Origin of the sequence: Bradyrhizobium denitrificans, assembly GCF_013179005.1 — a bacterium.
Classification (GTDB): domain Bacteria; phylum Pseudomonadota; class Alphaproteobacteria; order Rhizobiales; family Xanthobacteraceae; genus Bradyrhizobium; species Bradyrhizobium denitrificans.
Genome location: NZ_JABFDP010000006.1, coordinates 1 through 57,671, shown reverse-complemented (window position 1 = coordinate 57,671; position 57,671 = coordinate 1). Strand labels below are relative to the sequence as shown.

Here is a 57,671-nt window from a genome sequence, read left to right as displayed (position 1 = left end):
CGCTCCGGCAGCTACCCGCCGCCGCCAGGCGCCAGCGACCTGCCGGGCCTGGAGGTTGCGGGCGAAGTGGTGGCGCTCGGCGACGGCGCTGTGCGGCATCGGCTGGGCGATCATGTGATGTCGCTGGTCGCCGGCGGCGGCTACGCCGAATATTGCATCGCCCAGGACGCGCAGGCGATGGCCGTGCCATCGGCCCTGTCGATCCTGGAGGCCGGCGCCCTCCCCGAGACCTTGATGACGGTGTGGCACAACGTGTTCGAGCGCGGCGGACTGACCGCGGGCGAGACCCTGCTGGTTCATGGCGGCTCGTCCGGCATCGGCACCATGGCGATCCAGCTCGCCAAGGCGTTCGGCGCCAGGGTGCTGGTCACCGTCGGCTCGCCGGACAAGGCGGCTGCCTGCGTCAAGCTCGGCGCCGACCGTGCCATCAACTACAAGACGGAAGATTTCGTCGCCGTGGTCAAGGAAGCGACCGGCGGCAAGGGCGCCAACGTCATCCTCGACATGGTCGGCGGCGACTATATCGAGCGCAATTACGACGCCGCGGCCACCGATGGCCGCATCGTTCAGATCGCCTTCCTGGGTAGCCCGAAGGCCACCGTGAACTTCGTCAAGCTGATGGTGAAGCGCCTCACCCACACCGGATCGACCTTGCGCCCGCGCAGCAACGCCGACAAAGCGGCGATGGTGGCGGCGATCGAGGCCAAGGTGATGCCGTTGCTGCGCGAGGGCCGCATCAAGCCGCTGATGGACTCGACCTTTCCGCTGGTCGAGGCCGCGAAAGCGCATGCGCGCATGGAGACCAGCCAACATATTGGCAAAATTGTGTTGGAAATCTAGGCGCAGTCTAAACAGAGCGTGTTTGGAAACTCTTTGTTTTTCCTCGCTTTCGTGCCAATGATCGCGCACATCTGAACCGTGCCTGGAACGGCTCCAAATCCTTTGCGAACGTTGCGTTAGGTTTGATCTGTTTCGCTGGGGTTTGGCGTCGAACGCGGAGATTTGACATTGCGTCTGATCAGGTGCCTGGCGTCATTGGCGCTGGGCCTCGTGATGTGTGGTGCCGCTGCCCCCGCTCAGGCCGTTGACGCCGTCAGCGTCCGCAGCGACGCGCCTGCCATCGACCTCACCGGCATTCTGGATCATCAGCGCAGCGAGAACGACCGCATCCAGGTCTCTACCGCGCCCGGCACCGACGGCATCGTGCGCCGCATCGAGGTGCGGGCCCGCGAAGGCGGCCAGCACTGGATCGTGTTTGCGCTCGCCAACAACACCGACGACCAGCTCGACCGCCTGATCGTCGCGCCGCACTACCGCGTCGTCGGCTCCGGCGTGTTCTGGCCCGATCTCGGCCTGTCGCGCATCGCCACCATCACGCCTTCGATCGGCGACCTCCCCGAGCGGCAGGAGAGCCCGACCGCCGACGTCTTCCGCGTTACGCTCGATCCCGGCTCGGTCGTCACCTTCGTGGCTGAACTGCGCACCGACAAGCTGCCGCAGCTGTATCTGTGGGAACCCGAGGCCTACAAGGACAAGGTCAACTCGTTCACGCTGTACCAGGGCATCGTGATCGGCATTTCCGGCCTGCTGGCGCTGGTGCTCACCATCCTGTTCGTGGTCAAGGGCAGCATCATGTTCCCGGCCGCCGCGGCGCTGGCCTGGGCGGTGCTGGTGTATATCGGCGTCGATTTCGGATTCTGGGGCAAGGTCCTGGACATGTCGAACAATGCCGAGCGGGTCTGGCGCGCCTCCGGCGAGGCGATCCTCGCCGCCACCTTGCTGGTGTTCCTGTTCGCCTATCTCAACCTGTCGCGCTGGCACGTTCGCTACTCGCACATCACGCTGGGCTGGCTGTTCTTCCTCGGCTCGCTGGTCGCGGTCGCGCTGTTCGATCCGGCGGTGGCCTCGGGCATCGCGCGGATGTCCCTGCTATTGATCGCCGTGCTCGGCTTCGCGCTGATCGTCTATCTCTCCAGCCATGGCTTCGACCGCGCGGTGCTGCTGATCCCGACCTGGTTCCTGCTGGCCGTCTGGGTCGGCGCCGCCGGCATGACGGTGGCCGGCCAGGTCACCAACGATATCGTCGGTCCGGCGCTGCTCGGCGGCCTCGTGCTGATCGTGATGCTGATCGGCTTCACGGTCATGCAGCACGCCTTCGCCGGCGGCGGCGCCAGCACCGGCATCGTCTCCGACGTCGAGCGGCGCGCGCTGGCGCTGGCCGGCTCCGGCGACCTGATCTGGGACTGGGACGTCTCCGCCGACAAGGTGTTCACCAGCCCGGAGACCGAGAGCCTGCTCGGCCTCAAGCGCGGCACACTTGAAGGCCCGGCGGCGAAATGGCTCGAGGTGCTGCACCCGCTCGATCAGGACCGCTTCCGCGCCGCGCTGGACAGCGTGCTCGACCAGCGCCGCGGCCGCCTGGTGCAGGACTTCCGGCTGCGGACACCGGATGGTCACTTCATGTGGTTCGCACTGAAGGCGCGCCCCGTGGTCGGCTCCGACGGCGAGGTCTCGCGCGTGGTCGGCACGCTGACCGACGTGACCGAGTTCAAGAATGCCGAGGAGCGCCTGCTCCACGACAGCGTGCATGACAATCTGACCGGCCTGCCCAACCGCAAGCTGTTCATCGATCGCCTCGCCGCCGTCGCCAACTTCGCCAAGTCGATGCCGACCCTGCGGCCGACCCTGATGGTGATCGATCTCGACCGCTTCAAGCAGGTCAACGATTCCGTCGGCATCGCCGTGGGCGATTCCATCCTGCTGACGCTGGCGCGGCGGCTGTCGCGCACGCTCAAGCCGCAGGACACGCTGGCGCGGCTGGCCGGCGACCAGTTCGGCCTGATCCTGTTGTCCGAGCAGGACCCGGCGCGCATCACCGCCTTCGCCGAGACCATCCGCAAGACCATCCGCGCCCCGATCGCCTTCAACGAGCGCGAGATCTTCCTGACCGCCTCGATCGGCCTCGCTTTGTCCGACCCGCAGGTGCAGCTGTCGGAGGACATCATCAAGGATGCCGAGCTTGCGATGTATCATTCCAAGCGGATCGGCGGCGACCGCATCGACGTCTACAAGCCGGCGATGCGCGCCCGCAAGAACGACCGCCTGACCCTGGAGAGCGAGCTGCGCCGCTCGATCGAACGCCAGGAGATCACGATCCTGTATCAGCCGATCGTGCGGCTGGAGGATCGCTCGATCGCCGGCTTCGAGGCCCTGGCGCGCTGGGATCATCCGAAGCTCGGCCGGATGTCGCCGAACGAGTTCATCACCATCGCCGAGGAGATCGGACTGATCGTCGATCTCGGCACCTTCGTGCTCGACCAGACCGCGCGCCAGCTCTCGGTGTGGCAGCGCGCGACGCGGCTGCGCGAGCCGATCTTCGCCAGCGTCAACGTCTCCTCGCGGCAGCTGCTGCGCCACGACCTGATCCACGACATCCGCTCGGTGCTGGCGCGCTCGTCGGTCGCCCGCGGCTCGCTGAAGATCGAGCTGACGGAGTCGCTGGTGATGGAGAACCCGGAGCATGCCGCGCAGATGCTGACGCGCATCCGCGAGCTCGGCGTTGGCCTATCGATCGACGATTTCGGCACCGGCCATTCCTCGCTCGCTTATCTGCAGCGTTTCCCGTTCGACACGTTGAAGATCGACCAGTCGTTTGTGCGCACCACCGCGCGCGGCACCCGCCCGGTGATCCTCAAATCGATCATCGCGCTGGCCCATGATCTCGGCATGGACGTGGTGGCGGAAGGCGCGGAGTCGGATTCGGATGCCGTGGAGCTCTATCAGCTCGGCTGCGAATATGCCCAAGGCTACGTCTTCGGCGAGCCGATGGATGCCGATGCCGCGATGCGGCTGTTGACGGAAGAGCGGCTCGAAGCGGCGAGCTGAGGCGGCCACGGGCATCGCACGCCGCCTTCGGGCCCGCTCAATCCATCTCGAACTGCGACAGCGCCGTCAGAGCGCGGCGATAATTGCCGGCGCCGAGGCGGCGCGCCACGCGCTTCTCGTGCGCCGCGACGGCGACGTTCGCCTTCTTCAGGATCATACGTCCGCGCGGCGTCAGGCCGAGCGCGTGCGCCCGGCGGTCCTGCTCGGAGCGCTCGCGCACGATCAGGCCGCTCTGTTGCAGATCGTCGAGCAGCCCGACCATGCGCGCCCGCTCGATGCCGAGCGCGCCGGCGACCGCGATCTGCGTGGTGCCTGGATTGGCCGCGATCGTCTCCAGGATGGAATACAGGATGACGTCGAGTTCCACCGCCGCGAGCGCCGCATTGACGTCGCGGAAGATCCAATGCTGGAGACGACGAACGAAATAGCCGAGATGGTTCTCGAGCTCGCCGAGCCCGATCTCCCCGGTCGGCTTCGCGGCGTCGCGTTGTGCGCCGGCGTTCACGCTCTTGGACATGATTTCTCGCTGCCGTGGACATCCATGCCTAGACCGGCGACATCGCCAGAACAAGGCGCCACAAAGGGTCACATTCACAATAATTGCAAACCACAATCATTCTGCTAGTCTTTCCCGCAACGAATACCAAATGGGAGGGACGAGCCATGTCGGCCTCGACAGCGGCTGCACGCGTGATGACAGCGCCGCGACCATGCACAATAGCGGATAACGCATGTTTCCGCCGGGCATTCTCTGGCCTCGCACCGACGACGGCCTCCCGCAATGCGGAGGCGCGCAATGGCTAGCGCCGAACGCCAGATCCTCCCCGTGAATTCGATGTTCGCCGAGCCCGCAATCGACGCCGTCAGGCGCGATGATGGCGCGATCATCCTGCGCTCACGCACACCGCTCGCGCCGGCTGCGCGCTGCAGCGGCGAATGGCTGGAGCACTGGGCGCGCAGCGTCCCTGACCGGACCTTCCTGGCCGAGCGCCGTGGCGACGGCTGGACAGGGCTGACCTATGGCGAAACGCGCGCGCAAGTGCGCGCCGCGGCGGCCTGGATGCTGGCGCAAGGCCTCGGCCCCGACCGTCCGCTCGCGATCCTGTCCGACAACAGCATCGCGCATGCCGTGCTGGCGCTGGCCGCGCAGCATGTCGGCGTGCCGGTCAGTGCGATCTCGCCGGCCTACTCGCTGATGTCGACCGACCATGAGAAGCTGCGCGCGATGATCCGGCTGCTCGATCCCGGCGCGATCTTCGTCGCGCAACGCGCCCCGTTCGCGCCCGCGCTGAGCGCGATCGAGAGCCTTCATCGGGCAACCATCATCGCCGGTGACGGGGACGGCACGAGCGCCGTGCCGCTGCAGAGCTTGATCGCGACGACACCCGGCCCCGAGGTTGACCGCGCCTTCGCCGCGGTGACGCCGGACACGGTCGCCAAGCTGCTGTTCACCTCCGGCTCTACCGGGCAGCCCAAGGCGGTGATCAACACGCAGCGCATGATGACGACCAGCCAGCAGGCCAAGGCGCAGTTGTGGACGTTTCTGCGCGAGGTCGAAGGCGGCCCGGTCATCGTCGACTGGCTGCCCTGGAGCCACACCTTCGGCGCCAATCACAACTTCAACCTGGTGCTGAGCCAGGGCGGTTCGCTCTATATCGACGGCGGCAAGCCGGCCCCCGGTCTGTTCGACACCTCGCTCGCCAATCTCCGCAGCAAAGTGCCGACGATCTATTTCAACGTGCCGCGTGGCTTCGACATGCTGGTCGCTGCGCTGAAGACCGACGACGATCTGCGGCAGCAATTCTTCTCCGGTGTCAGATGCATTTTCTACGCAGCCGCGGCGCTGCCGCAGAACCTGTGGGACGCGCTCAACGAGATGAGCCTGGCCAGCGTCGGGCGGCCGGCTCCGCTGCTGTCGGCCTGGGGGGCGACCGAGACCTCGCCGCTGGCGACCGATTGTCACTTCTTCGCCGAGCGCGCCGGCAATATTGGCGTGCCGATTCCCGGCACGGAGCTGAAGCTGGTGCCCTCGGGCGAGAAGCTCGAAATCAGGGTGCGCGGGCCCAATGTGACGCCGGGCTATTGGAAGGCGCCGGAGCTGACCGCCGCAGCGTTCGACGACGAAGGCTTCTACAAGATCGGCGATGCCGTGAAGTTCGCCGATCCGGAGCATCCGGAGCGCGGCCTGGTCTTCGACGGCCGCATCACCGAGGATTTCAAGCTCAGCTCGGGCACCTGGGTGAATGTCGGCGCGCTGCGCATCGCCGGGATCGCAGCGCTCGCGCCGCTGGCCCAGGACATCGTGGTCGCCGGACACGGCACGGATGAGGTGCATTTCCTGGTCGTCCCGAACATCGCCGCCTGCCGCAGCAAGGCCGCGCTGGCGAACACGGCCTCGATCGGCGAGGTGCTCGCGCATCCGGCAGTCCGCGACGCGATCGCGGAAGGAATGGCAAAGCTGCGCATGGAGGCGGTCGGCTCATCGCGCTACGCCACGCGCGCGCTGCTGATGGCCGAGCCGCCGTCGCTCGATGCCGGCGAGATCACCGACAAGGGCTACATCAATCAGCGCGCGGTGCTCTCCCGTCGGAGTGACCTGGTCGCCAGGCTGCAGGACGATACGGCATCCGACCTGATCCGGCTGGCGTAGGCGGCTGAACCACCAGGTCAGCTGGTGGCAAGCCGCCAGCGTAGCGAGGCCCGAAACCCACGAGAGCGGCGGCGATTCTGTTCGCTGCATCTCGATGAGTCTGCTTTGGGGATCTCAGACACGACCCGAGACGACTCCCGTGTATCCGCTTCAACCTACAACCGTTCGTTCGACCCGCCGCGTGCCTAACAACTAATCAGGACCAATCATCGGTTGAAGTTGAATTCCATCCGCGCGTGAAAGCCCGTGAAAATACGGAGAAAGGGCGTTGATCCTGCAATGCACGACCATCCGCACTTAACCGGGTATCAACTGCGTTTCCTTAAAGTCGTCCGCATCTACCCTCTTGCCCGGACCGTGCCATGGCTCAGCCGCGCTTCTCGCTTGCCCTCCGTCTCTACGCGATCATCGGGCTCTCCTTCTGCGGGCTCGCCGGCCTCGCCGCGACGCAAAGCCAAAATCTCGCCACGGCTCTGCAGGAGCAGCGGCAGAGCGAGCTCGCGCATCTGACCCAGACCGCGCTCAGCATCGCGCGCGAGGAGTATGACGCGATCGCTCGCGACAAGGTGGCCCCCGACGTCGCGCAGAAGAAGGCCGCCGAGCGGATCGGCAAGCTGCGCTATGGCAGCGGCGACTACTTCTGGATCAACGACATGGGTCCGAAGATGGTGATGCACCCGGTCAAGCCGGAGCTGAATGGCCAGAACCTCGCCGACAACAAGGATCCGAACGGCAAACGGCTGTTCATGGAGATGGTCGATGTCGTCAAGCGCCAGGGCGCCGGTGTCGTCGACTACATGTGGCCGAAGCCCGGCAAGGACGCGCCGCAGCCCAAGCTGTCCTACGTCGCCGGCTTCGAGCCCTGGGGCTGGATCATCGGCACCGGCGTCTATGTCGACGATCTCGAAGCGCAGATGTGGGAGAGCAAGCGCGGCGTGTTCATCGCCGCCATGCTGGTGATGCTGATCATCGGGTCGATCACTCTGATCATCGCGCGGCGGATGTCGTCGGCGCTCGCCTCCATGAGCGGCGCGCTGACCGAGCTCGGCCACGGCAATTTCGAGATCAAGCTACCCGGCCTCAGCCGCAGCGACGAGCTCGGCGACATGGCGCGCTCGATCGAGCAGTTCAGGCAGAAGACCGAGGAGAAGGCGCGACAGACGGCGATGCTCGAGGACGAGCAGCGCCAGGTCGCCGAGCGGATCAAGAGCAAGGCTTTGCAGGAGATGGCCGAGGCGGTCGAGCACGCCGCCAGCACGGCGGTCGGCGAGGTCGCCGAAGGGACGGGCCATATGGCCAACAACGCCAAGTCGATGACGGAGAGCACGCTGACGCTGGAGCGGAATTCCAGCAGCGTCGCCGCTGCGGCCGAGCAGGCGCTGGCCACGACGCAGACCGTGGCCAAGGCGTCGTCGCAGCTCGCCGCGTCGATCGCGCAGATCTCCAGCCAGGTCAGCGCGTCGCGCGAGCTCACGCGCAAGGCGGTCGCGACCTCGTCAGAGGCCCAGGCGACGATCGCGAAACTGTCCGAGGCCGCCGACAAGGTCGGCGCCGTGACCAGTCTGATCAGCGAGATCGCGGGCCAGACCAACCTGCTGGCGCTGAACGCGACCATCGAGGCCGCCCGCGCCGGCGATGCCGGCCGCGGCTTCGCCGTCGTGGCCTCCGAGGTCAAGTCGCTCGCCGAGCAGACCGCGAAGGCGACCAGCGAGATCGCGCAGCAGATCGCCGAGATCCAGGAGTCGACGCGCGCCTCGGTCTCGTCGATCGGCGCCATCGGCGAAGTCATCCGCAATGTCGAAACGGTGTCCACCGGCATTGCCGATGCGATCCAGGCGCAAAACAGCGTGACCATGGAGATTTCGCGTACAGTCGAGGAGACCTCGGCCGCGGCACGCGAGGTCGCAACCCAGATCGCGGAGGTCTCGCGCGAGGCCAGCGAGGCCGGCCGGCGCTCGACCGATATCCGTGACGGCTCGACCAATGTCGCCGACAAGGTGCAGCGGCTTCGCACCGAGCTGGTGCGGGTGATCCGGACCTCGACCGCCGATGTCGATCGCCGCCTGTCGACGCGCCTGAACATCAACCGCCCAGGTACGCTGCAGGTGAATGGCGCACCCATTGCAGTGACCGTGCGCAACCTGTCGCTCGGCGGCGCGCTGCTTGAGCAGATTCCGGTCCAGCTGTCGATCAACACGCCGGTCGCGCTCGGAATCACCGGCATGGTGTCGGATTTGCCGGGCACCGTGACCCGCGTCAGCGATCGCACGGCCCTGGTCCAGTTCACACTGAACACGGAGCAGGCGGCGCGCCTGACGGCGCTGATCTCCGATCGTCAGGCCGCCTGAGCTCGCGGCCTCATCTCACCGGAAATGGCAGGCGACGAGATGCCCCTCGGCGCTCGCCTTCAGCGGCGGCACCTCCTTGCTGCAGACATCCTTGGCGATGGGGCAGCGGGTATGGAAGTGACAGCCTGACGGCGGATCGATCGGGCTCGGCACCTCGCCCTTGAGCCGGATGCGCTTGCGCTTGACGCTCGGATCCGGGATCGGCACCGCGGACAGCAGCGCTTCGGTGTAGGGATGCTTCGGCGCCGAATAAAGCAGCCGTGACGGCGCGGTCTCGACGATGCGGCCGAGATACATCACCGCGACGCGGCGGCTGATATGCTCGACCACCGAGAGATCGTGGGCGACGAACAGATAGGCGATGCCGAACTTCTGCTGCAGGTCCTCGAGCAGATTGATGACCTGGGCCTGGATCGAGACGTCCAGCGCCGACACCGGCTCGTCGCAGATGATCAGCTTGGGCTCGACTGCGATCGCGCGTGCAATGCCGATGCGCTGGCGCTGGCCGCCGGAGAATTCGTGCGGATAGCGCGTCATATGATCGGCCTGCAGGCCGACCGTCTCGAGCAGATGGACGATGCGCTCTTCGTATTTCTGACGCGAGGCGGCGAGCCCATGGATCGTCAGCGCCTCGCCGATGATGGCGCCGATGGTCATGCGCGGATTGAGCGAGGCGTAGGGGTCCTGAAAGATGATCTGGATGTCGCGGCGGAGCGCCCGCAGGCTCTCGCCGGACAGCGCGATCACGTCCTTGCCTTCGAATATCAGCTCGCCCGAGCTCGGCTCGATCAGCCGGAGCACGCAGCGGCCGGTGGTCGACTTGCCGCAACCGGACTCGCCGACAAGGCCGAACGTCTCGCTCGGTTCGATGTGGAAGCTGACGCCGTCGACGGCGCGAACGCTGCCGATCTGGCGCTTCAACAATCCGCCCCGGATCGGAAACGCCTTGGTCAGATTGCGTACGCTGAGCAAAGGCGCCGGTGCGGTGGCAGGAGCAATGGCGGTGTCGGTCATCACAGCAACGTCTCTTCGGCGCGGATGCACGCCACCTTGTGGCCGGGCTCGATCTCGCGCAGCTCGGGCTGCGCGCGCGTGCAGTCGGGAATGGCGAAGCGGCAGCGCGAGGCGAAGCGGCAGCCTTCGGGCGGATTGATCAGCTTCGGCACGCTGCCCGGAATGCTCTCCAGCCGGCTCTTCTTCACTGCGGCGAGATCGATCCGCGGGATCGAGCGGATCAGGCCCTGGGTGTAGGGATGACGCGGATTGGCGAACAGGCGCTCGACCGGCGCCTCCTCCGCGACCCGGCCCGCATACATTACCACGACGCGCTGCGCGACCTCGGCGACGACGCCCATCGCGTGGGTGATCAGCATGATCGACATGCCGAGCCGCTCCTTCATGTCGAGCAGCAGATCGAGGATCTGGGCCTGGATCGTCACGTCGAGCGCGGTGGTCGGCTCGTCCGCGATCAGGAGCTTCGGATTGCACGACAGCGCCATCGCGATCATCACCCGCTGGCGCTGGCCGCCTGAGAAATGATGCGGGTAGTCGTGAATGCGGCGCTGCGGGTTGGGAAGCTGAACCAGCGCCAGCATCTCCGCCGCGCGCTCCATCGCGGCCTTCTTCGACAGGCCCTGATGCAGCCGGATCACCTCAGCGATCTGGTCGCCGACGGTGTAGACCGGATTGAGCGACGTCATCGGCTCCTGGAACACGATCGCGATCTCGCTGGCGCGGATCTTGTTCATCTCGGAGGAGTTGAGCGGCACCAGGTCCCGGCCCTGCCACAGGATCTGCCCGCCGGCGATGCGGCCCGGCGGCATCGCGATCAGCTTCAGCACGGACATCGCGGTCACGGTCTTGCCGGAGCCGGACTCGCCGACCACGCACAGGGTCTCGCCACGGTTGATCGAGATGTCGACGCCGTCGACGGCCTGGACCTGGCCTTCGTCGCTGTTGAAGTAGGTCTTGAGCCCCTTGATCTCGAGGAGCGGTGCGACACGCGCGTCCATCACATCACCTTCCGCGGATCGAGCGCATCGCGCAGGCCATCGCCGATGAAATTGATCGCGATCACGGTCAGGAAGATCGCGCCGCCGGCGAACAGCGCCCAATGCGGCGCAATGTCGAGATAATCCTTGGCGTCGAACAGCAGCCGGCCCCAGGTCGGAATGTCAGGCGGAAAGCCGAGGCCCAGGAACGACAGCGTCGATTCCGCGATGATGGCGGCGGCGACGTCGATCGTGCCGGCAACGATCACCGGACCGAGCGCATTGGGCAGGATGTGGCGGACGACGAGGCGGACGTTGGAAGCCCCGAGCGCACGCGCGGCCTCGACGAACTCCTTCTCGCGCAGCGACAGAAACTGCGCGCGCACCAAGCGGGCCACCGGCATCCAGCGAAAGCCGCCGATCACCAGCACGATGAGGACGAACACGCCGCCCTCCGGCCCCAGCCATCCTTTGAGGAAGTCGCGGAACAGGTAGATGATGAGCAGCAGCAGCGGCAGCTGCGGCAGCGACAGGAACAGGTCCGTCAGCCACATCAGCGCGGCGTCGACCGGTCCCTTGGAGGTGCCGGCGAGCGCGCCGACGACGATGCCGACGATCAGCGCCACGCCCATCGCGGCGAAGCCGACCGCGAGCGAGATGCGGCCGCCATAGATCATGCGCGCCAGCAGATCCTGGCCGAGATCGTCGGTGCCGAACGGGTGCTCCCAGGACGGTGGCGCCAGCCGCGCGGTGAAGTCGATCTCGTTGATCGGGATGCGCCAGAGCAGCGGCCCGAGCACGATCGACAGCGCCAGCAGCGCGAGCACGAGGATGCTGGCGGCCGCCATGCGATGGCGCAGGAAGCGGCGCAGCGCGTCGCGGCCGGGCGAGAAGCGCCGTTTGCCCGACGCGGCGACCGGCGCCGCCTCAACGGAAGGAGATGCGTGGGTCAAGCCAGCCATACAGAATGTCTGCGATAAGGTTGAAGAGAACGACGAGGCAGGCGAACACGAAGGTCACCGCCATGATCACAGGCGTGTCGTTGGCGAGGATGGCGCTGATCAGCAGCGAGCCGATGCCGGGAATGCGGAAGATCTGCTCGGTGACGATGGCGCCGCCGAACACAGTCGGCATCTGCAGCGCCACCAGGGTCACCACCGGAATCAGCGCATTGCGCACCACGTGCTTGACGATGACCTTGCGCTCGTCGAGGCCCTTGGCGCGCGCCGTCGTGACATAATCGAGCTTGATGACGTCGAGCACCGCGGATCGCACATAGCGGGTATAGGACGCGGCCTGATACAGGCCGAGCACCGTGATCGGCATGATCGCCTGCTTGATGCTCTCCCACCACCATTGCCAGCCGGTCGCCTGCAGATCGGCGCGGTAGACGAACGGCAGCCAGCCGAGATTGACGCTGAAGATCAGGATCAGCAGCAGGCCGGTGAAGAAGGTCGGCAGCGAAAAGCCGATGAAGGCAAAGGTGTTGGCGATCTGGTCGAAGATCGAATAAGGCCGCCGCGCCGCCAGCACGCCGACCGGCAGCGCGACCGCCAGCGCGAGGATCTGCGCGGTGCCGACCACGTAGAGCGTGGTCGGAATCCGCTGCAGGATGAGCGTGTCGACATTGACGCGGCTGGCGAAGGAGAAGCCCCAATCGCCATGCATCATGGCGATCAGCCAGCGCACATAGCGCAGCAGGATCGGATCGTTCATGCCGAACTTGACGCGCAGCGCCTCGCGCACCTCGGGCGGCACGTTCGGATTGGTCGCGAGCTCGCCGAACGGATCGCCCGGCGCCAGCGCGAGCAGCACGAACAGAATGAGGCTGATGCCGAGCAGGCTCGGCACAGCGACGATGAGGCGCCTGAGAAGGTAGTTTCCCATCGCTCCACCCCTACGATGTCTGGCTGATCATGCTGGCCGCGCGTCAGCTCGCCCGGTACCAGGATGCGATGAACGCCAGGTCGTTGTCCCAGCCGCTCTTGTACAGCACCATGCCGTTCTTGACGCCGATCGCGTTGAGCCGGTTGATCTCCGGAAGCACGTAATTGTCGCGCACGACGAGGTCGTTGAGCTTGATGAACAGCGCGGCGCGCTTGACCGGATCGAGCTCGCTCTGGGCCAGCTTGTAGGTCTCGTCATAGTCCTTGTTCTGCCAGCGGCAGACATTTCGGCCCTGCCACTTGTTCTCCTTGGTGGCGCACTCCCAGGAGGTGAACTGATTCATGAAGAACTGCGGATCGGCCTGCGGCATCGTCGTCTGATACATCTGCATGTCGCAGTAGAAATGCGTGTAAGTATCGGGATTGGCAACGTCCGAGGAGAAGAACACGGATGCGACCACCGACTTCAGCTCGACATCGATGCCCGCCTTCTGGCAGGCCTGCTTGATGATCGCCTGGTTCTTCTGACGCGGCCCGTTGATCGAGGTCTGGAACACGAATTTGAGCGGCTTGCCGTCCTTCTCGCGGATGCCGGACGCGCCCTTCTTCCAGCCGGCGGCATCGAGGATCTGGTTGGCCTTCTCGATCGAGAACTCGAAGCTGTTGTTCTTGGAGCGGTAGCGCTCGGGATTGTTGAGGAAGTTCGGCGTCGCGACGCCGGCGCGGCCGTAGATGAATTTCTGCACCGAGGCGCGATCGATCAGCAGGTTGATGGCCCTGCGCACTTCCGGATCGGAGAACAACGGATGCTTGGTCTTGAGGCTGGCGCGCTCGCCGTCGACCTCGACATTGGGATCGGTGACGTTGAGGCCGATATATTCGATGTTTCCGGTCAGCGTCAGTTCGGTCTTGCCCTGGCCGCCGGCCTCGAGCTTGGTCAGGATCTCGTCCTCGACCTGCAGATTATAGCCATAGTCATATTCGCCGGTCTGCAACACCGCGCGTGCCGCCGACACCGCATCGCCGCCGCCCTTGATCTCCACCGTGTCGAAATAAGGCTGCGTCGGCACGTGATAGTCCGGGAAGCGCTTGCCGGCGACGGTGTCGCCCGGCTTGAAGTCGACGAACATATAGGGGCCGGTGCCGACCGGCTTCAGATTGGCCGGCGCCTCGCGCGACTTCGCGCCGATATAGTCGCCGAACAGATGCTTCGGAATGATGCAGCCGAACGAAGCCACGAAGGCATCGGCCCAGAACGGCGTCGGCTGCGGGAAGATCAGCTTGACGGTGAGATCGTCGATCTTCTCGACTGCCTTGACGTTCTTATAGCTGCCGATCGAGACCGCCGAGGTCTCGGGATTGTTGGCGTATTCCCAGTTGAAGACGACATCGTCGGCCGTGAACGGCTTGCCGTCGTGCCATTTCACGCCGGGCTTCAGCTTCCAGATCACGGACAGACCGTCGGCGGCGAGACCGCCATTCTCCTTGCTCGGGATCTCCGCGGCGAGGATCGGAACCAGATTGCCTTCCTTGTCCCAGCCGGCGAGCGGCTCGTAGAACAAGCGGCACGCCTCCTGGTCCTTCGTGCCAACGGCGAAATGCGGATTGAGCAGCGTCGGCGCCTGCCAGAGCAGCAGCTTGAGCGGACCGCCGCCGCCGGCCTTGGTCGGCTTATAGGGAATCGCTTCTGCGGCCACCGCGATCCCGGAATGCGCGAGCATTGCGCCAGCCATCGGCGCGGTCAGCCCGACGGCGATCATCCGCTGCACAAATTCGCGTCGCGACAGACGCCCTGTTTTGACATCAGCGATCTGGCGACGGAGATCACGCTCGTTCATTCAATCGACTCCACAATGGCGCTGATGCCCAAAAAAAGCGCCCCGCCATACATGCGGGGGACGCTGCTTAAAATTGGATCAGCCTTCGAGCCGAGTGTCAAAGCAGATTCCGGGCCAATTTCGCAATATGGAACGGATCGATTGTCGCACCTTTGCACTGCGGTAATTAGTTGCAGTCGCGTATCCCGGAAAATGGAACAGGCACCCGGCCGGGGGCTTCCCGACCTGAGTGCCTGGTGATGGGATCAAACGCCGAGGTTGCCGTCAGCCTTCACGATACCAGTTCGGCAGCTGCCACAGATCGTTGTCCCAGCCGGAGGAATGGGTCTGCAGCCCCTTTCGGAGTCCCGACATGCGCGGCCGGCTGAGCTGCGGCAGCACGTGGTGACCGGCGCAGACCGTGTCGTTGAGCCTGATGTACAGCGCGGCGCGCTTCACCGGATCGATCTCCCGCGTCAGTTCCCTGTAGAGATCGTCATAGTCCTTGCTCTGCCAGCGGCTGATGTTGCGCCCCTGCCATTTGTTGGCCTTGCTCGCCACCTCCCACGAGACATATTGGTTCATGAAGTTCTGCGGCTCGGGCGACAGCGTGAACCACTGATACATCTCCATGTCGCAGTAGAAATGCGCGTAAGTGTCCGGATTGGCGGTGTCGCTGGAGAAGAACACCGATCCGACGATCGATTTCAGCTCAAGCTCGATGCCGGCCTTCTGGCAGGCCTGCTTGATGATCGCCTGGTTCTTCTGCCGCGGCGCGTTGATCGAGGTCTGGAACACCAGCTTGAGCTGTTTGCCATCCTTCTCCCTTATGCCGGAGGCGCCCTTCTTCCAGCCGGCGCCATCGAGCAGTTCGTTCGCCTTGGCGATGCTGAACTCGAAGCTGGTGTTCGGCGAGCGATAGCGTGCAGGATTGTTGATGCAGTTGGCCGTCGCGATGCCGCCGCGCCCGTAGACGTATTTCTGCACCGACGCGCGATCGATCAGCATATTGATGGCCGCCCGCACCGCTGGGTCTGACAACACCGGGTGCTTCGTCTGGATGCTGGAGCGCTCGCCATCCACCTCCGTCCAGGGATCGGTGGCGTTGAGCAGGATGAACTCGAAATTGCCGCCGGGCACGATCTCGACCTGGCCTGCCCCGCCGCTCTCCAGCTTCAGCAGGATCTCATCCTCGACCTGCAGATTCCAGGCATAGTCGTATTCGCCGGTCTGCAGCACCGCGCGCGCCGCCGAGACCGCATCGCCGCCGCCCTTGATCTCGAGCGTATCGAAATACGGCCGGTTCGGCACGTGATAATTCGGGTTGAGCTTGCCGAGCAGAACGTCGCCCGGCTTGAAATCGACGAACAGATAGGCGCCGGTTCCGACCGGCTTGAGATTGTTCGGCGCCTCGCGCGACTTGGCGCCGATATAGTCGCCGAACAGATGCTTGGGAATCAGCGCGCTGCCGCCGCCGACGAAGCCCGTCATCCACAACGGCGTCGGCTGCGCGAACACGACGCGAATGGTGTGGTCGTCGATCTTCTCGATTGCCTTGATGTGCTTGTAATCGCCGCTGGTGACCGCCGACGTCTCGGGATCGGTCGCATATTGCCAGTTGAAGATCACGTCGTCGGCGGTGAACGGATGACCGTCATGCCACGTCACGCCCTGCTTCAGCTTCCAGATGACGAAGGTGCCGTCCGCTGCGACCGTGCCGTTCGCCATGCTGGGAATCTCTGCCGCCAGCACCGGCACGAGATTGCCCTCCGCATCCCAGCCGGCAAGCGGCTCGTAGAAGGCCCGCGCCGCCTCCTGGTCCTTCGTGCCGATGGCAAAATGGGGATTGAGCAGCGTCGGCGCCTGCCAGAACAGCAGCTTCAAGGGCCCGCCGCCGCCGGCCTTGGTGGGCTTGTAGGGGAAGTCCTGAGCCGCCATGGCGACCCCGGAATGTGCCAGCATCATGCCGGCCATCGGCGCTGTCAGCCCGACGGCGAGCATCCGCTGCACGAAGTCGCGGCGTGACAGCCGGCCTTCTTTGACCGCAGCGATCTCGCCGCGCAGGTCCTGTTCGTTCATCTCGCATCTCCTCTGCGCGGCAGGCTGCGCGCAAGCCGCATCATTTCGCCGCCCATTGAGAGCAGGAACCGGGCCAATCCGCCACAACCGACGTCCAAGAATCTGGCAACCTAAAATTGCGTGAGTCGCGCGGCGCGGAGCTCACATTTTCTGCTTCAACCGGCGGAAGCGCACGCCCTTGCCGTCGGGCATGCGCGTCGCGACATACCCCGCATCCAGGCAAGCCTCGCGCTGCGGCATCTTCTCCTGCGGGCTTCTCAGGCTGTCCCACCACGACGCGCGCTGCGCTGCGCGCGGCAGGCTGTCACCGATCAGCTCCTCGATCGCCTCGAAGCTGAGCGTCAATTCGGGCAGGGTCTGCCGCTTCAGATAATCTCGAAGCGCATCATAGTCCGGCAAGTCTCGACTCCCTCGTAGCAGCGCGTGTGCGGCCGCCTTGACGACAAGCGCGGCGGACGCAACGACTCGTTAATCTAACATGCGTTACTTCCGGTGACCCGTCAGTTTACGGGCGGGATTCCACGGGACGGGACGGGCTGATGCGCTGGACACGCCGAACAGGCCGGGCAAAGCAGCCTTGGCGACTCTCGGCGCGCACGCTGATCAGCTGCTCCATTTCGACCATCATCGGCTTCTCCGCAATCTGCGCCAGCGTCATGGTCGACCTGCGCCGCGGCGAGGAAGTCCGCGCCCGGCAGGCCCTGGAGAACATGGCCGCCAGCATTGCCGCCGACATCAGCCGCAACGTCGAGCTTTACGATCTCTCGCTGCGGGCCGTGGCGGGCAACCTGTTGCTGCCTGAAATTCACGAGGTCAGCAAGCCGCTTCGCCAACTGATCCTGTTCGATCGCGCCTCGACCGCCAGGAATTTCGGGACGATCCAGGTGTTCGACGCCCAGGGTCGGCTGATGATCGATTCCGCCACGCTCGATCCGAGGCCCGAGGATCGCAGCGACGCCGATTTCTTCCAGGTCCATCGCGACCGCCCCGATGCCGGCCTCTATGTCGGACGCCCGGCGCAGCATCATGGCCCCTCTTCCATCGTCCTGAGCCGCAGGATCTCAACGCCCGACGGGCGCTTCGCCGGGGTCGTCGCCGGCTCGCTTCGCCTCAGCTATTTCCGCGACCTGTTCGGGAGCCTGACGCTCGGCCCCGGCGACAGCATCACGGTGTTCAGACGCGACGGCACCCTGATCGTCAGCGCACCGTTCGATCCGGACGCGATCGGCCGCAACCTGGCGCGGGCCCCGGCAGTGACCCGTGCGCTGACCGAGCCGACGGGATGGTCGAGCAGCTACGGCGCGCTCGACGATCTGCCGCGGCTGCTGGTCTGGCGCAACGGCACCGAGCCGCTGGTGGTGGTGGCCAGCAAGACTTGGGAGAGCGTCTACGCCTATTGGCGCCATGAGGCCATGCAGATCGGCGCGATGATGCTGGCGCTCATCGTGTTCGTTCTGGCGGCCACGCAGGTTGCCGCGCGCGAGATCCAGTTGCGCACCAAGGTCGAGACCAGACTGGAGCAGCTTGCCACGACCGATCCGCTGACCGGCCTGAAAAACCGGCGCAAGTTCGACGAGACGATCGAGATCGAATGGCGGCGGGCGCTGCGCCACCATGCGCCGCTGGGGCTGCTGATGATCGATGCCGACCACTTCAAGAGCTACAACGACAATCACGGGCATCAGGCGGGCGACCAGGTGCTGGTCGGCATCGCCGTCTGCATTTCCGATTCGGTCCGCCGGGCCGGAGACTGCGCGGCGCGCTATGGCGGCGAGGAGTTCGCCGTGCTGTTGCCCGGGACGTCGGACGCCGATGCCCTTCACGTCGCCGAGACGATCCGCACCAAGGTCGCGATCTGGGCGGGCGAGGCGGGCAACACCTCGGTCAGCATCGGCGTCGCCAGCATCACGCCATCGCGCGATACCGACTGGACCGCGCTGATGAACGCGGCCGACAGAGCACTGTACATGGCCAAGGCGGCGGGCCGAAACCGCTGCGTCGCCGCGACGGTGCCCGGCCTGGCGTCAGCAGCCTCGCTGGCGGCGTGACGCCGCCAGCCGCCGCAACGCAATCGGGTCTGACGGCGTCGGTCAGCTCTTGCCTTCGAGGTAGCGCTTCATGTCCGCGCGCAGGCCGTCGCGCAGATCGGCACGGGCCATGCCGAAGGCGATGTTGGCCTTCAGGAAACCGGACTTCGAACCGCAATCATGGCGCTCGCCGTCGAAATCGACGCCATAGAATGTCTGCGTCTTCGACAGGCCGATCATCGCATCGGTGAGCTGGATCTCGCCGCCGGCGCCACGCTCCTGCGTCGCCAGGATCTTGAAGATCTCCGGCTGCAGGATGTAGCGCCCGGTGATCGAGAAGTTCGACGGCGCCGTGCCCTTGGCGGGCTTCTCGACCATGCCGTCGACCTCGAAGATCTTGCCGTCGCGCTTGCCGACGCCGCAAATGCCGTATTGGTGGGTCTGATCGGCCGGCACCTCCTGCACCGCGAGCAAATTGCTTTTCTCAGGCAGTCTGTTTGCCGCAGCGATCATCTGCGCGAGACAGCCGGGCGTGTTCAGCACCAGCTCGTCCGGCAGCACCACCGCGAACGGCTCGTCGCCGACGATGTCGCGCGCGCACCACACCGCATGGCCGAGGCCGAGCGGCGCCTGCTGACGGGTGAAGCTGACCGCGCCGGCCTCCGGCTGATCCCGGGCCAGGATCTCGATCTCGGTCTTCTTGCCGCGCGCCGCGAGCGTCGCGTCGAGCTCATACATGCGGTCGAAATGATCCTCGATCGCGGTCTTGTTGCGCCCGGTCACGAAGACGAAATGCTCGATGCCGGCTTCCTTGGCTTCGTCGAAAACGTACTGGATGAGCGGCTTGTCGACGATCGTCAGCATCTCCTTCGGCATCGCCTTGGTGGCGGGAAGGACGCGGGTACCGAGACCGGCGACCGGAAATACGGCTTTGCGGATCTTCATGGGGGGTGACTAAACCTTGTGACGAATGAATGCGAAATTGATCGCATGTTGGTAGCTCGTTTGCAGCCGAGAACAAAGGCGGATGTTGGTCGAGCGTTCCCTCCGACCCGGTCAGGATCGCCATATTTCGCTGCCGAGAAATCGTTAACCTTGTTAATCTTGCGTTAAGCCGGCGCGGGCCTCCTGGGGCTCTTTCCTGCGATGGACGAGATCACGATGCGACGGAACGTCATGCTGGCAGCTTTGAGGACCGGGACGAGGGCCGCGATTGTCGCATCCGCCCTGGCGGTGTCTGGTTCCGCCGAGGCGCAATCCGGCAATCCGCTGAACTTTCTCGACAGCCTGTTCACGGGCACGCTCAGCAATGGCAACTCAGGCTCGCCGGCGCCGGCGCAGGCCCCCTCGGCCAGCGGTCCGCAACCCTGGAGCGGCGAGGACGGCGCCTCGGGCCACCCCTTGATGACCGCCGCCGCGATCCGCGAGGCCGCCGGCAATTTCGACGGCTGCGTCGCTGCGATGTGGCCAGATGCCGCACGCCGCAACATCACCCAGGACAATTTCCAGCGCTTCACCGCGGGCTTGACGCCGGATCTGCGCATCATGGACCTGCTCGATGCGCAGCCGGAGTTCACCAAATCGATCTGGGACTATCTCGACATCCTGGTGAACGACAATCGGCTCGCCAAGGGTCGCGAGGTGCTGGCGAAATACAAGGCGCAGTTCGATGCCACCGAGCGCGCTTATGGCGTCGATCGCTACATTATTGCGGCGATCTGGGGCATCGAATCCAATTATTCCACCCAGATCGGCGACCGCAGCGTGCTGCAATCGACCGCAACGCTCGCCTGCATCGGCCGCCGCCAGGCCTATTTCAAGGACGAGTTCCTGTCGGCGCTGGAAATTCTCAACCGCGGCGATCTCCGTCCCGAGCAGTTGCGCGGCTCCTGGGCCGGCGCGTTCGGGCCGACGCAGTTCATGCCGACCGCGTTCAAGCGCTTCGCGGTCGATGCCGATGGCGACGGCCGCCGCGACGTCGTCGACAACCCGGCCGACCTGATCGCCTCGACGGCCAACAATCTGAAGAAGGACGGCTGGCAGAGCGGCCAGAGCTGGGGCTATGAGGTCGTGCTGCCGCAAGGCTTCAACTTCATGCTGGCCGACCGCGCCAAGACCATGAGCTTCGGCCAGTGGGAGCAGCTTGGGCTGAAGCGGGCCAATGGTCAGCCGTTCCCGGCCACGCCCGAGAAGGCCTATCTGCTGGCGCCCGCAGGCGCGCAAGGACCGGGCTTCCTGATGCTGCAGAATTTCCGGGTCATCATGAAATACAACCCGGCCGAGGCCTATGCGCTGGCGATCGGGCATTTTGCGGACCGCCTGCGCGGCGCGCCACCTTTCGTGCAGGCCTGGCCGCGTGAGGAACGCACCTTGTCGCGGGCCGAGCGGCTCGAGCTGCAGCAGTTGCTCGCCGAGCGAGGATTCTACCGCGGCACGCCGGATGGCCAGTTCGGCGGCCAGACCCGGGAGGCGCTGCGGAACTTCCAGGCCTCGATCGGCGCCCCCGCCGACGGCTTCGCCACCACCGACGTCCTGGAACGGCTGCGCAGCCGCTGAACAGCGGCATTTTGAGCCGTGCCGGTAACCTTCTGTGGCGTTTGGCGACGGACATCAACACCATCCGGTGAATGCCCGTTTGCGGCCTGATTCGGCTCCTATTATATGGACGGTCACGATTTCGCCGCGCGACGGGTGCGGACGGGTGCGCATGTCAAAGCTGAAGTCCCTCCTCAAGCTATTGAACGAACCCGGGCCGATGGTGGTGCTGGCGGTCGTCATCGCCATGCTTGTCGGGATTGCCGGACCCGCCTCGGCCCAGTTCTTCAATTTCAACCCGTTCGCCTCGCCGCGTCCCGCCCCGCGCGGCGGCGGAGGGGGCGGTGGGGGCTGGTTCGGCGGCGACTTCTTCGCCCCGTTCCAGCCGCAGCAGCCCAAGCGCGTTCCCCAGGATTATTCCAAGGCGCCGCCGCCGGAGAAGCGCGACGGCACGCCGGAGCGCTATGTGCTGGTGCTCGGCGACGGCATGGCCGACTGGCTCGCCTACGGCCTTGAAGACGCCTATTCCGAGCAGCCCGACATGGGCGTCACCCGCAAGATCAAGACCAATTCGGGTCTCATCAAGTACCAACCCAAGGGCGAGCCGTCCGACTGGGCCGCCGCCGCCAAGGGCATCCTGGCCACCGAGCGTGCCGACGCGATCGTGATCATGCTCGGCCTCAACGACCGTCTCCCGCTGCGCGAGCCGGCCGTGGACAAGACCAAGGACGACAAGGCCAAGAAGGACGCCAAGACCAAGCCAGGCGAGACCAAGCCGGGCGACGCCAAGCCTGGCGATACCAAGGCTGGCGAGGCCAAACCGGGGGACGCCAAGACAGCCGACGGCAAGGCGGCCGACCCCAAAGCGGCCGAGGCCAAGCCGGATGGCAAACCCGACACCAAGGCCGACGCGGCCGCCAAGCCCGCCGACAGCGATTTGCCGCAGGACGAGGTCGACAACGACACGCCCGCGACCGCGGCACCGGAAAAGACCGCGCGATCGCCCAACGGCATCTACGACTTCCGCGACGAGCGCTGGATCGAGCTCTATTCGAAAAAGATCGAGGAGATGATCGCGGTCGCCAAGAGCAAGGGCGTTCCCGTGCTCTGGGTCGGCCTGCCCGCGGTCCGCGGCCCGAAGGGCACCGCGGACACGCTGTTCCTGGATTCGCTGTATCGCGATGTCGCCGGCAAGGCCGGCATCACCTATGTCGACGTCTGGGACGGTTTCGTCGACGAAGCCGGGCGCTTCCTGCAGAAGGGCCCGGACTTCGAAGGCCAGATCCGCCAGCTGCGGTCCTATGACGGCGTCTATTTCACCAAGGCCGGCGCGCGAAAGCTCGCCCACTACGCCGAGCGCGAGATCAATCGCCTGCTCGCCGCCCGCTCGTCGCCGCTGGAACTGCCGACCGAGCCGGCGACGCCAGACGCCAATGCCGTCCCGGGTCAGCCCGCGCCGCGACCGATGGCCGGGCCGATTCTGCCGCTCGTCGCGTCATCGGTCGGCACCGATCAGCTGCTCGGCGGCCCTGGCTCGCGGCCCGCGGCCGTCGATCCGTTGGCGGCAAGAACGCTGGTCAAGGGCGAGGCCCTGAGCCCGCCGGCGGGGCGCGCCGACGATTACGTCTGGCCACGCCGCGAGATCGGCCGTGAGCAGGCCAAGGAGCCGCCGAAAGAGCAGTCGAAACCGGATACGCCCATGGCCACGACGACCCCGGGCACGGCGCCTGGCGAGCCCGCCGCCGGTGCGCCGGCGGCCTCGCAGCGGCCGAGACGGCTGACCACGCCCGGCGCGACGTCGCCCGCCCAGGCACCGCAACAGCCGAGCCAAGCGCCGCGCGACTTCTTCGGCTTCGGAACGCCGCAGCAGGCGCAGCCGCCGAGGCCGCCGGCGGCGCGTAATCCCAACGCCCCGCCACGGCCACCGGCGCCGGTCGGCCGCGCCGCAGCGGTGCTCGATTCGCCCTGGCGCTGACGCGATCACCCGCTCGCGGCGCAGCATCAGCGAGCGGCGATCCGAAGAGTCGCAAGCAATGAGAGTCGAAAGCAATGAGGCCCGCACCGATCAACGGATGCGGGCCTCATTTTATTCGGTCTTATCCAGTGATCCGGCGAAGGCCGGATCACGGGAGTCGCGTCTCAGTAGCGCCAGCGCTGCGGCTGAGGGCGGCTCGACGGCCGCATCAACATCGCCAGCAGGAAACCGATGCCGCCGGCGACCAGGAGCGCGCCCACTGGATTGTCCTGGACCCGCTTGGTCAACGCCTGCGTGCCGTCGCGCAACGTGTCGGCGCTGCCGCCGAACGTATCCTTGGCGTAGTCCACCGCGGCGTCGCCGGCCTCACGTGCGGCGTCCTTGGCCTGGCCGTAGAGATTCTGAACCACGCCCGAGGCCTCGCGCGCGCGCCCTGAAGCCTGCGTGCTCTTGTCGCCAGTCATTTCACCGATGCCGCCTTCGACCTTGCCTGCGACATCCTTGACTGTTCCGGTCAACCGATCCGTATCCATCGCCGCTTCTCCTTGTCTCGCGTTTGCGGGCTTGCCGCTGTGCTAACCGGCTGAGGCGGCGACGGTTCCGACGCACTACAAAATCAAGCCGCCATCGACGACGATGGTCTGGCCAATGATGTAGGACGACAGCGGCGAGGCCAGGAACAGCGCCGCGCCCGCCATGTCCTGCGGCGTCCCCAGCCGCTTGAGCGGGATGCGTTGCAGGGCACCTTCGAGGCGCTTGGGATTGGCCGTCGTCACCTTCGTCATCTTGGTATCGACGAGACCGGGCGCGATCCCGTTGACGCGGATGCCGTCCTCGGCCCAGGCTTCGGCGAGCGTCCGCGTCAGCCCGACGGCACCGGTCTTGGAGGCATTATAGGCCGGATTGCCCATGGTCGAATGATAGGCCGCCGTCGACGAGACGATGATCAGCGCGCCCCTGGCATCCCGCAACAGACCGTGAAATTTCGTCGCACAGGCCATCAGGCTGATGAGATTGATCTCCACGACCCTGCGAAAGCCGTCCATGGCGAATTCGCCGCGCCGGTACAGCACCGCCCCCTGGGCCAGCACCAGCACGTCGAGCCGCTCGCAGCGCGGCACGAACGCCGCAATGGACGCGGCATTGCCAACGTCGAGCTGCTGATAGTCCAGCCCGGTGAGATCGCAGCCCTCCTCGATGGAATAATCGGTTGCCGTCGCGCGCGTGCCGCAGACCGCGACGCGCGCGCCCTGGGCGCGAAACGACTGGGCGATGCCGTTGCCGATGCCGCTGGAGCCGCCGATCACCAGCACCTGCCGTCCCGAAAAATCGAGCGCGTTCATCTCCCTTCCTCCTGTCGTTGTTTGTTTGACCTGTGTGCGGATCGGTGCCAGCGTTGTCAACGGCGCGACACAGCGCGCATTTTTCGCGGGCCGCAATATGCAGAGCTACAAACAACTGAGCCGCTCGGTGAAAAACCTGACCGTCCTGGTCACGGGCGCGGCCTCAGGCATGGGGCGTGCCACGGCGCGGCTGTTTGCTGATGAAGGGGCGCAGGTGGCCGTCATCGATATCGATGAGGATGGCGCGCGTGCCGTGGCCACGGACATCGTGGCGGCGGGCGGAACCGCGCAGGCTTGGCGGCTTGATTTGTCCGACCGCGATGCAATCGCCGCCGTCGTCGGTGCGGCGGCCACGCAATTCGGCGGTCTCGACATCATCGTCAACAATGCCGGCATCTCGGTGCGGATGGCGATCGACGACGCAAGCTATGACGAGGCCTGGGCCAAGGCCCTGGCAGTGATGCTGACGGCGCAGCAGCGCGTGATCCGCGCTGCGCTGCCGCATCTGCGCCGCTCGCAAAGTCCCCGCATCGTCAACATCGCCTCGACCGAAGCGCTCGGCGCCACCGCGCTGCACAGCGCATATTCCGCGGCCAAGGCCGGCGTGACCGGGCTGACGCGCTCGCTCGCGGTCGAGCTCGGGCGCGACGGCATCACCGTGAATTGCATCTGCCCAGGGTCGATCGCGACCGCGATGACCGCGCGCATTCCCGACGAGCAGAAGGCGATCTACGCCAGGCGGCGCACCGCGCTCGGACGTTACGGCGATCCCGAGGAGGTCGCGCATATGACGTTGAGCCTGTGCCTGCCGGCGGCCTCGTTCATCACCGGCGCCGTGATCCCCGTCGACGGCGGCCTGATGGCGCGCAACGCGTGACGTCTGCCACGCGGGAATGACAGCCGTGCGGGCCGCGCTTCCCAGCGCGCGTTGACTTCGCCTTGCCGCAGCGTAGCTTCGACACCGACAAGCGGACGAGCGAGCCGCGACGATGAGGACATCAAGGAGGACGCCATGGCGATCGCCATCCGGCAGCTGCATCCTTTTTTCGTTGGTGACGTTTCAGGCATCGATCTGCGCAAGCCGCTGACGCGCGATGAGACCGCGGAGCTGCAGGCCGCGATCGATCATTACGCGGTCCTGGTGTTCCACGACCAGGACATCACCGACGAACAGCAGCTCGCTTTCGCGCTCAGTTTCGGCGAGCGAGAACAAGCCCGTGGCGGCACCGTCACCAAGAAAGAGGACTACCGTCTCACCACCGGCCTCAACGACGTCTCCAATCTCGGCAAGGACGGCAGACCGCTGCCGCGCGATCACCGCACCCATCTGTTCAATCTCGGCAATTGCCTGTGGCACTCCGACAGCTCGTTCCGGCCGATCCCGGCGAAATACTCGATCCTGTCGGCGCGGATCGTGAACCCGAAGGGCGGCAACACCGAATTTGCCGACATGCGCGCCGCCTATGACGCGCTCGATCCGGAGACGAAGGCCGAGATCGAGGATCTCGTCTGCGAACATTCGCTGATGTATTCGCGCGGCGCGCTCGGCTTCCTCGACTACAGCGACGAGGAAAAAGAGATGTTCAAGCCGGTCAGGCAGCGGCTGGTGCGCACCCATCCCGCGCATGGCCGCAAGTCGCTGTACCTGTCGTCGCATGCCGGAGCCGTGGTCGGCATGAGCTTGCCGGAGGGACGGCTGCTGCTGCGCGACCTGACCGAGCACGCCACGCAGCGGGAATTCGTCCATGTGCACAAATGGGCGCTCCACGACCTGATCATGTGGGACAATCGCCAGACCATGCATCGCGTGCGCCGCTACGATCAGTCGCAGCCGCGCGACATGCGCCGCGCCACCGTCGCCGGCACCGAGCCCACCATCGCGCAGCAGGCGGCGGAGTAGATCGGCGCTCGCGCGTCGAACCGCTTGCTGGATGCCGGAGACACGGCAACCAGAGACACGATGGCCGGGACGAAGCCCGGCCACGGCAAAGCGGAGGGATGGCGGCGAAGAGTTGATGGCGTCAAGACCGCCTAACAAGGCCGTCGAGACGAGCGTTTCCTTGGAATCGGCGGTCCGTGCTGATGCAAGATCTCGCCGTCTGCGACGCTGTCATGCTCCGCGAAGGCGAAGGCGGAGCATCCAGTATTCCGCGACAGCAGAGATCGTGCCGAAACGTCACAGCGTACTTAGGCGTGCCCGGCGGCGTTGGAGAGCATGCCGGGATCGATGCCGATCTTGCGCAGCGCAAGATCATATTTGTCCTCGACATTGTCGCCGAAGATCAGCTCGGGATCGGCATCGCAATGCAGCCAGCCATTATCCTGGATCTCTTCCTCCAGCTGGCCGGCGCGCCAGCCGGCATAGCCGAGCGCGAGCAGCGCGTGCTTCGGACCATTGCCCTTGGCGATCGCCTTGAGGATGTCGATGGTCGTGGTCAGGCAGACGCCATCATTGATCTTCAGCGTCGCATTGGCGATGAAGTAGTCGCTCGAATGCAGCACGAAGCCACGTCCGGTATCGACCGGGCCGCCGCTCAGCACTTTCATGGTTTCGGCGCTGTCCGGCAGGCTGATCTGATCGCCCTTCTCGATGATGTTCAGTTGCATCAGGAGCTGCGGAAAATCGATGCTGCCGGCTGGCCGGTTCACCATGATACCCATGGCCCCCTCGGCTGAGTGCGCGCAGAGATAGATCACGGAGCGTTCGAACCGCGAATCCCCCATGACGGGCATGGCGACCAGCAATTGGCCGTCGAGATAACCGCCGTGAGAGGTGTGATCCCCGATCCCGGTCACTTTGCGGCGAACGTCGCCGAGCCGTTTTGCGTCAGGATTCATCCGCGAGGACTCTCATGATGGTTGATATCCTGATATTGGGATGAGCATCTGTCAATCAAGGTTCAGGCCTCCGCCGCGGAATCCGCTCACAAGCAATTCAATGGTTTGCGCCCCAACCAAACTTTAAAGACGTCTCATGTCCGCCTTGGTTCCTCGTCCCTCCGCCACACTTCTCACCGCGGCGTTGCTGTGGTCCTGCGCCTCGCTCGGCGGCTGGGCGCAGGACTCGTCGCCCTGGCAGCGTGATGGCCATTCCGCGGTCCGCCTGCTCGCCGGATCGCGCAGCGGACCGGTGGTTCTCGGCGGCGTCGCGTTTCAGCTCCAGCCGGGCTGGAAGACCTATTGGCGCACGCCGGGCGACTCCGGCGTGCCGCCGCGATTCGACTTTTCCCGGTCCGAAAATGTCGATGCGGTGACCGTCCTGTGGCCGGCCCCGACCAAGTTCGACGACGGTGCCGGCGGACACTCGCTGGGCTATCACGATCAAGTCGTGCTGCCATTGCGCATCGTTGCCAAGAGCGCCGACAAGCCGATGACCTTGCGCGCCGACATCAGCTACGCGGTGTGCGAGAAGATCTGCATCCCCGTCGAAGCCAAGGTCGAACTCGCCTTCACCAGCGTGGCAAGCACCGAGGACGCCTCGCTGTCGGCCGCGCTTGACACCGTGCCGAAGCCCGCCAATGTCGGTGATCCCATTCCGTTTACGATCCGCGACATCAAGCGCGACGGCAAGAAGGATGTCATCGTCGACGTCGTCGCGCCCGATAAACGCGGCGTTCATCTTTACGTCGAGGGTCCGACACCGGACTGGTCGCTGCCGATCCCGAGCCAGCGCGACAGCGGGACGCCGGGCATCGCGCGCTTCGCCTTTGAGCTCGACGGTGTCCCGCCGGGCGTCAAGCCCGACGGCGCGACGCTGAAATTCACGCTGGTCGGCCCCGACAAGGCCTATGAGTTCAACGCCAGCCTGCCGTAAACGGGGCCGCCCAACCGATTCTTAACGTTGCGTTGATAGGAGGGCATGACGGCCGCCTTCCGCGGCCCGAGAGCCGGACTTGCCCCGTGGCCGTGATGGATGCCCGCAACGACACCACATCGACAGGCCTCGCAGCCCGGCTGAGGGCGCGCGTCGCGGCGCTCGCCGGCGGCGGTGAAGCATCGCTCACGCAGCGGCTCGCGGCGCTGATCTTCCTCATCCGCGTGCTGAGCGCCGGCCTTGCCTATCTCAGCCAGATCCTGCTCGCGCGCTGGATGGGCGGCTCGGATTACGGCATCTATGTCTATGTCTGGACCTGGGTGCTGCTGCTCGGCAGCATGCTCGATTTCGGCATCGCCTCGTCGGCGCAGAAGATCATCCCCGACTATCGCACGTCCGGCCAGCACGCGCTGCTGCGCGGCTTCCTGTCGGGCGGCCGCTGGCTGACCCTGGCAACCTCCGGCATCGCCGCTTTGCTGCTCGCCGGACTGATCGCGCTGCTGTCGCCGTGGATCGAGGAGAGCGAGCGCCTGCCGCTCTATATCGGTTGCCTGACCTTGCCCGCTTTCGTGGTCGCCAACACCCAGGACGGCATCGCGCGCTCGCATGATTGGATGACGCTCGGGCTGATGCCGCAATTCATCATCCGCCAGGGCCTGATCATCGGCTTCACCGCAGGCGCCCTGGTGCTCGGCTTCCAGCTCGGCGCCAGCGCCGCCATGGCCGCCAGCGCCGCCGCGGTGTGGATCGCGATGCTCGGCCAGATGCTGGTGCTGAACCGGCGGCTCGAGCGCCACGTCGAGGTCGGGCCGAAACAATATGATCTGCGCGGCTGGCTCGCAGTGTCGCTGCCGATCCTGCTGGTCGAGAGCTTCTATCTGCTGTTGTCCTACACCGATGTCCTGGTGCTGCAGCAGTTCCGCTCCTCCGAAGAGGTCGGTGTCTATTTCGCGGTGGTGAAGACGCTCGCGCTTGTGTCGTTCATCCACTACGCGATGTCGGCGACCACGGCGCATCGCTTCGCGGAATATCACGCGCTCGGCGACAAGGCACGGCTGTCGGCCTATGTCGCGCATGCGATCCAATGGACGTTCTGGCCGTCGCTCGCGGCGACCCTGGTCCTGCTTGCGCTCGGCAAGCCGCTGCTGTGGCTGTTCGGCGCGCAGTTCACTGCGGGTTACGACATCATGTTCATCGCGGCCATCGGCCTTGTCGTACGCGCCGCGATCGGCCCGGTCGAGCGCCTCTTGAACATGCTGGGCCAGCAGCACGCCTGCGCCTCCGCCTATGCGGCCGCCTTCGTCATGAACCTCGTGCTGTGCATCGTCCTGGTACCCCGCTTCGGCGGCCACGGCGCCGCGGCGGCGACCTCGTTGTCTCTGGTGTTCGAAACGGTGCTGTTGTTCCGCATCGTCAAGCGACGGCTCGGCCTGCACGTTCTCGCCTTCGGCAAGGCGTCCTGACGCAGGTTCCGTGACGGACCTGCGACAGATGTTCATGCTCGAACCGGCGCTCTGCGGCCGCCTCTCGCTCGCGCAGCGATCACGCAAGTGTTGAGTGCAGTGCCATGATTTGGGCGCGATCCTCTAGACACATGGTTCCATCGCGCGGGGGAGATGAAGATGTCGAGACTGGGGCTCGCACTATCGCTGGCTGGATCATTGCTGCTGTCCGGCTGCATGGAAGCGACTCTGTCGCCGACGACTGATGCGGCGCTGACACCGCGCGACAAGCAGTTGCTGGCGCGCGCGCCCTATGCCGAAGCGCAGATCCCGGAACAGTTCCAGCGCCACATCGTCGACTTCTCGCGCCAGGAGCAACCGGGCACGATCATCGTCGATACCGATGCGCGCTTCCTTTATTATGTCCTGCCCGACGGCAAGGCGGTCCGCTACGGCGTCGCGGTCGGCGAGGAGGCCATGGCGTTCTCCGGCGTCGCCACCGTCGGCAAGCTGGCGGAATGGCCCGACTGGGTTCCGACCGCCGACATCCAAGCTCGTCTCGGCCCCTATCCGAAGCGCGTGCCCGGCGGCCCGGCCAACCCGCTCGGCGCCCGCGCGATCTATCTCTACGAGGGCAACAAGGACACGCTGTACCGGATCCACGGCACCAACCAGCCGGAATATATCGGCCAGGCGATCTCGTCCGGCTGCATCCGCATGACCAATACCGACGTCGCCGACCTCTACAACCGCGTGCAGATGGGATCGACCGTGGTCGTGCTGCCGCCCGGCCAGAGCGTCGCCTCCACCAATGCAAACATCTTCGCGCGCCGCAGCTGATTCTAGATCATGATTCGTTTCCACGGAAACGCATCATGATCTTTCGTCATTGTTTGCGCATGATCTCTTCGGAAAACCGGTTTCCACCTTTGCGGATCATGCTCTAGCCGTAGCGCAGCTTCAGGCCGAGGATGGTCGCGACCAGCGCCAGGGTGATCAGGTTCGCGACGACCAGCGGCAGGTCGTTGATCAGCGCGCCGTAGAGCAGCCACATCGCGTTGCCGGTGGTCAGCAGCACGAACATGCCGGCCGAGATGTCCTGGGTCGAGCGCGACCGCCAGGCCTTGATGACCTGGGGCAGGAACGAGCATGTGGTGCAGGTGGCGGCGCCGAGGCCGATCAGCGTGGTCAGCAAAGGAAGGGTCCGTGTGCAAGCGCGGTGAAAGCCTGCTTGTAGAACGCGCCGTGTCAAAGCGAAACCGCGCGAGGCCAAAAACCTGCCTGTCGGACCCGCGGCGAAGGATCACGGCGTTCCGCGCGCCGTGATCCGCTGGGCGCTGACTTACGCGGCGGTCCAGCCGCCGTCGATCGAGAGGTTGGCGCCGGTGATCTGCGATGCCTCGTCGCTGCACAGGAACAGCGCCAGCGCTGCGACCTGATCGACCGTCACGAACTCCTTGGTCGGCTGCGCCGCCAGCAGCACGTCGTTGATGACCTGCTCCTTGGTGAGATTGCGCGCCTTCATGGTGTCGGGGATCTGCTTCTCGACCAGCGGCGTCCAGACATAGCCCGGCGAGATGCAATTGCAGGTGATCTTGAAGGTCGCGAGCTCCAGCGCCACGGTCTTGGTCAGACCGGCGATGCCGTGCTTGGCCGAGACATAGGCCGACTTGAACGGCGAGGCGACCAGCGAGTGCGCGGACGCCGTGTTGATGATGCGGCCCCAGCCGCGCTTCTTCATGCCGGGCACGGCGGCGTGGATGCCGTAGAACGCCGAGGAGAGATTGATCGCGATGATCTGCTCCCACTTCTCCGGCGGGAAGTCCTCGACCGGCGAGACGAACTGGATGCCGGCATTGTTGACGAGGATGTCGACCGCGCCGAACGTGCTCTCGCCGAGCGCGATCATGCCGGCGATCTCGGCCGGCTTGCTCATGTCGGCCGGCGAATGCACGGCCTTGACCTTGAACTCGCTCTCGATGGCGGCGCGCTCCTTCTCGATGTCGGCGGCAGCGCCAAAGCCGTTGAGCACGATGTTCGCCCCGGCGCTGGCAAAGCCGCGCGCAATGGCGAGTCCGATGCCGCTGGTCGAGCCGGTCACCACAGCGGTCTTGCCCTTCAAATTCGTCGTCATTGCTTCACTCCTTCTTGGCGGCCGCGAGGCTGCCATCCTGCGTGAGATCGTAGGTGACCATGGTCTCGCCGGACTGCGGCCGCTCCAGCCAGTCCTTGTGGCTCATCGATTGGTGGACGTCGCGCACACCCGCGTCCCAATGCTCGACCATCGCGACATGAGAAAAGTCGTAGTCCTTCGAGGAGGTCTCGTAGGTCTTGCTGCGGTAGATCAGGTGCACCACCGTCACGGTGTTCTCCTGCGCCGCCTTGCACAGGATCTCGAGCGCAGGATCGTTGCGCAGCTCCTCCGGCAGCTTGGCATAGAGCTCGCGGAACGCCTTGCGCGTGTTGTGGATCATGCGGTTCTTGTCGGTGTTCATCCGCGTCCGGCTGGAATAGCGGATGTCCTTTTCGCGCTCGGCCGCTTCCAGCAAGGTGCGCGGCAGTTCGCCGCGCGCGGAGAACAGATCGACCTGGAAGATCAGCAGGTCACGATCGGTCTCGGTGTCGAGCACATAGTCGAGCGGCGTATTCGAAGCGATGCCGCCGTCCCAATAATGCTCGCCGTCGATCTCGACCGGCGGAAAGCCCGGCGGCAGCGCGCCTGAGGCCATGATGTGCTCGGGGCCGATGCGCTTGCCCTGCTTCTTGAATTCGACATTGTCGAAATAGGTGAAATTGCCGGTGGTGATGCCGACGGCGCCGACCGACAGCCGCGTCTTCAGGTCGTTGATGCGATCGAAATCGACCAGCCGCTCCAGGGTCCGCTTCAGCGGCGCGGTATCGTAATAGCTGACGGATTGCAGGCTGCCGGCCGGCCACAGCGGCGCCGGCGGAAAGCGTGGCGTGAAGAAGCCCGGTACGCCGAACGCGGCGATCAGCGCCGCGCTGGCCTCGTTGAACGCCGAGCGGTGATGGTCGCCATTGAGCAGCGGCTTCCACGGCACCGGGGAGGACACCATCTCCCAGAATTCCTTGAGCCGGCCGACGCGCTTGTCGCGGTCATTGCCCGCGATGATCGCGGCGTTGATGGCGCCGATCGAGATACCAGCCACCCACTCCGGCTCGAAGTCGAAGTGACATAGCGCCTGATAGGCGCCGGCTTGATAGGAGCCGAGCGCGCCGCCGCCCTGCAGGACGAGGACTCGTTGCGACTGGGTGGGAGTGGCCGGCTGCGGGGGAAATGGATGATGCGTCATTTACGGCGGTCATTAGCAAAACATGGCGCCAGCGTGGCGTCACTTCGGGGTGACGTCAATCCATCCCAAGGAGAGGTCCTGCTCCGGACGACCGCTGCACAAGGCAGCAGCGAACTTGCCTGTCAGGAGGCCTTTTTACCATCGGGCGCGGCCAGGATCATGGTCCAGAAGACCTTGTACTTGGTATTCGGAGCATAGCTCGCCGCAATGCCTATTTTTGTGACACCCGTCTTCAGCATGTTGGCCCGATGCGGCGGCGAGTCGCGCCAGCCGGAAAACGCTTCCGCCAAGGTGTGGTAGCCGGCCGAGACGTTCTCCACCGCCACCGTCGCATCATAGCCCGCATTGTTCAGCCGCTTGGCCAGCGGGGCGCGGACGTCGTGATCGAGCTTGTTCTTGTCGGCCATCGCCTGCGACTGCGACTCCGCCAGCCGCATCAGCTCCGGATCGACCTCGACCATGCCGAGCCCATTGTTCTGGCGGTATTGCGAGATCATCGTCGCCGCAGCGGCAGCATCGAGCTTGGCTCCGGCGACCGCCATGTCGGCATACATCGTCGGCGCCTGCACGACGGGCGTTTCAGCCGCGCAGCCGGCGAGCAGCAATGCGATGGAAAGAGCGAGAGCCAGACGCTTCAATGAACCAGTCCCTGTGCGGAGAAGAGAGGCGGGTTGTTGCACATCAACCGTGGCTGAAAGGTGAATCGCCGGTAAGTTCCATCGCGACAATTCCGGCCAGCAACGGTTCGTCAACCCTATGAGCGGAGCGGTCAAGCCTGCCGGGGTCGAGGGATCGACAGCACTTTGCGGTCACATCGCGCTTAGGCTGGTGCCGAGCACGACATCCAGCAAACGATGTCTTGGTTGGCAATCTTGGCTAGCGACCCGGATTCGAGCCCGAGCCCAGCCCGCCACTAACCGCTTGCAAAGATCCGATAATGCCGCGGCTTGAGGCCGATGCGGTCGCCGATCTTGAGTTCGCGGTCGCGCGGGGCGTCGATCTCGATCGTGGAGCCTTCGGTCAGCGCGATCTCGGCGCGCTGCACCGGGCCGAAGCTGCGGACATGGGTGATGGCGCCATGCAGGGTGCCGCTGTCAGCCGGGCCGATCACCATGTCGTGACGGCGCACGAACAGCGTCGATGCGCCGGCTGTATCGCCCGGCGCAGCCAGATCCAGCGGCCGGCCGTTGAGATGCACCGCGCCGCCGGAGACCTCCACCGGCAGCATGATCGACTCGCCGATAAAGCCGTGCACGAAGGCCGTGGCCGGGGCGTCATAGACGTCGTTCGGCGAGCCGACCTGCTCGATACGGCCCTTGTCCATCACCACGACGCGATGCGCGACCTCGAGCGCCTCTTCCTGGTCATGCGTGACGAAGATCGAGGTGACGTTGATCGAGTGGTGCAAGGTGCGCAGCCATTGCCGCAGTTCCTTGCGCACCTTGGCGTCGAGCGCGCCGAACGGCTCGTCGAGCAACAGGATGCGTGGCTCGATGGCGAGCGCACGCGCCAGCGCGATGCGCTGGCGCTGGCCGCCGGAGAGCTGGCTCGGATAGCGGTCGGCGAGCCAATCGAGCTGCACCAGGTCGAGCAGCTCCTTCACGCGGGCACGGATCTGCGCCTCGCTCTTGCGGATGCGACGCGGCTGCACCCGCAGGCCGAAGGCGACGTTCTCGAACACGCTCATGTGCCGGAACAGCGCATAATGCTGGAACACGAAGCCGACATGACGCTCACGCGCGCCGCGGTCCAGCGCGTTCTCGCCGTCGAACAGGATCTCGCCGGCATCCGGCCATTCCAGCCCGGCGATGATCCGCAACAAGGTCGTCTTGCCCGAGCCGGACGGGCCGAGCAGCGCCAAAAGCTCGCCATTGGCGACCTTCAGGTCGACGCCGTCGAGCGCCTTGAAGGTGCCGAAGGTCTTGACGACGCCCCTCGCTTCAATGGTCATGAGGCAGGTCCTCGTCGATGTTGCGTTCGAGAATGGTCTTGGCGACCAGCGTGATCAGCGCGAGCATGGCGAGCAGCGAGGCGATCGCGAACGAGGCGACCATCTGGTACTCGTTGTAGAGGATCTCGACCAAGAGCGGCATCGTGTTGGTCTCGCCGCGGATGTGGCCGGAGACCACGGAGACCGCGCCGAACTCGCCCATCGCACGCGCATTGCAAAGCAGGACGCCGTACAGCACGCCCCATTTGATGTTGGGCAAGGTGACGCGGAAGAAGGTCTGCAGGCCGGAGGCACCGAGCGAGATCGCGGCCTCCTCCTCCTGCGTGCCCTGCTCCTGCATCAACGGGATGAGGGCGCGGGCGACGAACGGAAAGGTCACGAACACGGTGGCCAGCGCGATGCCCGGGAAGGCGAACAGGATCTGCAGACCATGGCTCTGCAGCCAGGGCCCGAAGAAGCCTTGCGCCCCGAACAGCAGCACGAAGACGAGACCCGAAATCACCGGGCTGACCGAGAACGGCAGGTCGATCAGCGTGATCAGGACCGTCTTGCCGGGAAAGTCGAATTTCGCGATTGCCCAGGCGGCGGCGAGGCCGAACACCAGATTGGTGCCGACCGAGACCGCGGCGACGCCGAGGGTGAGGCGGATGGCCGACCACGCCTCGGGGTCGGCCAGCGCGGACAGATAGGCGGAGATGCCCTTGCCGAACGCCTCCACGAACACGACCACCAGCGGCAGCACGACGAACACCGACAGAAAGCCGATCGCCAAGGTGATGAGGGCGATGCGAACCACGGTCGGTTCGGCGCGCGGATCACGCCGCGCGGCAATCTCGACATCGCTGGGCTGCGCCGGCCTGTCCGGCGCCCGTTGCAGGGTCATCTCGATGCTCATGGCGCGGCCTCAACTGGACGCCTGGGCCTGTGCCCAGCGCTGCAAGCGATTCACCGCGAAGATGATCACGAATGCCACCACAAGCATGACCACCGCAATGGCCGTCGCGTCGGCGTAGCGGAACTCGGACAGGCGGATCACGATCAGGAGCGGCGCGATCTCCGACACGTTCGGCAGATTCCCGGCGATGAAGATCACCGAGCCGTACTCGCCGACGGCGCGGGCGAAAGCGAGCGCGAAGCCGGTCAGCAGCGCCGGCATCAGGCTGGGCAGGATCACCTTGGTGACAATGTGCCAGCGGCTGGCGCCGAGGCTGGCCGCCGCCTCCTCGATCTCCGGATCGAGGTCGATCAGCACCGGTTGCACGGTGCGGACGACAAAGGGAATGCCGATAAAGATCATCGCGATGAAGATGCCGAGCGGCGTGAACGCGACCTTGATGCCGAGCGCGGCCAGCGGCGCGCCCAGCCAGCCCTTCTGCGCGAACAGCGAGGTCAGCGCCACGCCGGCCACCGCCGTCGGCAGCGCGAACGGGACGTCGACGATGGCGTCGAACAGCCGGCGGCCGGGGAAGCGGTAGCGCACCAGCGCCCAGACCACGATCGTGCCCATCACCAGGTTGACGAGAGCCGCGGCAAAGGACAGTCCGAACGAGATCTTGAGGGCGCTCAGGGTGCGCCGGCTGGTGACGATGCCCCAGAACTGCTCAAGGCTGAGCTCGGTCGAGCGCACGAACAGCCCGGCCAGCGGAATGAGCACGATGAGGGACAGCCAGGTCAGCGTCAGCCCCATGGTGAGACCAAAGCCCGGCAAGGTGCTGCGTCGGGGTGCGAGAACGCTCAAGAAGCCACCTGGCTCATTCCCATCGGGCCCATTCCCGTGTTGTCCGCCTTGGTTCGCCAATCAGTTCTTGTAGATCTGATCGAAAATCCCGCCTTCGCCGAAGTGATCCTTCTGCGCCTTGGTCCAGCCGCCGAACACGTCGTCGATCGTGAACAGGTCAACCTTGGCAAACGACTCGCTGTACTTCTTGGCGACGTCCGGATCGCGCGGACGGTAGAAGTTGCGTGCGGCGATTTCCTGACCTTCCTTCGTATACCAGTACTTCAAATAGGCTTCGGCGACGGCCTGGGTGCCCTTTTTGGCCACGACGCTATCGACGATGGCAACTGGCGGTTCGGCCAGGATCGACAGCGACGGCGAGATGATCTCGAACTTTTCCTTACCGAATTCTTTCAGTGCCAGATAGGCCTCGTTCTCCCAGGCCAGCAGCACGTCGCCCACTCCCCGCTCGACGAAGGTGACGGTCGCGCCCCGCGCACCGGTGTCGAGCACGGGAACGTGCTTATAGAGGTCGGCCACGAACTGCTTGGCCTTGTCGACCGAGCCGGTCTTCTTCAGGGCGTAGCCCCAGGCGGCGAGATAGTTCCAGCGCGCGCCGCCGGAGGTCTTCGGATTGGGCGTGATGACGTCGACGCCCGACTTCAACAGATCGTCCCAGTCCTTGATGCCCTTCGGATTGCCCTTGCGGACCAGGAACACGATGGTCGAGGTGTAGGGCGAGGCGTTCTGCGGCAGGCGCTTCTGCCACTCCTTGTCGAGCAGTCCCTTGTTCGCGATGGCATCGATGTCATAGGCCAGCGCCAGGGTGACGACGTCGGCCTGCAGGCCATCGATCACGCTTCGCGCCTGGGCGCCGGAGCCGCCATGCGACTGCTTGATCTCGACGCTCTTGCCGGTGTCCTTCTTGTAGGCCTCGGCAAACGACTTGTTGAACTCGACATAGAGCTCACGGGTGGGATCGTAGGACACGTTGAGCAGATTCACGTCGGCAGCAACGGCCGACCCCGCCCATGCCAGGCCCGCGACAACCGCAAGAACACGCCGCATCATGCAATCTCTCCATTCAAATAGCAGGCCTGCAATGTTGCAGGCGCGTCCTGCAGATCGCCGCATGTGCCGTTCCGAGTCAACGAAACCGGATTTTCTTGTTTCCGACCGGACGCGGGCATTTTGCTACGAAGCGCCCGGCATTGGGATAGCTGTTCTTTGCCGCGACACTATGCCGTCTTGGGCGACCAAGCAGCCGGCAGGCGACGTCCCAACTACACCGACGACGTCGCCACCGTATGGATGCCGCACTCGGTCTTGCCGCGGCCGCGCCAGCGGCCGGCGCGATCATCCTCGTTCGCATCCGAGCGGCTGGTGCAGGGCATGCAGCCGATCGAGCGGAAGCCTGCGGCGACCAGCGGATGCTGTGGCAGGTTGGCCGCGCGATAGATCTCCGCGATGTCCTCGCGAGCGACATTGGCGAACGGGTTGAACTTCACCCGGGCGCCATCCTGCTCGACGACAGGAATCGCCGCACGCAAACCGCCCTGGAACCGCTTGCGGCCGTTGATCCAGGCGGTGAAGGGCGCGAGAGCGCGCGCCAGCGGCTCGACCTTGCGGATGCGGCAGCAGGCGTCGGGGTCCGAGAACCACAGATCGTTGTCGGCATCTTCGCGCGCGAGCGCCGTGGCATCGGGTGCGACCGAGCGCACGTCGCGCAGGCCTAGGATCTCGATCAGCTGGTCGCGATAGGCCAGCGTCTCCGCGAACATGTGCCCGGTGTCGAGGAAGATCACGGGGATCGCCGGATCGACATCGGCCGTGACCTTGAGCAACGCGGCCGATTCCGTGCCGAAGGACGACACCACCGCAAGCCGCTCGCGGCCGATCGCCTGCAACGCGGCGGCGATGACCTGTTGCGGCGAGGCCGTCCGCAGCGCGGCGTCGAGCGCCGCGTCCGGCGTGTGCCCGACCGAAGGTGATACAGCCAGCGTGCTCACAGCCCGGCACTCTCCGAATGACGCAGTTGCAGGCGCTGATGCAGCGCCGAGATCCGGCCGTCGCCAGCCGGCTGATAGAACACCGAATAGCGCTTCACGGTCTCGCTGAACGCCTCGGCATCGGCCTGCTTCTTGACGTCGAAAGCGTCGAAGCCGGCCCGCAGCATGAACACGAACTGGTCGCGCAGCACCTGTCCGGTGGCGCGCAGCTCGCCGCGGAAGCCGTAGCGCTCCCGCAGCAAGCGCGCCTGGGTGTAGGCGCGGCCGTCGCGGAAGCTCGGAAACACCAGAGCGATCAGCGCCAGCCGGTCGAGATAGGGGACGAGATCGTCGACGTCACGATTGTTCGGCCAGATCACGCCAAGCTTGCCGCCGGTGCGGCTCACCAGCGCATCGGGACCTGCGAGGAACCGCGTCTCGGAGACGAGGATCGCGCCCTGCGCCGGCAGATCGGCATCGTCGGTGATACGGACGAACTCGTCCGTGATGATGTGTCCGCCCTTAACGAGTGGCATAAACCCGCTCCCTGAATGGTTCGACCCCGAGCCGCGCCACCGTGTCGACGAACAGCTCCTCGGGGCTCGCGCGCAGCGCAAGATAGGCCTCGACGATGTCCTCGACGACATCGGCGACTTCGGCATAGGGCACCGCGGGTCCGATCAGGGTGCCGAGCACGGCGCCCTCGTCGGCGCGGCCGCCGATGGTGATCTGATAGAATTCCTCGTTGTTCTTCTCGACGCCGAGGATGCCGATATGGCCGACATGGTGGTGGCCGCAGGCATTGATGCAGCCGGAGATGTTGATGTGCAGCCGGCCGATCAGGTTCGCCGTGTCGTGATTGGCGAAGCGGCGGGTGATCTCCTGCGCGATCGGGATCGAACGCGCATTGGCCAGCGAGCAGTAATCGAGCCCCGGGCAGGCGATGATGTCGGAGACCAGGTTGACGTTGGGAATGGCGAGCCCGATGGCGTCGAGCGCCTTCCACACCGCCGGCAGATCGCGCTTGCGGACATGCGGCAGCGCCAGATTCTGCTCGTGGCCGACGCGGATCTCGCCGAACGAATATTTGTCGGCGATGTCAGCGAGCGCATCCATCTGGTCGGCGGTCGCATCGCCGGGAGGCTTGCCGATCGGCTTCAGCGACACGGTCACGATCGCATAGCCCTGCACCTTGTGGGCGACCACCGAGTTCTTGCGCCAGGCCTCGAACTTCGGATCATGCGCGGCCTGCCGCAGCTCGTCCGGCATGTGCGGCAGCGTCTCATAGGCCGGATAGAAGAAGCGCGACCGGATGTCCTCGACGATGCCGTCGTCGAGCTTGAGCACGCCGTCGCGGATCTGCTGCCACTCCTCCTCGACCTCGGCGGCGAAGGTCTCGATGCCGAGCTCGTGGACCAGGATCTTGATGCGCGCCTTGTAGATGTTGTCGCGGCGGCCATACTGGTTGTAGACGCGCAGGATCGCCTCGACATAGCTCAGAATGTCGTGGCCATGGACGAACGGCTTGATCGTCTTGGCGATGAAGGGCGAGCGGCCCAGACCACCGCCGACCAGCACCTCGAAGCCGGTCTCGCCCTGCTCATTCTTCAGCAGACGAAGGCCGATGTCGTGGATCTTGATCGCGGCGCGGTCGTGCGCGGACGCGGTGATCGCGATCTTGAACTTGCGCGGCAGGAACGAGAATTCCGGATGCAGCGTCGTGAACTGGCGCAGCAGCTCGGCCCAGATGCGGGGATCCTCGACCTCGCCCGGCGCGACCCCGGCCCACTGGTCGGAGGTGACGTTGCGCATGTTGTTGCCGGAGGTCTGCATCGACTGGATGCCGACCTCGGCGAGGTCGGCCATCGCATCCGGCAGCTCGGCGAGCTTGATCCAGTTGAACTGGATGTTCTGCCGGGTCGTGAAGTGACCGTAGCCGCGGTCATAACGCCGCGCGACATGCGCCAGCCGGCGCAGCTGCTCGGACGACAGCGTGCCATAGGGAATCGCGATGCGGTACATGTAGGCGTGGAGCTGCAGATACACGCCGTTCTGCAGCCGCAGGATCTTGAACTCGTCCTCGGTGAGCTCGCCGGACAGGCGGCGCTTCACCTGGTCGCGGAATTCGGCGACGCGCTCATTGACCAGGGTGCGATCGATGTCGTCATAAGCATACATGAGAGGGCCTTCAGGCTTGAGCCGGCAGCGCGATGGTGGTGCCCGTCAGCCGGATATGTTCGCGCATATTGCCGGGCTTGACAGCGCCGTCCGTCGCAACCTCAACCGGTGCGATGTAGGGGCCGATCGCGTTGAGATCATCGGCGACCGCTTCCGACAGCAGCGCGCGCGCTTCGTCGGCGGTGCGGACGATCGCGGCGTCGGTCAATTCGTCGGACCAGCTCTTGGTGCCGGTGCGGTAGATCACGGCGCCGTCCCAGGTCCGGTTCGCAGTGATGATCGAGGGACCGGTGATCTTGATCTTCTGTTGCAGCGGGGAGGTCATTCAGACGGGTTCCAGGAGTTTTGCAATCACGCCACTGAGGTTCTTCTGACGCCACGGCGCTGAATGCGCCACGACGTCGCCGATGATGAGGATAGCCGGGCCGCCATCAATCTGGCCGACCAGATCCGGCAGCTGATCCAAGGTGCCGACCGCCGCCTGCGCATCCGGCCGCGTCACGCGCGCGAACACGCCGACCGGCGTCTGCGGCGAGCGGCCGGCGGCGAGGAGGCCGGCGCGCACGGCGGGCGCCGCCGTCATGCCCATGTAGACGACGACGGTCATCTTGGTGTCTGTCAGCGCCGACCAGTCGACCGCCTCGGCGTCGCGCTCCTTGTGCGCGGTGAGGAAGGTGATGCGCAGCGCCTTGCTGCGGAACGTCAGGGGCACCTCGAACTGCGCGGCGGCGCCGATGCCGGCAGTGATGCCGGGCACGATGGTGTAGGCGACGCCGGCATGGCGCAGCGCGTCGACCTCCTCGCCGCCGCGGCCGAACACGTAGGAGTCGCCACCCTTCAGCCGGACGGCGCGCTTGCCCTCGCGCGCGGCCTCGATCAGCAGCTTGTTGACGGCGTCCTGGCCGATGCCGGGCTTGCCGACGCGGCGGCCGACCGGCACGCGCGAGGCGTCGCGGCGGATGCGGTCGAGAATCTCCGGCGTGACCAGCTCGTCATAGTAAACGACGTCGGCGTCCTGCAGCGCGCGCAGCGCCTTGATGGTGAGAAGATCGGGATCGCCGGGACCGGCGCCGACCAGCGTCACATGACCGTCGCTGCGGCCCGCATGATCCGCACCGGCAAAGGCGGAGGGATCCGCGATGCCATGCAGCGCCGCCGCGGCCTCATGCTTGCGCCCCGCCAGCACCAATGCGCCGATCGGGCCGTCCACGATGCGCTCCCAGAACCGGCGGCGCAGCGGCATCTCGGGGATGCGCGGATTGATGGTCTTGCGGAAGTCGCCGATGAAGCTCGCGAGTTCGCCGATCCGCGCCGGCAGTAGCGCCTCGATGCGCTCACGCACGCGGCGCGCTACCACCGGCGACGAGCCGCCGGTGCCGATCGCGACCACGACATCGCCGCGATCGACGATCGCCGGAAAGATGAAGCTGGAATGCGCCAGGTCGTCCATCACATTGACGGGCAGACCGACTGCGCGCGCCCGCGCCGACATCGCCACACCGATGTCGCCGGCGCCGGCGCACAGCACCGCGATCACACCCGAGAGGTCAGCGCTCAGCGGATCGCCCTCGGCGCGCGCAATCTGGCCATGATCATCGTGCAGCCCGCCGAGTTCGAAATCCCCATCGGTGGCGAACCAGCGGATGCGAGCGCCCGCCGCCAACAACACCCGAAGCTTGGCACGCACGAGCTCGCCCGCGCCGATCAGCAGCACGGGGCCGGTCTTCAGATCGAGAAACACCGGCAGATATTGCATTGCGCTCTTCGGTTTCGACTCTTCGGGGTTGACTGGAATTATTTTCTATATAAGTGTCCCCGCCGGAACGCAAAGAGAAAAATATTCCTTGGCTTCGCCATAGAATTTTCTCCCAAGTAGGCGAAGGCTCGCAGCATGCACATTCTCACAAACGACGTTTCGAGAGATCGGTTGCCCTCCTCTGAGCTCGACCAGGCATCTTCCATGCCGCGCGCCCTCAGCGCCGCGCCGACGATGGATCATCTCGACCAGCTGGAGGCGCAGAGCATTTACATTCTCCGCGAGGCCTTTGCACGGCTGAAGAAGCTCGCTTTGCTGTGGTCGCTGGGAAAAGATTCCAATGTGATGATCTGGCTCGCGCGCAAGGCCTTCTTCGGCCGCGTGCCGTTTCCGGCCATGCATGTCGATACCGGCAAGAAGTTTCCGGAGATGTACGCCTTCCGCGACACTTATGCGCAGGAATGGGGCCTCGATCTCCGCGTCGAACCGTGCCCGCCGATCGACGCCGTCGATCCGACATTGCCACCCGCAGCGCGCTCGGCCGCCCGCAAGACCGAGGGCCTGAAGATGGCGCTCGCCAAGCACGGCTTCGACGGCCTGATCGCCGGCATCCGCCGCGACGAGGAGGCGACCCGCGCCAAGGAGCGCGTTTTCTCGCCACGCGGCGCCGAGGGCAATTGGGACGTGCGCGACCAGCCGCCGGAATTCTGGGACCATTTCAACGCCTCGCCGCCGCCGGGCGCGCATCTGCGCATCCATCCGATCCTGCATTGGACCGAGGCCGACATCTGGGCCTACACCGCGCGCGAGAACATTCCGATCATCCCGCTGTATCTCTCCAAGAACGGCAAGCGCTATCGCTCGCTCGGCGACCAGGACATCACGTTCCCCGTCGCCTCCAATGCCTCGAACATCGCCGAGATTCTGGCCGAGCTCGAGAGCACCAAGGTGCCGGAGCGTGCGGGACGCGCGCTCGACCACGAGACCGAGGATGCGTTCGAGCGGCTTCGTGTCGCCGGCTATCTGTGAGCGGAGCGAGGCAATGAACATGCGCGTCCCCTCCGCCGCCCCCGCCACGCCGAACGGCACCACCCGCCCGCAGGTCAGCATCGTCATCGTCGGCCATGTCGATCACGGCAAGTCGACCCTGGTCGGCCGCCTGCTGCATGAGACCGGCAGCCTGCCCGACGGCAAGCTGGAGATGCTGCAGGCGGTCTCCGCCCGCCGCGGCATGCCGTTCGAATGGTCGTTCCTGCTCGACGCGCTGCAGACCGAGCGCGACCAGGGCATCACCATCGACACCACCCAGATCCGCTTCCGCACCAATGCGCGCGAGGTCGTGCTGATCGACGCGCCCGGCCACGCCGAATTCCTGCGCAACATGATCACCGGCGCCTCGCAGGCCGACGGCGCGGTGTTGATCATCGACGCGCTCGAAGGCGTGCGCGACCAGACCCGTCGCCACGGCTATCTCTTGCACCTGCTCGGCGTGAAGCAGGTCGCCGTCGTCGTCAACAAGATGGACCGCGTCGATTTCGGCCAGGACCGCTTCAACGAGATCAAGACCGAGATCTCCGCCCACCTCGAAGGCCTCGGCGTCAAGCCGGTCGCCGTAATCCCGATCTCGGCGCGCGACGGCGATGGCGTCGCCCAGCACACCTCGCGCATCCGCTGGTATGACGGCCCGACCGTGGTCGAGGCGCTCGACGGCCTGGAGCCGGCCAAGCCGCTGTCGAGCCTGCCTCTGCGCCTGCCGGTGCAGGCGATCTACAAGTTCGACGACCGCCGCATCGTCGCCGGCCGCGTCGAGGCCGGCGAACTCCAGACCGGCGACGAGATCGTGATCATGCCGGCCGGCAAGATCGCCAAGATCAAGACCGTCGAGGGCTGGCCGCAAACCCCGGTCACCGCGCCGCAAGGCGCGGGCCGCTCGGTCGGCATCACGCTCGACCGTGAACTGTTCATCGAGCGCGGCGACGTCATCGCCCATGTCGGTCGCGAGCCGCAGGCGGCGCGGCGGCTGCACGCCCGGATCTTCTGGCTGCACGACCAGCCGCTCGCCAAGGGCGACAACATCCTGGTGCGGCTCGGCACCCGCGAGGCGCGCGGCAGCGTGGTCGCGATCGAGAAGGCGGTCGATCCGGGTTCGCTCTCCAACGAAGAGAACGCCGCGATCGCGCGCAACCATGTCGGCGAGATCGAGATCGCGCTGACCCAGCCGGTCGCTGTCGATCCCTACACCGAGAACGCGCGCACCGGGCGCCTCGTCATCGAGGTTCAGGGCCGCATTGCCGGCGGCGGGCTGGTGCTGTCGATCGCGGCCGGCAAACGCGCCACGCCGGTCGACATCATGCCGGTGGAGTCGGCGCTGCAGCCGCAGGAGCGCGCCGACCGCTATCGCCACAAGGGCGCCGTGGTGTGGATGACCGGGCTGCCGGGCGCCGGCAAGTCGACCTTGGCGCGTGCGCTGGAGCGGCGGCTGTTCAGCCGCGGCGGCAACCCGGTGCTGCTCGACGGCGACACCCTGCGCGCCGGCCTCAACAAGGATCTCGGCTTCACGCCGGAGGACCGCGCCGAGAACATCCGCCGCCTCGCCGAGGTCGCGACCCATCTCGCCCGCAACGGCCAGATTGCGATCGTCGCCGCCGTGTCGCCGGCGCGCGACGACCGTGCCGCGGCCCGCCGCATCGCCGGCGATCTGTTCCGCGAGGTCCACGTCGCAACACCGGCCGAGATCTGCGAGAGCCGCGATCCCAAGGGCCATTACGCCAAGGCCCGCGCCGGAGCCTTGCAGAACTTCACCGGCATCGGCACCGACTATGAGCCGCCGCTCGACGCGGAACTCGTGATCGACACCGCCACACGCGGCATCGCCGACGCGACCGACGAATTGGAAGCACTGCTCTCGAAGACCGGCGTGCTGTTCGACGACATCGCCGATCTCGGCGCCAATATCTGAACTCGACCAGCGTCTCCCCCCGGAATCGGGCATTGTTTCCGGGGTGAGCTCTCGCCGTCTCCACCGCTGTCATGCTCCGCGAAGGCGGAGCATCCAGTACTCCGCGGCAGAAGACATTGAACCGGGATGTCACGGCGGACTGGAGCGTCCGCCGGAGCCTGTTCTCGGGCTCGCCAAAGGCGAGACCCGGGGGCGAACAGCAGAGGCCAAAATCTCGAGATCAGCTTAACCACGACAATGGAGTCGGTGGAGTCGGTCGGGCAGGACTTTCCTTCGATGTCGCCGCGTCAGAGCGCACCGACATAGGCGGTGAGATCGTCGAGCTCGGCGTCGGTCGGCTGCCGCGACTCCATCTTCTTGGCGTAGACTTCCCACATCATCTTCACCGCCTCGCGCAGCGAGGCGGTGCGGCCGTCGTGGAAATACGGCGCGGTCGACGCCACCGCGCGCAGCGCCGGCACCTTGAACTTGCCGCCGGTGCCAATGTCGTCGCGGCTCTTCTTGTCGAAGCTCGTCAGTTGATGGCAGGTGCCACAGCCGCCATCGTTGAGATAAAGCTCGTAGCCACGCTTCACCGCCGCGCTGGCGTCGGCCGTCGGCGAGCCATCCTCCTTGAGCTGCCAATTCGCCGGATATTTCAAGGTGCGCACATAGGCGACGAGGGCCGCCAAGGTCTCCTTCGACGGCTCCGGTCCCTTCATGCGGTTGACGATGATGCCGCGGATGCTGTCCTCCAGGGTCGCAGCCTGGCCGGTCCAGCCGAACACCGAGCGCTCGCCGACGCCCCAGAGCGTCGGCGTGTTGCGGCCATTGGGATCGCCATCGGCGACCACGTCGAGCCCGACATAGGTCTTGTTGTTGGTATGCCCGGTCGAGAAGTGGCAGGTCGCGCAGGACGCCTTGCTGCCGCCGGACAGGCTGGCGTCGTTGAACAGCTGCAGCCCCTTGGCCGCGAGCTCTGCCTCGGAGAGCTGGGCCGGCGGCGTCTCAGCGGCAGCAGCGACCTGCGGTGCCGCCTTCGGCTTCTCCGTCGCCGCAACCGCATGTGGCGGCTGATGCGCGGCCCGGTGCGGATCCCGATTCGTATCCTTGGGCTTTTGCCCTATCGCCGCAGCAAGCAGCGACAAGGGCTTCCCCACAATGGCAGCAAAATGCGGCGGCGTCGGCTTTGGCTCTACCGCAGCAAGGTATGGCGCAACGGACTTGTCGGCCGCCAGTGCGGGCAGAGCGAGCAGGCCAAGACACAACACGACCAACCGCACTCCAGTCACCGACATGACTCGTCTCCCCCGCACCCTCTACATGCAAATCATTGTTGATAGCTTTTACGTCCGAAGTAGGACTGTGCGGCGGCGAGGAATCGACGCGCGAGTGTCGGCCGCCGCACAACCGATGGCGGTCGGGTCTCGATCGCGCTTGGCCATCGGCGCGGCTGCCGTCAGCGTCGCATCCGTGTGATGGGCGTCACGGTCGATGCGGGCGGGGCGTCCTAACGCTACGCCCACGGCCAGGGCGCTGAGCAAGCCGCGCAGCGGACACGTCGTCCAGGCCGACCGGCTATCCATCCTCGGCGCTGATTCACACACTCAAGGAGAGGTCACCATGTCGCGCTCCACCGTCACCAAGATTGGCTTCGCTTTGTCTCTCATCATCACCAGCCTCGGCGCGATGTCGCAGGCGCAGGCCGGCGGCGCCTACGGACCCGACACCTGCAAGGTCGGCTATGTCTGGCGCGAAGCCTATCCCGGCGACCACACCTGCGTGACACCGGAGCAGCGCGCCCGCGCCGCGCTCGACAACCGCCAGGCCGGCAACCGCGTCAGCGCCACCGACCGCACCTATGGCTCCAGGACCTGCCGTCAGGGCTACGTCTGGCGCGAGGCCTATGTCGGCGACACCACCTGCGTCACCCCCGAGCAGCGCGCCCGCGTGAAGTACGACAACGCCCGCGCCAACGGACGATATCAATAAGGTCGTTCGAGACTGCTGGCAGGGCGGATGAGCAACGCGTCACCCGCCCTTTTCAGCTGCCGCGCCGACGCCGCATGCTTAGGCGTTGTGAGATTGACGAAACCTGGGGCGAGCAAGGCGGCACCGAGAGTCGGCGCGTCTTTGCCATCGCATGAGCTGTTCACGCCGGCTCCGTCCGCTGGCGAAGTCCAAACATCGCCCCGCGTCGATCCATCGACGGCAGGCGAAGCGACGTTGCCGCGGCGGTTGCCAGCACGGCGACGACGATCCCGGCGATCACGTCGATGAAGTAATGCCCACCCACCAGCGGCGTGACCACCAGCATGCCACCATTGGTGACGATCGCGATCGGCCGGCTCCACCACACGCTCCAGCATCCCCAAAGCGCCAGCGCCGCCGCCGCTGCATGGAAGCTCGGGAAAGTCACGATACCTCCCAATTGCGTCACGTTGAGCGCCCGCAGCGATCCGTCGCGCACGAACGGCAGACGATCGAGCTGCACCAGATAGCCCGTCGCCCGGAAGTCCGCCGTCTCCGGTGGCAGGCCGTAATGCTGGTAGGTGCCGACAGCCGGAAACAGCGCCGACACCAGCGCCGTCACGAACACCGCAATCACGCAGGCCAGCGTAAACTGCTGAAGACGGAGAGGGTTCTTCGTCAACCCGAGCAACAGCGGGACGCCGAGGCCGAGCCATCCGATCATCGCATAGAACATCGGAACGTAGCGCAGCAGCTCCGGTTGCGAGACGAAGTAGCGATAGTAGCCCGGCCAATCCAGTCCGAGCAGCTCGTCGAGCCGGGCCAGGCTGTGATCCTGCAGCGGCAGAGCCGCCGATGCCGCGATGTAGGAGAGCGGCGTGCCGCAGAGGAATAGGATGTTGAGCTGGGCCAGCGCGAGCAGCACGAAGGCCGGCCGCAGACCCCACGACCACCGGGAGATGACATAGCCGACCGCAGCGAATGCGGCCGCTGTTTCGACCGAGGCCAGCAGGCCACTCTCGACGACAAACGAGAACTGCGAGCTCGCCATGCAAATCGCGACGATCAGATAGATCGCAACGAGTGCCAACCATGTGGCGACATGCAGACGCCGCGCGTGATTCAGCTCCGTATCAGCGTTCATCATCCCCACCCCCGGTGACACCCGTAATTATACGGTAACAATCTAAGGTGAGGTTAATTGAGGTTGCACAACTCTATGCAACGCACGTTGGGGCTGAGAATATGCGATCGCGCGCAATGGACACGGCGTTGCCTCGGCCTGCCATCCGTCTTGAAAGACAGAGTCGAACGCATCGCTGCCGGGCCGGCACACGGGTGGCATGACGCACCTGCGCGATGCGCGGGCGCGCATTTGCTTACCCTACGAACGACAACCTAATGACGAAGCACGGGCGTGCGTTCGTAGAGATCGGCGATACGGCAGCTGAGGCCGAAGCCGGGCAGCGACAGCTCGGCTTCGGCGCTCTGCAAGATCGCGGACGTCCAGGCACCGTCGACCTTCAGATCGAGTGTGACCGCCATTCGATCCTGCGCGATGACAAGCACGGCGCGGCAATGCGGAGGCCCTCGGTACAGGTCACGCTTGACCTCGATCCAGCGCCGGTCGGTGACCCTTCAAATGCAAGATCAGGCATGAACGGCTCTCGCGGTTGATGTGCGATCGAGGGCTGGCGCCCAGTAGCTGTTGAAGCCAGCCGCTTGAACTTCTGTTGCAGGAAACCCGAATTCGCCTGCGCTATCAACCTGATTTGCCCTGTCCAGTCCCCAAGGCAGAAATATTCCTATTTCTTTTTTTCAGAATCAATGCTTATGTCTTCGCGTCCCGTCCCACACGAGGGGCGTTTCGCGACCGTCACGGACGTCGGGTGCGGGATGCGGTGGGCGCTTTGGGCTGCGGCGTGAGCGATCAGGCTGGCGGACAGTCCCTAAGGCGCACGGCCAAGCCGTGGGGTCCTGGCATCCCGATGCTGATGCCACGCAAGCGACGACGCTGACGCGTCGCGCGGGCAACGGTGACCAGAAAGCCCGGCGCACCGGGGAGACCACGGAGCAACCGTTAAAGCCATCGCGCAGGGAAGGCCGGATGTCCGGCTCGTACCTGTGGTGACTGCCGCCTGCTTTTTTGTCTGCAGGCGGGCCATGGGTGCAGCCCGCACCCGGCCTTCCCAGCGCCTCTCGTGTTCGAGAGGCCGCACATCAACAAAGCTCGGACGCGGTCAGGCGTCGCGAGGACGAAGGTGATTGTCCGCAGATGCAGAATCTGACGTGGGCCATGCAACCTCAAGGGGCATTGCGAGCGAAGCGAGGCAAACCAGACTGTCGCCGCCGCGGCAGCCTGGATTGCTTCGTCGCTTCGCTCCTCGCAATGACGGCGAGCGAATGCCTGGACATCAGGGACGACAGATCGCCCCCGCCCCCGGACGACCGCGCCCGGAACCATCCCTGCCCCAGACCAACGGCGATACCCCTCCCCCCTTCCTTGGACCCCGCTTTGGCGCTAAATGCACTGCACGCGCCGCCCCCCGAGGCGGCGATTTCAGCACGCCCAAAACACGCGCAACGTCGCTTTGACCCGAGAGAAACGTCTCATCATGACCCGTATCGACGCCCACGGACTGAAGATCGCCCCGGTTTTGTTCGACTTCATCGCCAAGGAGGCGGCACCCAAGACGGGGATCGATCCGGACGCGTTCTGGGCCGGCGTCGCCGCCATCCTGCGCGATCTCGCCCCGAAGAACCGCGCGCTACTTGCCTACCGGGACGCCCTGCAGGACAAGATCGATGCCTGGCACCTTGCCAACAAGGGCAAGGCCTTCGACCTCGGCGCCTATAAGGCGTTTTTGAAGGAGATCGGGTATCTCCTGCCGGAGCCGGCGACCCACAAGGTCGAGACCGCCAATGTGGACGAGGAGATCGGCAAGATCTGCGGCCCGCAGCTGGTGGTGCCGCTGACCAACGCGCGCTACGCGCTGAACGCCGCGAACGCACGCTGGGGCTCGCTTTACGACGCCTTCTACGGCACCGACGCCATCCCGCATGATCCGAGCGAGGGCGGAAAGGGCTACAACAAGGCGCGCGGCGACAAGGTGATCGCCAAGGCCAAGGCGTTTCTCGACGCGGCTGCGCCGCTCGCCACCGGCAGCCATACCGACGTGACCGCCTACAGCGTGATCGCGGGGCAGCTCTCGGCCAAGCTCAAGAGCGGCAACGCCACGGCGCTGAAGGATGGCGCGCAGTTCGCGGGCTACCAGGGTTCGGCGGAAGCGCCCAGCGTGATCCTGCTCGCCAATAACGGCCTGCACATCGAGGTGGTGATCGATCGCAGCCACGTCATCGGCAAGGACGATCCGGCCGGCGTCTCCGACATGATCCTGGAGGCCGCGGTCTCGACCATTCTCGACATGGAGGACTCGGTCGCCGCGGTCGATGCCGAGGACAAGGTGCTGGTCTATCGCAACACGCTCGGCCTGATGAACGGCACGCTGTCGGCCGATTTCGAGAAGGGCGGCAAGACGCTGACCCGCGCGCTGAACAGCGACCGCAGCTACACCACGCCGTCCGGCGGCACGCTGACTTTGCACGGGCGCAGCCTGCTGCTGATCCGCAATTGCGGACATCACATGTTCACCGACGCCGTGCTCGACGACAAGGGCGAGGAGGTGCCGGAAGGCATTCTCGACGCTGCCGTGACCGGCCTGCTGGCGATCCACGACCTCAAGGGCCATTCCAAGGTCAAGAACAGCCGCACCGGCTCGATCTACATCGTCAAGCCGAAGATGCACGGCCCCGACGAGGTCGCGCTCACGGTCGAATTGTTCGCGCGCGTCGAGAAGCTGCTCGGCCTGCCCGAGAACAGCATGAAGGTCGGAATCATGGACGAGGAGCGCCGCACCACGGTGAACCTCAAGGCCTGCATCCAGCAGGCTTCCAAGCGCATCGTGTTCATCAATACCGGCTTCCTCGACCGCACCGGCGACGAGATCCACACCTCGATGGAAGCGGGCCCGATGATCCGCAAGAACGAGATGAAGGCGCAGCCCTGGATCAAGTCCTATGAGGATTGGAACGTCGACATGGGCCTGACCTGCGGCCTTCCGGGCCACGCCCAGATCGGCAAGGGCATGTGGGCCGCGCCGGACAAGATGGCGGACATGCTGGCGCAGAAGATCGGCCACCCGCAGGCGGGCGCGACCACCGCCTGGGTGCCGTCACCGACCGCGGCGACGCTGCATGCCCTGCACTATCATCAGGTCAATGTGCACGCCCGTCAGGCCGAGCTCACCAAGGGCGGCCCGCGCGCCAAGCTCGGCGACATCCTCACCATTCCGGTGTCGAACTCGAACTGGGCCCCCGACGACGTCCGCCAGGAGATCGACAACAACTGCCAGGGCATCCTCGGCTATGTCGTGCGCTGGATCGACCAGGGCGTCGGCTGCTCCAAGGTGCCGGACATCCACGATGTCGGCCTGATGGAGGATCGTGCGACCTTGCGCATCTCCAGCCAGCATCTTGCCAACTGGCTGCACCATGGCGTCGTCACCAAGGACCAGGTGATGGACTCGCTGAAGCGCATGGCCGTGGTGGTCGACAAGCAGAATGCCGGAGATCCGCTCTACAAGCCGATGGCGCCGGCATTCGATGGCGTCGCGTTCAAGGCGGCGTGCGATCTGGTGTTCGAAGGTCGCACCCAGCCCAACGGCTACACCGAGTACATCCTGACCGCGCGGCGCCGTGAGGCAAAAGCGCAGGCCTGACGACAAGCCCCGGCTCAGCCGGGGCTTTTTTTACTCAGCATGAGGTAACATGATCCCGCTCATATCACCGCGATGTATCGCAGCAGCGAGATCACCCCGAGCACGATCACGACGACCCGGCAGATCTGCTTGGCCCGTCCGTCGATCGGCAGCAGATTGATGAGATACAGGATCAAGAGAACGACGAGGAAGGTGACGAGAGCACTGATGAGCATGGAAGGCCCCTGAGAGATGGAGAATGCGCTGGCGCTCCTCTCCTAACCCGCTCAGCCGCGCGAAGTTCCGCAGTCGGAACTTCAGCATTTGCCCCTATCCGTAGTTCCACGGGCCAGCGGTGCATCCAGTCTTTTACTGGTTTTACTGTCGAATGGGCCGTGAATCGGAGATCGAAATGCTGAACCGCCTGACCATTTCGTCGCTGCTGAAGACGGTCATCATCACGGCCGCCCTCGCTGTGATCACCATCTTCTCGCTGAACGCCTGGAATTCCTGGAATCGGCTGCAATCCGCTCAACGGATCGCAGGCGTTGCCGAGGTCTCGGGCGTATTGTTCAAGGCCATGAACAGCATGCGCAGTGATCGTTCGACCACGATCCGGGTCCTGAATGCCGATCAGGCGATGGATGGCGACACGGAGAAATTCCTGCGCTCCGCGCGTGACATCTACGTTCCTGCGCTGAACCGCAGTCTCGAACTGCTGCGCGGCATCGACTTCCAACAGAATGAGAACCTGATCGCCGAGCTCGACCGGCTCAACAAGACGCTGAGCGCGGAGCACAGCGAGTTCTGGAGCGAGATCGTCAAGCCGAAAGCGGCTCGCCGCGCTGGCCTACCCAAGGAGTATGGCGAAACGTTCGACGCGCTGCTGGCCCTGCTCGACAAGATCACGGCGAATATCGCCGCCAGCGTCAATCATCAGAGCGCGACCGTCGACCAATTGCTCATGATCAAGCAGATGGCCTGGCTGATGCGAAACACGGCCGGTGAGGCATCGCTCGTCGTGAGCAACGCGCTGGCGGCCGGCAAAGTGTCGCCCGAGGCGGTGTTGGCCTACACCAAGCTCGTCGGTGGTATCGAGACCGGATGGAAGGCGGTCCAGCTCGCCACCTCCGGCATGAACCTGCCCCCGGCGCTTTCGGCGGCGATGTCGAGCACGGAGCAGGCCTACTTCACGCCGGAATATGCCGGCCTGCGCGAACGTCTGCTGGCGGCTGTGCAGAAGGGCGAAAAGCCCGAACTGACGCCATATCAGTGGAGTCCGTTCTCCGTGAACAAGATGACGAGCGCGGTCGCGCTGGCCGAGGCGGCGCTCGACGCAGCCAAGGAGTACTCCGCAGCGCAGCAGAGCGTTGCAATGACGTCGCTGATGCTCCAGCTGACACTCCTGCTCATCGCCGTCGGGCTGGGCGGCGCGTCCATAGCCGCCGTGAGCGGCCGGGTCATCCGGCCGTTGCACCGGATGCGTGACGCCATGCTGGCGGTCGCTGGGGGAGATCTCACTGTCGATACCGGCTACACGCAGCGACAGGACGAGATCGGCGCGCTCGCCGGTGCCCTCGAGACCTTCAAGCAGCAGGCCAATGAGAAGATCGCAATCGAAGCCCAGGAACGTGAGCGCAACGCCACCGCGGCGGCGCGCCAGCGCGCGATCGAGACCTATGTTGCCGAGTTCGAGGGGCTGGTGCGCGAGTCGCTCGAGCAGCTTGGCCGCGCTTCCACCGACATGCAGGCGACGTCGTCCGGCCTGACCAATGTCTCGCGGCAGACCAATGCCCGCGCCGAGGTGGCTGAGAAGGCCTCGAACGATGCTTCGATGAGCGTGCAGACGGTCGCCTCCGCGGCGGAGGAACTCAACGCCTCGATTGCCGATATCAGCAAGCAGGCCTCGCATGCCGCCGGCATCGCCAGCCGCGCCGTGGAGCAGGCGCGCATGACCGACGGCACCGTGCAGGGCCTGTCGCAATCGGCCAACCGCATCGGTGAGGTGGTGGGCCTGATCAACAGCATCGCCTCGCAGACCAATCTGCTGGCGCTGAACGCCACCATCGAGGCGGCGCGTGCCGGCGAGGCCGGCAAGGGCTTTGCCGTCGTGGCCTCGGAGGTCAAGACCTTGGCGAGCCAGACCGCCAAGGCGACCGACGAGATCTCCGAGCAGATCTCCGACATTCAGCGCGTCGCCAATGATGCGATCGATGCGATCCAGCGCATCGGCGGCATCATCGGCGAGGTCAACGAGGTCGCCACCGCGATTGCCGCCGCCGTGCAGGAGCAGGGTGCAGCAACGCAGGAGATCTCGCGCAGCACCCAGTTTGCCGCCGACGGCACCAAGAACGTCTCCGACAACATCACCGGGGTGAAGTCCGACGCCGACGCCGCAGCCGCCGCGGCCGAGAACGTCCGGCACGCCTCCGAGACGCTGGAGAACCAGAGCCGAAATCTCCGTCACCAGGTCACGGACTTCCTCAGCAACATCCGCGCGGCATGAGGCGCCGGGTCAGTCGGCCGCCATCAGCGGGGCTCGCTCATACTTCGCGCGTAGCGATGCCGGCGCCGGCGAGAAGTTGAGCTCCGCGCTCTTGCGGCCTGCACTGCGGTTCGCCACCTTGAGGCCGTCGTCGCTGGCCACGATGTCGCCCTTGCGCAGGGTCGGGTCGTTGTCGATCGAGACCTGGGCGAGGCCGAAATGGTCCTTGCCATTGCAGGTGCAGCTGTCGACCACCTCGGTGCGATAGCGGAAGGCGTTGGGCAGCGCCGAATAAGGCTTGCCGCTCTCGGTCTCGGCGCCGTCGATCGAACTGCCATAGACGATCTCGGTCTTGGCGGCCGGGCAGAAGCTGTTGCAGGCCGCTTCCTTGCTCTGGTCGCCGGTGGCGCCGAGCGGGAAGTAGCGGCCATCACAGGTCCGGACGCACCAGGCGACACTGCCGCCGCCACCGCGGGAGGTGGCCTCGCCACGCGGCGCCGGGCGCGGCGCAGGCGCTTCGTCGGCGAACGGCATCCGGACGTAGGGCTGCGGCGCCTGCCGGGCATTGAAACCGCCGAACAGCGCCGAGAAAAAATCCTGCGCACGCGCCGCGCTCGGCCCGGACAGCGCGGCAGCTGTCGTGATGGTTGCCACCGCGATGGCCGCGCATATGCTTCGACTGGTCATGGCTCCGCTCTCCGATCAGTTCACGGCCGCCACCGGCAGCGACATCGCCTGCCGCCCGGACGGCAGCGGGGTCCCACGCCCCGGTGTCGTGCGGGCCTGCAGCGACGCATTCTTCGGCAGCACGACGACCTTGCTGCCCAGCTGCACCCGGCTGAACAGGTCGGTGACGTCCTCATTGGTCAGGCGAATGCAGCCCGAGGAGACGAACTTGCCGATCGTGGTCGGGTCGTTGGTGCCGTGGATGCGGTATTCGCTGGAGCCGAGATACATCGCGCGCGCACCGAGCGGATTGCCTGGACCGCCGGCCATGAAGCGCGGCAGATAGGGCTGGCGCGCGATCATCTGGGCCGGCGGATGCCAATCTGGCCATTCCGCCTTCCGGGTGATGGTCTGCACGCCGGTCCAGGTAAAGCCCTCCCGGCCGACGCCCACGCCGTAGCGCAGCGCCCGGCCACCGCCGAGCACGTAGTACAGATAGGTGTTGCCGGTATCGATGATGATCGTCCCCGGCGCCTCCCGCGTATCCAGGTTGACGATCGTGCGGCGCAGCCGCTCCGGCAGCAGGCTGTCCTCGTCCTGCGCGGTGTTGGGCGATCTCGACTCATCGGGAGGAAAGGTCTGCTGCTCGATCGGCGCGTAACCGAGGCTTTGCGCGCGAGCATCTGTCACGGCAGGCCCGAGCAGGAGAGCGACAGTACCGGCCATCACGATGGCGGTCCGCCGCGAGAAGCGGCGCGCGCCAGAAACAAGCTGTGTCATGGAGTGCCCCTGTCAAACGAGCATCGCGGTGCGACGCATGATTGCTTCTCCAACGCCCATCGGCGCGCCGCAGTTCCGGCCCGATGTGGCTCCTCTACATCAGTCAAGCCAGCAGGCCCTCACGTTCACGCGACGGAACCCGATGCCACCTTCGTGTGTTTGCGCAGAACAGAACGTCGCCGGCGGGAGAGCTGCGCGCGAGAACTCCATCGGGGGAAACAATGGTCCGTGTACTTCCCACCGAGCGGGTGACGGCTGGCGGCAACGACAGCTCAGCCCTGACCGAGAGCCGTCACGAGCTCCCTCCCGTCATCAAGCGCGCCGAGATCGTCGCCGTCGCCCTGGTGATTCTGACGGCGATCTGCGTCACCGGCGTCCTCTATGTCGCCAAGGGATTCTTTCTTCCGATCGTCATGGCATTCGTGGTCGGAACGATGCTGTCGCCGGCGGCCAACTTCCTTGAGCGTCATCGTGTGCCGCGCGGTGTCGGCGCGGTGCTCATCGTGATCGCGGTCGCCGCCGGACTGGCCTTCATCATCGGCCTGATCTCGGCGCCCGTGCTCGACTGGACCAACCGACTTCCTGAACTCGCCACCCAGCTCAAGGCCAAACTGCACGTCTTCGATCGACCGCTCGCGATGTGGCATGAGATGCAGGCGGCGATTGGCGGCGGCAGCGCGCAGGCGCCTCCGAGCCTCGAGCTGCCGAAATTCGACTGGGTGCAACCGACCATCGAGTTCCTGTCGCCGACCTTTACAGAATTCCTGCTGTTCTTCGCGACGCTTGTCCTGTTCATCGCGAGCTGGCGCGATCTGCGGCGTACCCTGATCATGACCTTCGGAGACCATGATGCGCGATTGCGGACGCTGCGCATCCTCAATGAGCTCGAACTGCATCTCGGCAATTATCTGCTGACCGTTACACTCATCAATACGGGCGTTGGCGTCGCGACCGGGCTCGCCTGCGCGCTCACGGGCATGCCCAATCCCGCCGGCCTCGGCGCGCTCGCCGCCACGTTGAATTTCATTCCGATCATCGGGCCCATCGCGATGTTCTGCGTCCTGATTCTGGTCGGCTTGATCGCATTCCCGACCTTGAGCGGCGGGATGGTCGCGCCCCTCATCTTCGCCGCGATCACCTTCATGGAGGGGCATTTTGTGACGCCGACGATCATCGGCAGACGCCTGGCCCTCAACGCGCTCGCCGTGTTCATCGCGCTCGCCTTCTGGACGTGGCTATGGGGTCCGATGGGCGCCTTCCTTGCCTCGCCGCTGCTCATCGTGGCGCTGATCGTGAAAGAGCACCTGCTGCCGGACACTTCGCCGCAACTACCCGCCGACTAGGGCGTGGACTCATAAACCCTGGTCCAGAGGCGGGT

Annotated in this window: 49 protein-coding genes (1 of these 49 running past the window's edge); 18 read left to right on the top strand and 31 right to left on the bottom strand. The window is 65.5% G+C overall.

Annotated features, from left to right (window positions below):
* Together HL671_RS07635 and HL671_RS07630 are read left to right on the top strand one after the other, a co-directional pair.
* On the top strand, positions 1-840 hold the 3' portion of the coding sequence (locus tag HL671_RS07635) for an NAD(P)H-quinone oxidoreductase (protein ID WP_172236050.1). The gene continues 159 nt to the left of window position 1, outside the view; the window shows 840 of its 999 coding nt (coding positions 160-999); its start codon lies off the left edge, out of view; its stop codon occupies positions 838-840.
* Between the two features lie 168 nt (positions 841-1,008).
* The gene (locus HL671_RS07630; RefSeq protein ID WP_012046766.1) at positions 1,009-3,885 is read left to right on the top strand and encodes an EAL domain-containing protein; all 2,877 of its coding nucleotides are present in this window, start codon (positions 1,009-1,011) and stop codon (positions 3,883-3,885) included.
* Positions 3,886-3,922: 37 nt separating this feature from the next.
* Here the strand turns inward: HL671_RS07630 and HL671_RS07625 are convergent, their stop codons facing one another.
* Positions 3,923-4,402, bottom strand: a complete 480-nt coding sequence (locus HL671_RS07625) for a MarR family winged helix-turn-helix transcriptional regulator (RefSeq protein WP_172236049.1) — start codon at positions 4,400-4,402, stop codon at positions 3,923-3,925.
* A 279-nt stretch (positions 4,403-4,681) separates the two neighbouring features.
* Between HL671_RS07625 and HL671_RS07620 the strand changes: the two genes are divergently transcribed.
* Both HL671_RS07620 and HL671_RS07615 read left to right on the top strand, forming a co-directional pair.
* Positions 4,682-6,535 (top strand): feruloyl-CoA synthase, encoded by a 1,854-nt coding sequence (locus HL671_RS07620; RefSeq protein ID WP_172236048.1) that lies wholly within the window; start codon positions 4,682-4,684, stop codon positions 6,533-6,535.
* Between the two features lie 362 nt (positions 6,536-6,897).
* Positions 6,898-8,883, top strand: coding sequence for a cache domain-containing protein (locus HL671_RS07615; RefSeq protein WP_012046769.1), 1,986 nt, complete (start codon positions 6,898-6,900; stop codon positions 8,881-8,883).
* A 15-nt stretch (positions 8,884-8,898) separates the two neighbouring features.
* Here HL671_RS07615 and HL671_RS07610 read toward each other — a convergent pair whose 3' ends face one another.
* From HL671_RS07610 to HL671_RS07580, 7 genes are all read right to left on the bottom strand, one after another.
* On the bottom strand, positions 8,899-9,897 hold the full coding sequence (locus tag HL671_RS07610; protein WP_012046770.1) for an ABC transporter ATP-binding protein: 999 nt from the start codon (positions 9,895-9,897) through the stop codon (positions 8,899-8,901).
* Positions 9,897-10,895 (bottom strand): ABC transporter ATP-binding protein, encoded by a 999-nt coding sequence (locus HL671_RS07605; RefSeq protein WP_210263804.1) that lies wholly within the window; start codon positions 10,893-10,895, stop codon positions 9,897-9,899. Before HL671_RS07605 ends, HL671_RS07610 begins: the two co-directional genes overlap by 1 nt.
* Entirely contained in the window at positions 10,895-11,836 is a 942-nt protein-coding gene (locus HL671_RS07600) for an ABC transporter permease (RefSeq protein ID WP_041751043.1), read from the bottom strand. The genes HL671_RS07605 and HL671_RS07600 overlap by 1 nt, the downstream gene beginning before the upstream one ends.
* Positions 11,802-12,761, bottom strand: coding sequence for an ABC transporter permease (locus tag HL671_RS07595; protein WP_012046773.1), 960 nt, complete (start codon positions 12,759-12,761; stop codon positions 11,802-11,804). The genes HL671_RS07600 and HL671_RS07595 overlap by 35 nt, the downstream gene beginning before the upstream one ends.
* A 43-nt stretch (positions 12,762-12,804) precedes the next feature.
* Complete coding sequence (locus HL671_RS07590; RefSeq protein ID WP_012046774.1) at positions 12,805-14,598, bottom strand: peptide ABC transporter substrate-binding protein; 1,794 nt, start codon at positions 14,596-14,598, stop codon at positions 12,805-12,807.
* 264 nt (positions 14,599-14,862) lie between these two features.
* Complete coding sequence (locus tag HL671_RS07585; RefSeq protein WP_172236046.1) at positions 14,863-16,656, bottom strand: peptide ABC transporter substrate-binding protein; 1,794 nt, start codon at positions 16,654-16,656, stop codon at positions 14,863-14,865.
* Positions 16,657-16,797: 141 nt separating this feature from the next.
* Positions 16,798-17,055: a DUF7662 domain-containing protein gene (locus tag HL671_RS07580; RefSeq protein ID WP_012046776.1), complete on the bottom strand. Its 258-nt coding sequence runs from the start codon at positions 17,053-17,055 to the stop codon at positions 16,798-16,800.
* A 140-nt stretch (positions 17,056-17,195) separates the two neighbouring features.
* Between HL671_RS07580 and HL671_RS07575 the strand changes: the two genes are divergently transcribed.
* Positions 17,196-18,704 (top strand): GGDEF domain-containing protein, encoded by a 1,509-nt coding sequence (locus tag HL671_RS07575; protein WP_172236045.1) that lies wholly within the window; start codon positions 17,196-17,198, stop codon positions 18,702-18,704.
* Between the two features lie 42 nt (positions 18,705-18,746).
* Here the strand turns inward: HL671_RS07575 and galU are convergent, their stop codons facing one another.
* A complete protein-coding gene (galU, locus tag HL671_RS07570; RefSeq protein WP_012046778.1) occupies positions 18,747-19,628 on the bottom strand; it encodes a UTP--glucose-1-phosphate uridylyltransferase GalU in 882 nt (293 codons plus the stop codon).
* Positions 19,629-19,844: 216 nt separating this feature from the next.
* On the opposite strand from galU, the gene HL671_RS07565 reads away from it, so the two are divergent.
* Both HL671_RS07565 and HL671_RS07560 read left to right on the top strand, forming a co-directional pair.
* Complete coding sequence (locus HL671_RS07565; RefSeq protein ID WP_172236044.1) at positions 19,845-21,239, top strand: lytic murein transglycosylase; 1,395 nt, start codon at positions 19,845-19,847, stop codon at positions 21,237-21,239.
* Positions 21,240-21,390: 151 nt separating this feature from the next.
* Positions 21,391-23,193 (top strand): SGNH/GDSL hydrolase family protein, encoded by a 1,803-nt coding sequence (locus HL671_RS07560; RefSeq protein WP_172236043.1) that lies wholly within the window; start codon positions 21,391-21,393, stop codon positions 23,191-23,193.
* 164 nt (positions 23,194-23,357) lie between these two features.
* On the opposite strand, the gene HL671_RS07555 is transcribed toward HL671_RS07560, so the two are convergent.
* Positions 23,358-23,726 carry a CsbD family protein gene (locus HL671_RS07555; protein ID WP_012046781.1) on the bottom strand — a complete coding sequence of 123 codons (369 nt, stop codon included), beginning with the start codon at positions 23,724-23,726 and terminating at the stop codon, positions 23,358-23,360.
* A gap of 75 nt (positions 23,727-23,801) precedes the next feature.
* Positions 23,802-24,536 (bottom strand): SDR family NAD(P)-dependent oxidoreductase, encoded by a 735-nt coding sequence (locus HL671_RS07550; RefSeq protein WP_172236042.1) that lies wholly within the window; start codon positions 24,534-24,536, stop codon positions 23,802-23,804.
* A gap of 97 nt (positions 24,537-24,633) precedes the next feature.
* On the opposite strand from HL671_RS07550, the gene HL671_RS07545 reads away from it, so the two are divergent.
* Positions 24,634-25,413 (top strand): SDR family NAD(P)-dependent oxidoreductase, encoded by a 780-nt coding sequence (locus HL671_RS07545; protein ID WP_172236041.1) that lies wholly within the window; start codon positions 24,634-24,636, stop codon positions 25,411-25,413.
* 135 nt (positions 25,414-25,548) lie between these two features.
* Entirely contained in the window at positions 25,549-26,436 is an 888-nt protein-coding gene (locus tag HL671_RS07540) for a TauD/TfdA dioxygenase family protein (protein WP_172236040.1), read from the top strand.
* 287 nt (positions 26,437-26,723) lie between these two features.
* Here the strand turns inward: HL671_RS07540 and HL671_RS07535 are convergent, their stop codons facing one another.
* Positions 26,724-27,374: a YqgE/AlgH family protein gene (locus HL671_RS07535; protein ID WP_012046785.1), complete on the bottom strand. Its 651-nt coding sequence runs from the start codon at positions 27,372-27,374 to the stop codon at positions 26,724-26,726.
* 136 nt (positions 27,375-27,510) lie between these two features.
* Here HL671_RS07535 and HL671_RS07530 point away from each other — a divergent pair, with 136 nt between their 5' ends.
* From HL671_RS07530 to HL671_RS07520, 3 genes are all read left to right on the top strand, one after another.
* Positions 27,511-28,350 carry a protein-disulfide reductase DsbD domain-containing protein gene (locus tag HL671_RS07530; RefSeq protein ID WP_172236039.1) on the top strand — a complete coding sequence of 280 codons (840 nt, stop codon included), beginning with the start codon at positions 27,511-27,513 and terminating at the stop codon, positions 28,348-28,350.
* A gap of 86 nt (positions 28,351-28,436) precedes the next feature.
* On the top strand, positions 28,437-29,813 hold the full coding sequence (locus tag HL671_RS07525; protein WP_172236038.1) for a lipopolysaccharide biosynthesis protein: 1,377 nt from the start codon (positions 28,437-28,439) through the stop codon (positions 29,811-29,813).
* Between the two features lie 159 nt (positions 29,814-29,972).
* Positions 29,973-30,632, top strand: coding sequence for a L,D-transpeptidase (locus tag HL671_RS07520; RefSeq protein WP_172236037.1), 660 nt, complete (start codon positions 29,973-29,975; stop codon positions 30,630-30,632).
* A 103-nt stretch (positions 30,633-30,735) separates the two neighbouring features.
* Here HL671_RS07520 and HL671_RS07515 read toward each other — a convergent pair whose 3' ends face one another.
* The 13 genes from HL671_RS07515 to cysG all read right to left on the bottom strand — a co-directional run bounded on the left by HL671_RS07515 (position 30,736) and on the right by cysG (position 42,696).
* The gene (locus HL671_RS07515; protein WP_012046789.1) at positions 30,736-30,987 is read right to left on the bottom strand and encodes a SemiSWEET transporter; all 252 of its coding nucleotides are present in this window, start codon (positions 30,985-30,987) and stop codon (positions 30,736-30,738) included.
* Between the two features lie 147 nt (positions 30,988-31,134).
* The gene (locus tag HL671_RS07510) at positions 31,135-31,926 is read right to left on the bottom strand and encodes a 3-hydroxybutyrate dehydrogenase (protein WP_012046790.1); all 792 of its coding nucleotides are present in this window, start codon (positions 31,924-31,926) and stop codon (positions 31,135-31,137) included.
* 4 nt (positions 31,927-31,930) lie between these two features.
* Positions 31,931-33,106, bottom strand: a complete 1,176-nt coding sequence (locus tag HL671_RS07505; protein ID WP_012046791.1) for a DUF3734 domain-containing protein — start codon at positions 33,104-33,106, stop codon at positions 31,931-31,933.
* A 122-nt stretch (positions 33,107-33,228) separates the two neighbouring features.
* Complete coding sequence (locus HL671_RS07500; RefSeq protein WP_012046792.1) at positions 33,229-33,744, bottom strand: CAP domain-containing protein; 516 nt, start codon at positions 33,742-33,744, stop codon at positions 33,229-33,231.
* Between the two features lie 275 nt (positions 33,745-34,019).
* Positions 34,020-35,057, bottom strand: a complete 1,038-nt coding sequence (locus tag HL671_RS07495; RefSeq protein WP_172236036.1) for a sulfate/molybdate ABC transporter ATP-binding protein — start codon at positions 35,055-35,057, stop codon at positions 34,020-34,022.
* A complete protein-coding gene (cysW, locus tag HL671_RS07490; protein WP_012046794.1) occupies positions 35,047-35,952 on the bottom strand; it encodes a sulfate ABC transporter permease subunit CysW in 906 nt (301 codons plus the stop codon). Before cysW ends, HL671_RS07495 begins: the two co-directional genes overlap by 11 nt.
* A gap of 9 nt (positions 35,953-35,961) precedes the next feature.
* Positions 35,962-36,795 carry a sulfate ABC transporter permease subunit CysT gene (gene cysT, locus HL671_RS07485; protein WP_172236035.1) on the bottom strand — a complete coding sequence of 278 codons (834 nt, stop codon included), beginning with the start codon at positions 36,793-36,795 and terminating at the stop codon, positions 35,962-35,964.
* Between the two features lie 60 nt (positions 36,796-36,855).
* Positions 36,856-37,845, bottom strand: a complete 990-nt coding sequence (locus tag HL671_RS07480; protein WP_172236034.1) for a sulfate ABC transporter substrate-binding protein — start codon at positions 37,843-37,845, stop codon at positions 36,856-36,858.
* 212 nt (positions 37,846-38,057) lie between these two features.
* Positions 38,058-38,783, bottom strand: coding sequence for a phosphoadenylyl-sulfate reductase (locus HL671_RS07475; protein WP_172236033.1), 726 nt, complete (start codon positions 38,781-38,783; stop codon positions 38,058-38,060).
* On the bottom strand, positions 38,780-39,298 hold the full coding sequence (locus HL671_RS07470; protein ID WP_012046798.1) for a DUF934 domain-containing protein: 519 nt from the start codon (positions 39,296-39,298) through the stop codon (positions 38,780-38,782). The genes HL671_RS07475 and HL671_RS07470 overlap by 4 nt, the downstream gene beginning before the upstream one ends.
* Complete coding sequence (locus HL671_RS07465) at positions 39,285-40,940, bottom strand: nitrite/sulfite reductase (protein ID WP_012046799.1); 1,656 nt, start codon at positions 40,938-40,940, stop codon at positions 39,285-39,287. Before HL671_RS07465 ends, HL671_RS07470 begins: the two co-directional genes overlap by 14 nt.
* A 10-nt stretch (positions 40,941-40,950) precedes the next feature.
* Positions 40,951-41,265, bottom strand: a complete 315-nt coding sequence (locus HL671_RS07460) for a DUF2849 domain-containing protein (RefSeq protein ID WP_012046800.1) — start codon at positions 41,263-41,265, stop codon at positions 40,951-40,953.
* Positions 41,266-42,696, bottom strand: coding sequence for a siroheme synthase CysG (gene cysG / locus HL671_RS07455; RefSeq protein WP_172236032.1), 1,431 nt, complete (start codon positions 42,694-42,696; stop codon positions 41,266-41,268).
* Positions 42,697-42,900: 204 nt separating this feature from the next.
* Here cysG and cysD point away from each other — a divergent pair, with 204 nt between their 5' ends.
* Positions 42,901-43,725: a sulfate adenylyltransferase subunit CysD gene (gene cysD / locus HL671_RS07450; RefSeq protein WP_012046802.1), complete on the top strand. Its 825-nt coding sequence runs from the start codon at positions 42,901-42,903 to the stop codon at positions 43,723-43,725.
* Between the two features lie 13 nt (positions 43,726-43,738).
* Positions 43,739-45,655, top strand: coding sequence for an adenylyl-sulfate kinase (cysC, locus tag HL671_RS07445; RefSeq protein WP_172236031.1), 1,917 nt, complete (start codon positions 43,739-43,741; stop codon positions 45,653-45,655).
* A 287-nt stretch (positions 45,656-45,942) separates the two neighbouring features.
* Here the strand turns inward: cysC and HL671_RS07440 are convergent, their stop codons facing one another.
* On the bottom strand, positions 45,943-46,932 hold the full coding sequence (locus HL671_RS07440; protein WP_172236030.1) for a cytochrome-c peroxidase: 990 nt from the start codon (positions 46,930-46,932) through the stop codon (positions 45,943-45,945).
* 325 nt (positions 46,933-47,257) lie between these two features.
* Here HL671_RS07440 and HL671_RS07435 point away from each other — a divergent pair, with 325 nt between their 5' ends.
* Positions 47,258-47,626 carry a hypothetical protein gene (locus HL671_RS07435; protein WP_012046805.1) on the top strand — a complete coding sequence of 123 codons (369 nt, stop codon included), beginning with the start codon at positions 47,258-47,260 and terminating at the stop codon, positions 47,624-47,626.
* Between the two features lie 160 nt (positions 47,627-47,786).
* Here the strand turns inward: HL671_RS07435 and HL671_RS07430 are convergent, their stop codons facing one another.
* Entirely contained in the window at positions 47,787-48,749 is a 963-nt protein-coding gene (locus HL671_RS07430; RefSeq protein ID WP_172236029.1) for a phosphatase PAP2 family protein, read from the bottom strand.
* 254 nt (positions 48,750-49,003) lie between these two features.
* Entirely contained in the window at positions 49,004-49,150 is a 147-nt protein-coding gene (locus HL671_RS37955) for a hypothetical protein (RefSeq protein WP_210263803.1), read from the bottom strand.
* Positions 49,151-50,220: 1,070 nt separating this feature from the next.
* Here HL671_RS37955 and HL671_RS07420 point away from each other — a divergent pair.
* Positions 50,221-52,383 carry a malate synthase G gene (locus tag HL671_RS07420; protein WP_172236028.1) on the top strand — a complete coding sequence of 721 codons (2,163 nt, stop codon included), beginning with the start codon at positions 50,221-50,223 and terminating at the stop codon, positions 52,381-52,383.
* Between the two features lie 59 nt (positions 52,384-52,442).
* Here the strand turns inward: HL671_RS07420 and HL671_RS07415 are convergent, their stop codons facing one another.
* On the bottom strand, positions 52,443-52,598 hold the full coding sequence (locus HL671_RS07415) for a Thivi_2564 family membrane protein (RefSeq protein WP_172236026.1): 156 nt from the start codon (positions 52,596-52,598) through the stop codon (positions 52,443-52,445).
* Between the two features lie 176 nt (positions 52,599-52,774).
* Between HL671_RS07415 and HL671_RS07410 the strand changes: the two genes are divergently transcribed.
* Positions 52,775-54,868, top strand: a complete 2,094-nt coding sequence (locus tag HL671_RS07410) for a methyl-accepting chemotaxis protein (protein ID WP_172236025.1) — start codon at positions 52,775-52,777, stop codon at positions 54,866-54,868.
* Positions 54,869-54,877: 9 nt separating this feature from the next.
* Here the strand turns inward: HL671_RS07410 and HL671_RS07405 are convergent, their stop codons facing one another.
* Positions 54,878-55,534: a DUF2865 domain-containing protein gene (locus tag HL671_RS07405; protein WP_012046811.1), complete on the bottom strand. Its 657-nt coding sequence runs from the start codon at positions 55,532-55,534 to the stop codon at positions 54,878-54,880.
* Between the two features lie 15 nt (positions 55,535-55,549).
* Positions 55,550-56,293: a L,D-transpeptidase gene (locus HL671_RS07400; protein WP_172236024.1), complete on the bottom strand. Its 744-nt coding sequence runs from the start codon at positions 56,291-56,293 to the stop codon at positions 55,550-55,552.
* Between the two features lie 221 nt (positions 56,294-56,514).
* Between HL671_RS07400 and HL671_RS07395 the strand changes: the two genes are divergently transcribed.
* Positions 56,515-57,636, top strand: a complete 1,122-nt coding sequence (locus HL671_RS07395; RefSeq protein WP_172236023.1) for an AI-2E family transporter — start codon at positions 56,515-56,517, stop codon at positions 57,634-57,636.
* The last annotated feature ends 35 nt before the right edge of the window (positions 57,637-57,671 follow it).

Bases quoted from the DNA above. Each gene is read 5' to 3' on its own strand.
- HL671_RS07405 (WP_012046811.1), bottom strand. From the start codon at position 55,534: ATGACCAGTCGAAGCATATGCGCGGCCATCGCGGTGGCAACCATCACG.
- HL671_RS07620 (WP_172236048.1), top strand. From the start codon at position 4,682: ATGGCTAGCGCCGAACGCCAGATCCTCCCCGTGAATTCGATGTTCGCC.
- cysD (WP_012046802.1), top strand. From the start codon at position 42,901: ATGCCGCGCGCCCTCAGCGCCGCGCCGACGATGGATCATCTCGACCAG.
- cysC (WP_172236031.1), top strand. From the start codon at position 43,739: ATGAACATGCGCGTCCCCTCCGCCGCCCCCGCCACGCCGAACGGCACC.
- HL671_RS07555 (WP_012046781.1), bottom strand. From the start codon at position 23,726: ATGGATACGGATCGGTTGACCGGAACAGTCAAGGATGTCGCAGGCAAG.
- HL671_RS07610 (WP_012046770.1), bottom strand. From the start codon at position 9,897: ATGACCGACACCGCCATTGCTCCTGCCACCGCACCGGCGCCTTTGCTC.
- HL671_RS07590 (WP_012046774.1), bottom strand. From the start codon at position 14,598: ATGAACGAGCGTGATCTCCGTCGCCAGATCGCTGATGTCAAAACAGGG.
- cysG (WP_172236032.1), bottom strand. From the start codon at position 42,696: ATGCAATATCTGCCGGTGTTTCTCGATCTGAAGACCGGCCCCGTGCTG.
- HL671_RS07505 (WP_012046791.1), bottom strand. From the start codon at position 33,106: ATGACGCATCATCCATTTCCCCCGCAGCCGGCCACTCCCACCCAGTCG.
- HL671_RS07430 (WP_172236029.1), bottom strand. From the start codon at position 48,749: ATGAACGCTGATACGGAGCTGAATCACGCGCGGCGTCTGCATGTCGCC.
- HL671_RS07400 (WP_172236024.1), bottom strand. From the start codon at position 56,293: ATGACACAGCTTGTTTCTGGCGCGCGCCGCTTCTCGCGGCGGACCGCC.
- HL671_RS07535 (WP_012046785.1), bottom strand. From the start codon at position 27,374: ATGAATCCTGACGCAAAACGGCTCGGCGACGTTCGCCGCAAAGTGACC.
- galU (WP_012046778.1), bottom strand. From the start codon at position 19,628: ATGAAGATCCGCAAAGCCGTATTTCCGGTCGCCGGTCTCGGTACCCGC.
- HL671_RS07540 (WP_172236040.1), top strand. From the start codon at position 25,549: ATGGCGATCGCCATCCGGCAGCTGCATCCTTTTTTCGTTGGTGACGTT.
- HL671_RS37955 (WP_210263803.1), bottom strand. From the start codon at position 49,150: ATGGCGGTCACACTCGATCTGAAGGTCGACGGTGCCTGGACGTCCGCG.
- HL671_RS07495 (WP_172236036.1), bottom strand. From the start codon at position 35,057: ATGACCATTGAAGCGAGGGGCGTCGTCAAGACCTTCGGCACCTTCAAG.
- HL671_RS07595 (WP_012046773.1), bottom strand. From the start codon at position 12,761: ATGGGAAACTACCTTCTCAGGCGCCTCATCGTCGCTGTGCCGAGCCTG.
- HL671_RS07480 (WP_172236034.1), bottom strand. From the start codon at position 37,845: ATGATGCGGCGTGTTCTTGCGGTTGTCGCGGGCCTGGCATGGGCGGGG.
- HL671_RS07415 (WP_172236026.1), bottom strand. From the start codon at position 52,598: ATGCTCATCAGTGCTCTCGTCACCTTCCTCGTCGTTCTCTTGATCCTG.
- HL671_RS07465 (WP_012046799.1), bottom strand. From the start codon at position 40,940: ATGTATGCTTATGACGACATCGATCGCACCCTGGTCAATGAGCGCGTC.
- HL671_RS07615 (WP_012046769.1), top strand. From the start codon at position 6,898: ATGGCTCAGCCGCGCTTCTCGCTTGCCCTCCGTCTCTACGCGATCATC.
- HL671_RS07625 (WP_172236049.1), bottom strand. From the start codon at position 4,402: ATGTCCAAGAGCGTGAACGCCGGCGCACAACGCGACGCCGCGAAGCCG.
- HL671_RS07560 (WP_172236043.1), top strand. From the start codon at position 21,391: ATGTCAAAGCTGAAGTCCCTCCTCAAGCTATTGAACGAACCCGGGCCG.
- HL671_RS07520 (WP_172236037.1), top strand. From the start codon at position 29,973: ATGTCGAGACTGGGGCTCGCACTATCGCTGGCTGGATCATTGCTGCTG.
- HL671_RS07600 (WP_041751043.1), bottom strand. From the start codon at position 11,836: ATGGCTGGCTTGACCCACGCATCTCCTTCCGTTGAGGCGGCGCCGGTC.
- HL671_RS07545 (WP_172236041.1), top strand. From the start codon at position 24,634: ATGCAGAGCTACAAACAACTGAGCCGCTCGGTGAAAAACCTGACCGTC.
- HL671_RS07605 (WP_210263804.1), bottom strand. From the start codon at position 10,895: ATGGACGCGCGTGTCGCACCGCTCCTCGAGATCAAGGGGCTCAAGACC.
- HL671_RS07575 (WP_172236045.1), top strand. From the start codon at position 17,196: ATGCGCTGGACACGCCGAACAGGCCGGGCAAAGCAGCCTTGGCGACTC.
- HL671_RS07435 (WP_012046805.1), top strand. From the start codon at position 47,258: ATGTCGCGCTCCACCGTCACCAAGATTGGCTTCGCTTTGTCTCTCATC.
- HL671_RS07550 (WP_172236042.1), bottom strand. From the start codon at position 24,536: ATGAACGCGCTCGATTTTTCGGGACGGCAGGTGCTGGTGATCGGCGGC.
- HL671_RS07410 (WP_172236025.1), top strand. From the start codon at position 52,775: ATGCTGAACCGCCTGACCATTTCGTCGCTGCTGAAGACGGTCATCATC.
- HL671_RS07565 (WP_172236044.1), top strand. From the start codon at position 19,845: ATGCGACGGAACGTCATGCTGGCAGCTTTGAGGACCGGGACGAGGGCC.
- cysW (WP_012046794.1), bottom strand. From the start codon at position 35,952: ATGAGCATCGAGATGACCCTGCAACGGGCGCCGGACAGGCCGGCGCAG.
- HL671_RS07510 (WP_012046790.1), bottom strand. From the start codon at position 31,926: ATGACGACGAATTTGAAGGGCAAGACCGCTGTGGTGACCGGCTCGACC.
- HL671_RS07460 (WP_012046800.1), bottom strand. From the start codon at position 41,265: ATGACCTCCCCGCTGCAACAGAAGATCAAGATCACCGGTCCCTCGATC.
- HL671_RS07420 (WP_172236028.1), top strand. From the start codon at position 50,221: ATGACCCGTATCGACGCCCACGGACTGAAGATCGCCCCGGTTTTGTTC.
- HL671_RS07470 (WP_012046798.1), bottom strand. From the start codon at position 39,298: ATGCCACTCGTTAAGGGCGGACACATCATCACGGACGAGTTCGTCCGT.
- HL671_RS07585 (WP_172236046.1), bottom strand. From the start codon at position 16,656: ATGAACGAACAGGACCTGCGCGGCGAGATCGCTGCGGTCAAAGAAGGC.
- HL671_RS07530 (WP_172236039.1), top strand. From the start codon at position 27,511: ATGTCCGCCTTGGTTCCTCGTCCCTCCGCCACACTTCTCACCGCGGCG.
- HL671_RS07440 (WP_172236030.1), bottom strand. From the start codon at position 46,932: ATGTCGGTGACTGGAGTGCGGTTGGTCGTGTTGTGTCTTGGCCTGCTC.
- HL671_RS07395 (WP_172236023.1), top strand. From the start codon at position 56,515: ATGGTCCGTGTACTTCCCACCGAGCGGGTGACGGCTGGCGGCAACGAC.